General features: G+C 66.0%; 57 protein-coding genes and 3 pseudogenes (1 of these 60 running past the window's edge). 40 read left to right on the forward strand and 20 right to left on the reverse strand.

The annotated features are described in order from the left end of the window. Positions 1–1,629: 1,629 nt before the first annotated feature. The 3 genes and pseudogenes from JWN03_RS42790 to JWN03_RS42800 all read left to right on the forward strand — a co-directional run. Positions 1,630–2,481: pseudogene (locus tag JWN03_RS42790) on the forward strand (hypothetical protein); the annotation flags it as partial. Between the two features lie 462 nt (positions 2,482–2,943). Beyond that, positions 2,944–3,849 carry an HAD-IIA family hydrolase gene (locus JWN03_RS42795; protein WP_297628231.1) on the forward strand — a complete coding sequence of 302 codons (906 nt, stop codon included), beginning with the start codon at positions 2,944–2,946 and terminating at the stop codon, positions 3,847–3,849. A gap of 94 nt (positions 3,850–3,943) precedes the next feature. Continuing rightward, positions 3,944–4,381, forward strand: a complete 438-nt coding sequence (locus JWN03_RS42800) for a GNAT family N-acetyltransferase (protein ID WP_297628232.1) — start codon at positions 3,944–3,946, stop codon at positions 4,379–4,381. A gap of 4 nt (positions 4,382–4,385) precedes the next feature. Here JWN03_RS42800 and JWN03_RS42805 read toward each other — a convergent pair whose 3' ends face one another. Further along, positions 4,386–5,144, reverse strand: a complete 759-nt coding sequence (locus JWN03_RS42805) for a class I SAM-dependent methyltransferase (protein ID WP_297628234.1) — start codon at positions 5,142–5,144, stop codon at positions 4,386–4,388. 138 nt (positions 5,145–5,282) lie between these two features. On the opposite strand from JWN03_RS42805, the gene JWN03_RS42810 reads away from it, so the two are divergent. Genes JWN03_RS42810 through recN form a run of 4 tightly spaced genes read left to right on the forward strand, consistent with a single transcriptional unit; the run spans position 5,283 to position 9,228 of the window. Beyond that, entirely contained in the window at positions 5,283–5,549 is a 267-nt protein-coding gene (locus JWN03_RS42810; RefSeq protein WP_366914565.1) for a hypothetical protein, read from the forward strand. A gap of 1 nt (position 5,550) precedes the next feature. Continuing rightward, on the forward strand, positions 5,551–6,423 hold the full coding sequence (locus JWN03_RS42815) for a TlyA family RNA methyltransferase (RefSeq protein ID WP_297628236.1): 873 nt from the start codon (positions 5,551–5,553) through the stop codon (positions 6,421–6,423). Continuing rightward, positions 6,387–7,478, forward strand: coding sequence for an NAD kinase (locus JWN03_RS42820; RefSeq protein ID WP_441343169.1), 1,092 nt, complete (start codon positions 6,387–6,389; stop codon positions 7,476–7,478). The genes JWN03_RS42815 and JWN03_RS42820 overlap by 37 nt, the downstream gene beginning before the upstream one ends. Beyond that, on the forward strand, positions 7,456–9,228 hold the full coding sequence (gene recN, locus JWN03_RS42825) for a DNA repair protein RecN (protein WP_297628241.1): 1,773 nt from the start codon (positions 7,456–7,458) through the stop codon (positions 9,226–9,228). The genes JWN03_RS42820 and recN overlap by 23 nt, the downstream gene beginning before the upstream one ends. A gap of 16 nt (positions 9,229–9,244) precedes the next feature. On the opposite strand, the gene JWN03_RS42830 is transcribed toward recN, so the two are convergent. Next, positions 9,245–9,901 (reverse strand): TetR/AcrR family transcriptional regulator, encoded by a 657-nt coding sequence (locus JWN03_RS42830; RefSeq protein WP_297628243.1) that lies wholly within the window; start codon positions 9,899–9,901, stop codon positions 9,245–9,247. 47 nt (positions 9,902–9,948) lie between these two features. Between JWN03_RS42830 and JWN03_RS42835 the strand changes: the two genes are divergently transcribed. Together JWN03_RS42835 and JWN03_RS42840 are read left to right on the forward strand one after the other, a co-directional pair. Further along, positions 9,949–10,365 (forward strand): nuclear transport factor 2 family protein, encoded by a 417-nt coding sequence (locus JWN03_RS42835; protein ID WP_297628245.1) that lies wholly within the window; start codon positions 9,949–9,951, stop codon positions 10,363–10,365. Positions 10,366–10,421: 56 nt separating this feature from the next. After that, on the forward strand, positions 10,422–10,646 hold the full coding sequence (locus JWN03_RS42840) for a hypothetical protein (RefSeq protein ID WP_297628247.1): 225 nt from the start codon (positions 10,422–10,424) through the stop codon (positions 10,644–10,646). A gap of 67 nt (positions 10,647–10,713) precedes the next feature. Here JWN03_RS42840 and JWN03_RS42845 read toward each other — a convergent pair whose 3' ends face one another. Continuing rightward, on the reverse strand, positions 10,714–11,133 hold the full coding sequence (locus tag JWN03_RS42845; protein WP_297628249.1) for an SRPBCC family protein: 420 nt from the start codon (positions 11,131–11,133) through the stop codon (positions 10,714–10,716). Positions 11,134–11,297: 164 nt separating this feature from the next. On the opposite strand from JWN03_RS42845, the gene steA reads away from it, so the two are divergent. The 11 genes and pseudogenes from steA (at position 11,298) to der (ending at position 23,871) form a co-directional block, all read left to right on the forward strand. Next, positions 11,298–12,509, forward strand: coding sequence for a putative cytokinetic ring protein SteA (gene steA, locus JWN03_RS42850; protein ID WP_297628251.1), 1,212 nt, complete (start codon positions 11,298–11,300; stop codon positions 12,507–12,509). A gap of 7 nt (positions 12,510–12,516) precedes the next feature. Next, positions 12,517–13,437 carry a copper transporter gene (locus JWN03_RS42855; protein WP_297628253.1) on the forward strand — a complete coding sequence of 307 codons (921 nt, stop codon included), beginning with the start codon at positions 12,517–12,519 and terminating at the stop codon, positions 13,435–13,437. A 98-nt stretch (positions 13,438–13,535) separates the two neighbouring features. Then, positions 13,536–15,254: a CTP synthase gene (locus tag JWN03_RS42860; RefSeq protein WP_297628254.1), complete on the forward strand. Its 1,719-nt coding sequence runs from the start codon at positions 13,536–13,538 to the stop codon at positions 15,252–15,254. A gap of 225 nt (positions 15,255–15,479) precedes the next feature. Then, a complete protein-coding gene (locus JWN03_RS42865) occupies positions 15,480–16,124 on the forward strand; it encodes an NUDIX domain-containing protein (RefSeq protein ID WP_297628256.1) in 645 nt (214 codons plus the stop codon). A gap of 178 nt (positions 16,125–16,302) precedes the next feature. Further along, on the forward strand, positions 16,303–17,223 hold the full coding sequence (gene xerD / locus JWN03_RS42870; protein WP_297628258.1) for a site-specific tyrosine recombinase XerD: 921 nt from the start codon (positions 16,303–16,305) through the stop codon (positions 17,221–17,223). A gap of 193 nt (positions 17,224–17,416) precedes the next feature. Continuing rightward, positions 17,417–18,310 (forward strand): ParA family protein, encoded by an 894-nt coding sequence (locus JWN03_RS42875; RefSeq protein ID WP_297628395.1) that lies wholly within the window; start codon positions 17,417–17,419, stop codon positions 18,308–18,310. Then, the gene (locus JWN03_RS42880) at positions 18,307–19,230 is read left to right on the forward strand and encodes a segregation and condensation protein A (protein WP_441343168.1); all 924 of its coding nucleotides are present in this window, start codon (positions 18,307–18,309) and stop codon (positions 19,228–19,230) included. The genes JWN03_RS42875 and JWN03_RS42880 overlap by 4 nt, the downstream gene beginning before the upstream one ends. Before the next feature lie 125 nt (positions 19,231–19,355). Beyond that, positions 19,356–20,012, forward strand: coding sequence for an SMC-Scp complex subunit ScpB (gene scpB, locus JWN03_RS42885; RefSeq protein ID WP_441343170.1), 657 nt, complete (start codon positions 19,356–19,358; stop codon positions 20,010–20,012). A gap of 672 nt (positions 20,013–20,684) precedes the next feature. Further along, positions 20,685–21,725, forward strand: a pseudogene (locus tag JWN03_RS42890) (pseudouridine synthase); the annotation flags it as partial. A gap of 65 nt (positions 21,726–21,790) precedes the next feature. Further along, positions 21,791–22,459, forward strand: a complete 669-nt coding sequence (gene cmk / locus JWN03_RS42895) for a (d)CMP kinase (protein WP_297628403.1) — start codon at positions 21,791–21,793, stop codon at positions 22,457–22,459. Then, positions 22,456–23,871 carry a ribosome biogenesis GTPase Der gene (der, locus tag JWN03_RS42900; RefSeq protein ID WP_297628263.1) on the forward strand — a complete coding sequence of 472 codons (1,416 nt, stop codon included), beginning with the start codon at positions 22,456–22,458 and terminating at the stop codon, positions 23,869–23,871. Before cmk ends, der begins: the two co-directional genes overlap by 4 nt. A gap of 114 nt (positions 23,872–23,985) precedes the next feature. On the opposite strand, the gene JWN03_RS42905 is transcribed toward der, so the two are convergent. After that, entirely contained in the window at positions 23,986–24,567 is a 582-nt protein-coding gene (locus tag JWN03_RS42905) for a Uma2 family endonuclease (RefSeq protein WP_297628265.1), read from the reverse strand. A 129-nt stretch (positions 24,568–24,696) separates the two neighbouring features. Then, entirely contained in the window at positions 24,697–25,437 is a 741-nt protein-coding gene (locus JWN03_RS42910; RefSeq protein WP_297628267.1) for a TetR/AcrR family transcriptional regulator, read from the reverse strand. A 103-nt stretch (positions 25,438–25,540) separates the two neighbouring features. On the opposite strand from JWN03_RS42910, the gene JWN03_RS42915 reads away from it, so the two are divergent. From JWN03_RS42915 to JWN03_RS42940, 6 genes are all read left to right on the forward strand, one after another. After that, positions 25,541–26,494 (forward strand): ATP-binding cassette domain-containing protein, encoded by a 954-nt coding sequence (locus JWN03_RS42915; protein WP_297628269.1) that lies wholly within the window; start codon positions 25,541–25,543, stop codon positions 26,492–26,494. 35 nt (positions 26,495–26,529) lie between these two features. Continuing rightward, the gene (locus JWN03_RS42920; RefSeq protein WP_297628404.1) at positions 26,530–27,258 is read left to right on the forward strand and encodes an ABC transporter permease; all 729 of its coding nucleotides are present in this window, start codon (positions 26,530–26,532) and stop codon (positions 27,256–27,258) included. A 505-nt stretch (positions 27,259–27,763) separates the two neighbouring features. After that, the gene (locus tag JWN03_RS42925) at positions 27,764–28,612 is read left to right on the forward strand and encodes a lysophospholipid acyltransferase family protein (protein WP_297628271.1); all 849 of its coding nucleotides are present in this window, start codon (positions 27,764–27,766) and stop codon (positions 28,610–28,612) included. Between the two features lie 194 nt (positions 28,613–28,806). After that, positions 28,807–29,376 (forward strand): hypothetical protein, encoded by a 570-nt coding sequence (locus tag JWN03_RS42930; protein WP_297628273.1) that lies wholly within the window; start codon positions 28,807–28,809, stop codon positions 29,374–29,376. Next, complete coding sequence (locus JWN03_RS42935) at positions 29,373–30,446, forward strand: PrsW family intramembrane metalloprotease (protein ID WP_297628275.1); 1,074 nt, start codon at positions 29,373–29,375, stop codon at positions 30,444–30,446. Before JWN03_RS42930 ends, JWN03_RS42935 begins: the two co-directional genes overlap by 4 nt. 88 nt (positions 30,447–30,534) lie before the next feature. Continuing rightward, a complete protein-coding gene (locus JWN03_RS42940) occupies positions 30,535–31,401 on the forward strand; it encodes a hypothetical protein (RefSeq protein ID WP_297628277.1) in 867 nt (288 codons plus the stop codon). Positions 31,402–31,407: 6 nt separating this feature from the next. Here the strand turns inward: JWN03_RS42940 and JWN03_RS42945 are convergent. Beyond that, positions 31,408–32,070: pseudogene (locus JWN03_RS42945) on the reverse strand (GAP family protein). 246 nt (positions 32,071–32,316) lie between these two features. Here JWN03_RS42945 and JWN03_RS42950 point away from each other — a divergent pair. Together JWN03_RS42950 and JWN03_RS42955 are read left to right on the forward strand one after the other, a co-directional pair. Beyond that, positions 32,317–34,869 (forward strand): LuxR C-terminal-related transcriptional regulator, encoded by a 2,553-nt coding sequence (locus JWN03_RS42950; RefSeq protein WP_297628279.1) that lies wholly within the window; start codon positions 32,317–32,319, stop codon positions 34,867–34,869. 134 nt (positions 34,870–35,003) lie between these two features. Next, on the forward strand, positions 35,004–36,704 hold the full coding sequence (locus tag JWN03_RS42955; protein ID WP_297628281.1) for a SulP family inorganic anion transporter: 1,701 nt from the start codon (positions 35,004–35,006) through the stop codon (positions 36,702–36,704). Between the two features lie 3 nt (positions 36,705–36,707). Here the strand turns inward: JWN03_RS42955 and JWN03_RS42960 are convergent, their stop codons facing one another. Beyond that, the gene (locus tag JWN03_RS42960) at positions 36,708–36,935 is read right to left on the reverse strand and encodes a hypothetical protein (RefSeq protein WP_297628283.1); all 228 of its coding nucleotides are present in this window, start codon (positions 36,933–36,935) and stop codon (positions 36,708–36,710) included. A 238-nt stretch (positions 36,936–37,173) separates the two neighbouring features. On the opposite strand from JWN03_RS42960, the gene JWN03_RS42965 reads away from it, so the two are divergent. Continuing rightward, the gene (locus JWN03_RS42965; protein WP_297628285.1) at positions 37,174–38,079 is read left to right on the forward strand and encodes a LysR family transcriptional regulator; all 906 of its coding nucleotides are present in this window, start codon (positions 37,174–37,176) and stop codon (positions 38,077–38,079) included. 57 nt (positions 38,080–38,136) lie between these two features. Continuing rightward, a complete protein-coding gene (locus tag JWN03_RS42970; protein ID WP_297628287.1) occupies positions 38,137–38,289 on the forward strand; it encodes a hypothetical protein in 153 nt (50 codons plus the stop codon). Between the two features lie 6 nt (positions 38,290–38,295). Here JWN03_RS42970 and JWN03_RS42975 read toward each other — a convergent pair whose 3' ends face one another. Next, a complete protein-coding gene (locus JWN03_RS42975; RefSeq protein ID WP_297628288.1) occupies positions 38,296–38,943 on the reverse strand; it encodes a hypothetical protein in 648 nt (215 codons plus the stop codon). A 70-nt stretch (positions 38,944–39,013) separates the two neighbouring features. On the opposite strand from JWN03_RS42975, the gene JWN03_RS42980 reads away from it, so the two are divergent. Next, the gene (locus JWN03_RS42980) at positions 39,014–39,574 is read left to right on the forward strand and encodes a hypothetical protein (RefSeq protein ID WP_297628290.1); all 561 of its coding nucleotides are present in this window, start codon (positions 39,014–39,016) and stop codon (positions 39,572–39,574) included. A gap of 7 nt (positions 39,575–39,581) precedes the next feature. On the opposite strand, the gene JWN03_RS42985 is transcribed toward JWN03_RS42980, so the two are convergent. Next, the gene (locus JWN03_RS42985) at positions 39,582–40,304 is read right to left on the reverse strand and encodes a TetR/AcrR family transcriptional regulator (protein ID WP_297628292.1); all 723 of its coding nucleotides are present in this window, start codon (positions 40,302–40,304) and stop codon (positions 39,582–39,584) included. Between the two features lie 90 nt (positions 40,305–40,394). Here JWN03_RS42985 and JWN03_RS42990 point away from each other — a divergent pair, with 90 nt between their 5' ends. Further along, positions 40,395–41,258, forward strand: coding sequence for an NmrA family NAD(P)-binding protein (locus JWN03_RS42990; protein ID WP_297628294.1), 864 nt, complete (start codon positions 40,395–40,397; stop codon positions 41,256–41,258). Between the two features lie 59 nt (positions 41,259–41,317). On the opposite strand, the gene JWN03_RS42995 is transcribed toward JWN03_RS42990, so the two are convergent. Next, positions 41,318–42,262: an EamA family transporter gene (locus tag JWN03_RS42995; RefSeq protein WP_297628296.1), complete on the reverse strand. Its 945-nt coding sequence runs from the start codon at positions 42,260–42,262 to the stop codon at positions 41,318–41,320. A 452-nt stretch (positions 42,263–42,714) separates the two neighbouring features. Between JWN03_RS42995 and JWN03_RS43000 the strand changes: the two genes are divergently transcribed. Both JWN03_RS43000 and JWN03_RS43005 read left to right on the forward strand, forming a co-directional pair. Next, the gene (locus JWN03_RS43000; protein ID WP_297628298.1) at positions 42,715–43,275 is read left to right on the forward strand and encodes a hypothetical protein; all 561 of its coding nucleotides are present in this window, start codon (positions 42,715–42,717) and stop codon (positions 43,273–43,275) included. Between the two features lie 171 nt (positions 43,276–43,446). Then, a complete protein-coding gene (locus JWN03_RS43005; RefSeq protein WP_297628299.1) occupies positions 43,447–43,821 on the forward strand; it encodes a VOC family protein in 375 nt (124 codons plus the stop codon). A 101-nt stretch (positions 43,822–43,922) separates the two neighbouring features. Here JWN03_RS43005 and JWN03_RS43010 read toward each other — a convergent pair whose 3' ends face one another. Further along, positions 43,923–44,693 (reverse strand): NAD(P)H-dependent oxidoreductase, encoded by a 771-nt coding sequence (locus tag JWN03_RS43010; protein WP_297628301.1) that lies wholly within the window; start codon positions 44,691–44,693, stop codon positions 43,923–43,925. Positions 44,694–44,813: 120 nt separating this feature from the next. On the opposite strand from JWN03_RS43010, the gene JWN03_RS43015 reads away from it, so the two are divergent. Then, positions 44,814–45,704 (forward strand): helix-turn-helix transcriptional regulator, encoded by an 891-nt coding sequence (locus tag JWN03_RS43015; RefSeq protein WP_297628303.1) that lies wholly within the window; start codon positions 44,814–44,816, stop codon positions 45,702–45,704. Here JWN03_RS43015 and JWN03_RS43020 read toward each other — a convergent pair. From JWN03_RS43020 to JWN03_RS43040, 5 genes are all read right to left on the reverse strand, one after another. Beyond that, on the reverse strand, positions 45,671–46,498 hold the full coding sequence (locus JWN03_RS43020; protein ID WP_297628305.1) for an NADPH-dependent oxidoreductase: 828 nt from the start codon (positions 46,496–46,498) through the stop codon (positions 45,671–45,673). The two genes, JWN03_RS43015 and JWN03_RS43020, sit on opposite strands and share 34 nt — an antisense overlap. Before the next feature lie 97 nt (positions 46,499–46,595). Next, on the reverse strand, positions 46,596–46,886 hold the full coding sequence (locus JWN03_RS43025) for a hypothetical protein (RefSeq protein WP_297628307.1): 291 nt from the start codon (positions 46,884–46,886) through the stop codon (positions 46,596–46,598). 84 nt (positions 46,887–46,970) lie between these two features. After that, entirely contained in the window at positions 46,971–47,315 is a 345-nt protein-coding gene (locus JWN03_RS43030; protein WP_297628309.1) for a hypothetical protein, read from the reverse strand. Between the two features lie 133 nt (positions 47,316–47,448). Continuing rightward, positions 47,449–47,907, reverse strand: coding sequence for a hypothetical protein (locus JWN03_RS43035; RefSeq protein ID WP_297628310.1), 459 nt, complete (start codon positions 47,905–47,907; stop codon positions 47,449–47,451). Then, complete coding sequence (locus JWN03_RS43040) at positions 47,855–48,211, reverse strand: hypothetical protein (RefSeq protein ID WP_297628312.1); 357 nt, start codon at positions 48,209–48,211, stop codon at positions 47,855–47,857. The genes JWN03_RS43035 and JWN03_RS43040 overlap by 53 nt, the downstream gene beginning before the upstream one ends. A 172-nt stretch (positions 48,212–48,383) precedes the next feature. Here JWN03_RS43040 and JWN03_RS43045 point away from each other — a divergent pair, with 172 nt between their 5' ends. From JWN03_RS43045 to JWN03_RS43060, 4 genes are read left to right on the forward strand one after another with little or no spacing between them, the layout of a single operon-like run. Further along, positions 48,384–48,791, forward strand: coding sequence for a DUF7144 family membrane protein (locus JWN03_RS43045; RefSeq protein ID WP_297628314.1), 408 nt, complete (start codon positions 48,384–48,386; stop codon positions 48,789–48,791). Positions 48,792–48,819: 28 nt separating this feature from the next. Beyond that, on the forward strand, positions 48,820–50,109 hold the full coding sequence (locus tag JWN03_RS43050) for a M20 metallopeptidase family protein (RefSeq protein ID WP_297628316.1): 1,290 nt from the start codon (positions 48,820–48,822) through the stop codon (positions 50,107–50,109). Then, positions 50,106–51,233 (forward strand): calcium:proton antiporter, encoded by a 1,128-nt coding sequence (locus JWN03_RS43055; protein WP_297628317.1) that lies wholly within the window; start codon positions 50,106–50,108, stop codon positions 51,231–51,233. The genes JWN03_RS43050 and JWN03_RS43055 overlap by 4 nt, the downstream gene beginning before the upstream one ends. A 38-nt stretch (positions 51,234–51,271) precedes the next feature. After that, positions 51,272–51,982: an ESX secretion-associated protein EspG gene (locus tag JWN03_RS43060; RefSeq protein ID WP_297628319.1), complete on the forward strand. Its 711-nt coding sequence runs from the start codon at positions 51,272–51,274 to the stop codon at positions 51,980–51,982. A 1-nt stretch (position 51,983) separates the two neighbouring features. Here JWN03_RS43060 and JWN03_RS43065 read toward each other — a convergent pair whose 3' ends face one another. Together JWN03_RS43065 and JWN03_RS43070 are read right to left on the reverse strand one after the other, a co-directional pair. Continuing rightward, the gene (locus JWN03_RS43065) at positions 51,984–52,724 is read right to left on the reverse strand and encodes a hypothetical protein (RefSeq protein WP_297628321.1); all 741 of its coding nucleotides are present in this window, start codon (positions 52,722–52,724) and stop codon (positions 51,984–51,986) included. After that, positions 52,721–53,131, reverse strand: coding sequence for a hypothetical protein (locus JWN03_RS43070; protein WP_297628323.1), 411 nt, complete (start codon positions 53,129–53,131; stop codon positions 52,721–52,723). Before JWN03_RS43070 ends, JWN03_RS43065 begins: the two co-directional genes overlap by 4 nt. Positions 53,132–53,382: 251 nt before the next feature. On the opposite strand from JWN03_RS43070, the gene JWN03_RS43075 reads away from it, so the two are divergent. Then, positions 53,383–54,705, forward strand: coding sequence for a cryptochrome/photolyase family protein (locus JWN03_RS43075; RefSeq protein WP_297628324.1), 1,323 nt, complete (start codon positions 53,383–53,385; stop codon positions 54,703–54,705). 19 nt (positions 54,706–54,724) lie between these two features. On the opposite strand, the gene JWN03_RS43080 is transcribed toward JWN03_RS43075, so the two are convergent. Together JWN03_RS43080 and JWN03_RS43085 are read right to left on the reverse strand one after the other, a co-directional pair. Then, positions 54,725–55,249, reverse strand: a complete 525-nt coding sequence (locus tag JWN03_RS43080) for a nucleoside deaminase (protein ID WP_297628326.1) — start codon at positions 55,247–55,249, stop codon at positions 54,725–54,727. A 12-nt stretch (positions 55,250–55,261) separates the two neighbouring features. Then, positions 55,262–56,252, reverse strand: the 3' portion of a protein-coding gene (locus JWN03_RS43085; protein ID WP_297628328.1) for an amidohydrolase family protein. It continues 356 nt past the right edge of the window; 991 of the gene's 1,347 nt are visible here — the last part of the coding sequence; the start codon falls outside the window, past its right edge; it ends in the stop codon at positions 55,262–55,264.

Raw genomic sequence — 56,252 nt, forward strand, 5'->3', positions numbered from 1 at the left:
GTGTGGGAGAGTAGGACACCGCCGGAACATCCTTCACGAAAGGGGACCCACATGTTGGGTCCCCTTTCGTCGTTTTAGACCCGGTGCCGCCTGGACGCTCAGCGGCGCGTGATTGAATTTGTGGTGGCGGGCTGTGCCGCCAACGCTCACGCGCGCCAGCGCCGCGGGCCGGGTACCGCAGGCAAACTATAGAGAGGGATCACCGTGGCGGAGCAGAGCGACGACCGTAAACCTTTCCGCCGTAGCGGCGGATCCGGTGAGGGCGGCAGCAGCCGGCCGGCGCGCGACAGTAGTTCGGGCGATCGGCGTGACCAGGGCAAGTCGGGCTTCAATCGAAGCAGCAGCGGCGGCGGTGGTTTCAATCGTGACGGCGGGCGCGACGCCGGTCGTGGCAATACGAGTCGCGGTGACAGCGACCGTGGTGGCTCCAATCGGAGTGAAGGCAGCCGAGGCGGCAGCTTCAACCGAGAGGGCGGCCGCGATAACGCGGGAACCCGTGACAGCGGCAGCGCCGGCTTCGGCCGTGGCGGCTCCAATCGTGAGAACCAGGGTCGCGACGGCGGCCGCAGCGGCTTCGGTCGTGGTGAGAGTCGAGACAGCAATACCGGCAGTCGCGGCGGTTTCAACCGTGGCAGCGATAGCCGCAGCAGCGACAACCGTGGCAGTGACAGCCGAGGTGGCGACAGCCGTGGCGGTTTCAACCGTGACAGCAGTAGCGGTGACCGCGGTGGATTCAACCGCGGCGGGTCGACCGGTGGCGGTTTCAATCGCAGCAGCGACAGCCGCGGCGGAGACAATCGTGGCGATAGCCGTGGCGGATTCAACCGGTCCGGCGAAGGCCGTGACAATGACCGTGGCGGTTTCAACCGTGGTGGCGATAGCCGTGGCAGTGACAGCCGTGGTGGGTTCAACCGCGATAGCAATAGTGGTGGTGGGTTCAACCGCAGCAGCGATAACCGTGGCGACAGCCGTGGTGGCGAGCGTGGTGGATTCAACCGCAGTGAAGGCCGTGACAGTGAGCGCGGTGGATTCAACCGTGGTGGCTCGACCGGTGGCGGTTTCAATCGCAGCAGCGACAGTCGCGGTAGCGATAGCCGCGGTGGCGGTTTCAACCGTGGCGGCGATAGCCGTGGCAGTGACAGCCGAGGCGATAGCCGTGGTGGCGATCGTGGCGGTTTCAATCGTGGTGGCGACCGTCGTGAAGGTGACCGCGGTGGATTCAACCGTGGTGAAGGCGATCGTGGCGGCTTCAATCGTGGTGGCGATAGCCGCGGTGGCGACAGCCGTGGTGGGTTCAACCGCGGTAGCAATAGTGGTGGTGGGTTCAACCGCAGCAGCGACAACCGCAGCAGCGACAGTCGCGGTAGCGATAGCCGCGGCGGTGACAGCCGTGGTGGGTTCAACCGCGACAGCAGTAGCGGTGAGCGCGGTGGGTTCAACCGTGGTGGCGACCGTCGTGAAGGCGATCGCGGTGAGCGAAAGAGCTTCGGCGGCAGTGGTTTCGGTGGTGGCGACCGGCCGAGCTCGGGTGGCGGTTTCAATCGCGACCGTGCCGACCGCCCGGACCGTGACCGCGCCGACCGTCCCGCTCGTGACCGTTCCGAGCGTCCCGCCCGTGATGATGCGGCGCGTCCCGAACGCGACCGCAGCGAGCGTCCCGCTCGCACGGATCGCCCGGAGCGTTCCGACCGTGATCGTGCCGAAAGGTCGGATCGTCCGGAGCGTTCGTCCTTCGCCGGTCGTGACGACTCCGACCGTCGTCGTGGCGGCGAGGGTGCGCGCTTCGGCGGCGATTCCCGTGGCGGCGAACGTCGTACGGGTCGCCCGGACGAGCCGGAGTTGCCGGAGGAGGTGCAGGCCGCAGATCTCGAGCCTGCGGTTCGCCGCGATCTGCTGAGCCTGGACAAGACCAATGCCGATTCGGTGGCCCGCCACCTGATCATGGTGGCGCAACTGCTGGATGAGGATCCGGAGCTCGCTCTCGAGCATGCGCGTGCGGCCCGTCAGCGTGCCGGTCGTATTGCGGTGGTCCGCGAGACCAATGGTGTCGCGGCCTACCACGCCGGCGAATGGGCGGAGGCGCTGTCCGAGCTGCGTACCGCGCGGCGCATGTCCGGCGGCGCCGGACTGCTCGCGGTCATGGCGGATTGCGAGCGCGGCCTCGGCCGTCCCGAGCGCGCCATCGAACTGGGCCGCAGCGATGAAGCCCGTCTGCTGAAGGGCGACGAGGCCACCGAACTGCGCATTGTGGTCGCCGGCGCCCGCATGGATCTCGGCCAGTACGACCAGGCCGTGGTCAGCCTGCAGACCGCGGAATTGGATCCGGCCAAGACGGGGTCGGCGTCCGCGCGCCTGTTCTACGCCTACGCCGAGGCCCTGCTGGCCGCCGGTCGGGCAGCGGAATCGCTGACCTGGTTCATGAACGCCGCGTCCGCTGATACCGAGGGTGAGACCGACGCCGAGGACCGCGCCGCGGACCTGGCCGAGGGTGGATCCGGCAAGTCGGAGTGGACCGGTGCAGTAGCCGACGGCACCGAATCCGACGAAGACGATGAGTCGGACTGGACTGCCGCCGTGAACGACGGCACCGAGGACGACGAAGACGCGGACGCTGAAGACGACGAGGACGACTTCGTGGAAGAAGACGACTTCGACGACGAGGATGACGACTCGGACGAAGTGTCGGACGCCGACGCCTCAACCGACGAGTCCGCCACCGCAGACGAGGCCGAAAAGTCCGACAGCGCTGAGCCGGTCGCCGAATCCGGCGAAGCGAGTACTGCCGACACCGAGGCCGGAGACAAGGCCGAGGACGGCGACAGCAAGAAGTAATCGGCCGCACGCGAAGTGATGGCCGTGGCATCGACCTAGTAGGCTGGCCGTCCCTGAATGGGGCGGCCAGCCGACCGGTTTCGGGCGAAGAAGTGTGAGAGGGGCGTCGTAATGCGGCTACGGGATCGGTTCGGCGCACTGCTGCTGGATCTGGACGGCACCCTGTATCGCGGGCACGAGGTGATACCCGGTGCGCCGGAAGCGCTTTCGGGCGCACCCGAGCAGCGCCTGGCGTATGTCACCAATAATGCCAGTCGCTCCGCCGCCGCCGTGGTGGTGCATTTGCGCGAAATCGGTTTCACCGCAGGCGAAGACGATGTTGTCACCAGCGCTCAGGCCGCCGCCCATCTGCTCGCGGCCCGGCTCGAGCCGGGTGCGGCGGTACTCGTGGTCGGCACCGATGATCTGGCCGCCGAGGTGACCGCGGTTGGCCTGCAGCCGATTCGACGTTTCAACGGTGTGGCTCCCGCAGCCGTGGTGCAGGGCCATTCTCCGGAGACGGCCTGGCCGGACCTCGCCGAAGCCGCGTACGCATTGCGTGCCGGCGCGCTCTGGGTGGCCGCGAATACCGATGCGACCCTCCCGAACGAGCGCGGTCTGGCCCCCGGCAACGGTTCCATGGTCGCTGCCCTGCGCACCGCCTCCGACCTCGAGCCCATTGTGGCGGGCAAGCCCTACGCGCCCCTGCTCGAGGACGCCATCGCCCGCGTCGGCACCCGTGATGCCCTGGTGGTCGGTGACCGCCTCGACACCGATATCGACGGCGCCCACTGTGTCGGCCTCGAATCCTTCCTGGTCCTCACCGGCGTCAGCACCCTGGCGGATCTCCGCACCCAGCCCCCCGGTCGCCTTCCCACCTATATTGCGGAATCCCTTGACGCCCTGAATTATCCGGTCGCCGATACCGCCCCCATCACTCCCGCCGACGGCGATATCGCCGATGTGATCGGTGCATTTCTGCAAAAGCATCCCGGCCGCGCAATCGCCGTCGCAGCCCCGCCCGCCTCTCGGGATTGATTGCCGAGGTCCGGCATTCCAGCGAAATTGGTCTGCCGGACTTTCCGGTAAGTGGCTCTGTAGTCATAACCGGGAATTCACTACCGTCGATGTAATGACCGAAGTACGCGAAATCCCGGTAGGTCAGACAAAGCTGGCCGCCTCCGCCATGCTGGCATTGCGCCCCCGATGGGAAACCGCTGACGCCATTGTCGATCTGATCGATACCCGTCTCCGCCCGGCCGGTTATCGATTGGTCGGCGTCTTCGACGGTGCTTCCGATACCGCGGTCGCGGTCATCGGTTTCCGGGTCGCGTATTCGACAGCCTGGGGCCGCCATCTATACGTCGACGATCTCAGCACCCTGCCGCAGGCCCGCGGCCGTGGGCACGGTGACACCCTCATGCATTGGATCCGGAATGAGGCCGTCAACTCCGAATGCGAAGCGGTACAACTGGATTCCGGGGTAGCCCTGGACCGAGCCCCGGCGCACCGCCTGTACATGCGTCACCACCTGGCCATCACCGCACATCACTTCACCCTCGGATTGTGAAGTCCTACTCGGGCTTCCGCGCCTCGAAGAGCGTCCGCGACGAGTGAGCGGCGAACGGTCCCTCGGTAGTGATTTGCCGATGGAGATCGTGCAGGCGGTCGCGATATTCCGCGACGGTGAAGCCGGGGACCATCCAGATGACTTTACGAAGGAAGTAGACGACCGCACCGATGTCGTTGAAGCGCATGGGGAGTCGTTCGGTATGGCATTGGACGATTTCCAGGCCTGCGGTGCGGGCGGCGGCGGACTCGGTCGAGGGGTCGCGGCCCTTGCGAGCCTCGGGCTGCGGCCCGAGGAAATATTCGACGAGCTCGAAGACGCTGGCCGGTCCTACATGCTGGGCGAAGTAGGTCCCGCCCGGTTGCAGGACGCGTGCGATCTCGGTCCACCAGATGGTTGCCGGATGGCGGCTGGTGACCAGGTCGAAGGCCGCGTCCGCGAAGGGGAGTGGCGGTTCGTCCGGATCGGCGACCACCACCGCGCCGCGCGGGTGCAGCAGCCGGGTGGCCTTGGCCAGATTCGGCGGCCAGGACTCGGTAGCGACCATGGTCGGCGGGAAGTGCCCGGCCTCGGCCAGTACCTCACCGCCGCCGGTCTGAATATCCAGCGCTGCCCGGGCGCCCGCCAGTCGCTGTGCCTGCTGCCGCTGATACCCCCACGACGGCCGCTGTTCGACGGCTCGCCCCTCCAACCAGGAGAAGTCCCAGCCGGCCACCGAGACGGTGTCGGCCTCGTCCACCAGGTCTTCGAAGTTGCGATCCATTTGCCCGATTCTGCCAGCGCTGTACAGCGGATTTTCGAACCGTGCGACGGCCCGCGCCGGTGTCGATCGGACACACGCGTTGAACCTTCGTGGCCTGGATACTGTTCGAATGCAAGTTCGGGTAGCGTTGTCGGCACCATGAGTGCGCCCACGCCCCACCCGCCGTTTCCCGCCCCGGGACCCCGTCCGGGGATGCCGCTGCCGGGGCAGCATGTGCCGGGTGCGAACCAGGAGTTTGCCGATCCGGCGCGCGTCCGCGCGGATGTTGATGCACTGCTGACCGAATTGTCGGCGGGCGCGCGGGATTCGGCCTCGGACGGCACAGATATGGTGCGCCGCGCTCGCATTCTCGAGCAGGCGCACGAGGTGCTGGTGCAGGCCCTGGCAACGGTGGACAAGATCTAGGGTGGCCAGACGCGCACGGGTGGACGCCGAACTGGTTCGCCGCGGGTTGGCGCGGTCGCGAGAACACGCGGTCGAGCTGATCGATGCGGGCCGTGTCCTCATCAATGGAACTGTTGCCACCAAACCCGCCACCGGCGTGGAAACCGGCGCGCCGCTTCTGGTGCGGGACGAGCCGAACGAAGTGCAGTGGGCCTCGCGCGGCGCGCACAAGCTGCTGGGCGCGCTGACGGCGTTCGAAGCGCACGGTGTGTCGGTCGAGAACAAACGCTGCCTGGACGCGGGCGCGTCCACCGGCGGCTTCACCGATGTGCTGCTGTCCAAGGGTGCGAAGGAAGTGGTGGCCGCGGATGTCGGCTACGGGCAGCTGATCTGGCGCCTGCAGAACGATGACCGCGTGCTGGTGCACGATCGCACCAATGTGCGCGCGCTGACCCCCGAACTCATCGGCGGCACAGTCGAATTGGTGGTCGCCGACCTGTCGTTCATCTCCCTGGCCCTGGTGCTGCCCGCGCTGGCCGCGTGCTGCGCGCCGGGCGCGGATCTGCTGCCCATGGTGAAACCGCAGTTCGAGGTCGGTAAGGATCGCCTCGGATCCGGTGGCGTGGTGCGGGATCCGGAGCTGCGGGCCGAGACGGTGCGTGAGGTTGCCGCTGCCGCAGCGAAGCTGGGTTTGCGGACCTGCGGTGTGGTGGCGAGCCCACTGCCGGGTCCGTCCGGGAATGTCGAGTACTTCCTGTGGTTGCGTAAGGATGGAGTGTCGGACCCGAGCGATACGGTGTCCGCTGCGAGCTCTGCATCGTCCGTTTACAGTGCGGAGGAGCAGGCTCGGGTAGCGGCATTGATCGAGCGGGCGGTGGAGGAGGGACCACAGTGAATTCGCGGAGCACCGGACGGGAAATCCTGCTGGTCGCGCATCCGGGACGGTCCGAGATCACCGAAACCGCGCATCGGGTGGCCAAGATCTTCGACGAGGCGGGCATCGGCCTGCGGGTCCTCGAGGACGAGGCGTACAGCACCCGTTTCGATCTCGACACACCGAGCGAGGCCGTCGGCTATCCCGTGCGGGTCATGCCGCACGGCCCGGAGGCGGGTGTCGGTTGTGAGATGGTGCTCGCGCTCGGTGGTGACGGCACTTTCCTGCGCGCCGCCGAATTGGCGCGTGACGCGTCGGTGCCGGTGCTGGGAATCAATCTGGGCCGCATCGGTTTTCTCACCGAGGCCGAGGCCGAGCATTTGGATGAGGCGCTGTCACAGGTGGTCCGGCGCGATTACACGCTCGAGCAGCGCATGACCATCGATGTCAGTGTGCGGGTGGACGATGTGATCGTCGAGCGCGGCTGGGCACTGAACGAGGCCAGTATCGAAAACGCCGCGCGCATGGGCGTTCTCGAATTGGTGCTGGAGGTGGACGGTCGTCCGGTGTCGGCCTTCGGCTGCGACGGAGTGCTGATCGCCACGCCGACCGGTTCGACGGCATATGCTTTCTCCGCCGGCGGTCCGGTGGTGTGGCCGGAACTCGAAGCGCTGCTGGTGATCCCGAGCAATGCCCATGCCCTGTTCGCGCGTCCGCTGGTCACCAGCCCGGCGTCGCGAATCGCGGTGGAAACCGTTGCCACCGGCCACGATGCCATAGTTTTCCTCGATGGTCGACGCACCCTCGCACTGCCGCAGGGCGGCCGGGTCGAGGCGGTCCGCGGGGCCGAGCCGGTGCGATACGTGCGGTTGGATTCCGCACCGTTCGCAGACCGGATGGTGCGCAAGTTCCAGTTGCCCGTGACAGGCTGGCGAGGCCGCCCGTCTGCGCGGTCAGGCGCGGAGGCGTCGCTCCGTCACCCCGCGCTTCCCCGCGTAACCACGGAGCGCCCGAGTGCAGGCGAGATTGATAACCGCCGAACGGAGAGCACGAGTGCTGACAGAGATCAGGATTGACGGGCTGGGCGTAATTTCCACCGCCACCGCGCAATTCCATGAGGGTTTGACCGTATTGACCGGTGAGACCGGTGCGGGCAAGACGATGGTGGTGACGAGCCTGCACCTGCTCAGCGGGGCTCGCGCCGATCCGGGGCGGGTGCGTCTGGGCGCCTCCCGCGCGGTGGTCGAAGGCCGCTTCACCGTCGACGATGTGCACGAGGGTGCCATTGCCGAGGTCGAGGAGGTGCTCGAATCCTCCGGCGCCGAACGTGACGACGACGGCAGCATTATCGCAGTCCGCACGGTGGGCAGCGACGGTCGTTCCCGCGCGCATCTGGGTGGCCGCGGCGTTCCCGCCTCGGTGCTCTCGGATTTCACGACACCGCTGCTGACGGTGCACGGTCAGAACGATCAGCTGCGCCTGCAGCGACCGGATCAGCAGCTGCACGCACTGGATCAGTTCGCCTCGGATTCGGTTGCCGGACTGCTGAAGAAGTACCAGAAGGTCCGCCGCGTCTGGCTGGACGCGCGCAATCAGCTGGTCGAGCGCACCGCCCGCAGCCGGGAATTGGCCCTCGAGGCCGATCACCTCACCCAGTCATTGAACGAAATCGATGCCGTCGCACCGGAACCCGGTGAGGACGAGCGTCTTGTCGCCGAGGTACACCGGCTGTCGGACCTGGATTCGCTGCGCGAGGCGGCCTCGGCGGCGCACGATGCGCTCGCCGGTCCCTCCGACACGCCCGGCGAAGGTTCGGGTGCGCTGGATCTGCTCGGCACGGCCCGCGCGCGTATGGAAGCCGCCGATGATCCGGCCCTGGTAGGTCTGGCTCCCCGTCTGGGCGAGGCCATTTCGGTGGTGGTGGACCTGACCACCGAACTCAGCTCCTACCTGTCGGACCTGCCTTCGGATCCGGGCGCACTCGATTCCATGCTCACGCGTCAGGCTGAACTGAAGACACTGACGAGGAAGTACGCGCCGGATATCGACGGCGTCATCAAGTGGGCCGATGAATCCCGCCTGCGTCTGGCCTCTCTCGATGTTTCCGAGGAGGCGCTGGCCGCGCTGGCCGCGGAGGTCGAAACCGCGGCGGTGAAGGTTCGCGAGGCCGCCCGCAAACTCACCGCCGCCCGTGCCAAGGCGGCGGGCAAGCTGGCCACCGCCGTCAGCACCGAGCTCGGCGGTCTGGCCATGGGCCGGGCGCGGCTCGAGGTCATAGTGCAGCCGGTGCCTGCGGGACTGCAGGATTCCGCTCCGCTCAGCATCGACGGCAAGGAATTGCACGCCGGTTCCACCGGTGTGGACGAGGCCGAGTTCCGGCTCGCCGCGCATTCCGGTGCGCAGCCACTTCCCTTGAGCAAGAGCGCTTCCGGCGGTGAGCTCTCCCGCATCATGCTGGCCCTGGAAGTGGTGCTGGCCAGCTCCGAACACGGCACCACCATGGTTTTCGATGAGGTGGACGCCGGTGTCGGTGGCCGCGCGGCCGTCGAAATCGGCCGCCGCCTGGCCAGATTGGCGCGCACCCATCAGGTCATCGTGGTCACCCACCTGCCGCAGGTGGCCGCCTTCGCCGACACCCACCTGGTGGTCGACAAGGTGGATGACGGCAAGGGGGTCAATTCCGGCGTCCGGTCTCTCACCCGTGACGAGCGGGTAGTCGAATTGGCCCGCATGCTGGCCGGTCTCGACGACACCGAAACCGGCCGTGCACACGCCTGGGAGCTGCTGACCACGGCGGACGCCGAAAAGGTGACCGCCGCCAGCTGACCCGCCCCGGTCCGGATCAATCCGCTTGGGGGGCTTCGGCTTCGGCGAGGGCGGCACGGACCAGAGCGCGGGCCGACCACACCATGAGATCGGTCGCGGCCTCCGGGCTGAGGCCCAGCACGTCCTGGGTACTGACCAGCGGCTCGATTCCGAAAACCAGCGCGGCCGCATCGATCAGCCGGTCGAGCTGGGCGGGTGTCAGGCGCTCGGACAGGGGCTCCAACGCGGCACGGGCCATACGCAGGCGAGTGGTGCCGCGGGTGGGCACACGGTCGGATTCGGGGAGCTCCGCCTGTTCGAACCAGCGGTCGAGAATGGCGCGCAAAACGGTGCGCCAGAGGAACTCGTCGGCGAATTGCATGGCGGCGGTGGAGCGGATGACGGTTTCGATGCGCTGCTCGGCATCACCGGTGAGGTTGTCGACAACCTTGAGGAAATCGCCGCGCAGGGTTTGTTCGCGGGTGGCCAGTTCGGCCCAGAGCGATTGCGGATTGGGGAAGTAGCGGTAGGCGGTGGCCGGAGAAACCCGGGCTGCCTCGGCGACCTCGGGGATCGAGGGGGAGCGGCCGTCCTTCGCGAGGGCGATCGCGGCCTCCAGCAGCGCCTCCCGGGTCCGGGTTTTCTGATTCTGTCTTCCACTCGTGAGAAATTTCTCTTGACGTGAGACACTCATATCACGAAGATAGCAGAGTCGCACGAAACTAGGGAGAGGGGCCCGTGATGACTCAGGATGAGATGGAAGCGATTTTCGATCGCCATGCCGCCGCGGAGGCGGGGAAGGATGTCGAAACGCTGCTGGACACGCTCGCTGTCGACATCGAACACGATATCGTCGGCGATCCGGCCGGCGTGCTGCACGAGCGAGAGGCCATCGGGCAGCGCTACCGCGCACTGTTCGAATCGCTCGACGAGGACAAATTCGAAACGCTGAAGCGGTACTACGGGGACGACTTCATGGTCGACGAATCCCATTGGTACGGAAGGGTTCCCGGAACCTTCCTGGGGATCCCGGGCGGCAATCGCCCGGTGGATTTCCGCATCCTGCACGTGTGCGAATTCCGCGACGGCAAGATGAGCCGCGAGAACGTCTGGCTGGATGTCGCCGCCATCGTCCAGCAACTCGCACCGGCCCAGTGATTCGCACCGGCTCGTCGAACAGGAAGAGAACGAACATGATTCGTATCGGTCGTCTTGTGACAGCCGCGATTTTCGTGGGCGCGCTTGTCACCGGTGTCGCGGCCGGCGCCTCGGCCACCCCGTCGATCGGCATCGTGCGGGCGGCGGAGCCGGAACCCTTGGGGCCGTTCGTTCAGCAGGCCGAATGCCTCGGCCGCGGTAATCGGGGCATGGAGAACGACGAGTGGAATGATTACGACTGCGTCGGCGGTCCGGGCGCCTGGTGGGTCCAGCCGAAGTAACCATCGATCCCCGGCAAAACAACGCACCCCCGGACCGGATCCGGGGGTGCGGTGGTGTTGGTGAGACCTACTTGACGGCCTTGCGGGCGCCGGCGAGGAATGCGTTGATCAGACCCTTGAGCCCGACCTCGAGGGCCTTGGCCGGAATGGGCAGGCTGGGCTCGGACTCCATGGTGTAGACCACCCGGGTGCCGCCGGGTGCGTCGGCGAAGGTGATGGTGCCGACGTGGCGCTTGACGGGCGCGCCCTTGATGATGCGGTAGACCATGCGCTCACCGGGGACCAGTTCCATGGTCTCCTCGGTGATACCCAGACCGGCGAGGCCGATCTTGTACTGGGCGCCGACCCCGGACTGGCTGCTTACGCCCGGCTTGATGAGCGAAATCTGAACCGGCAGAAACGAGCTGAGGGCGTCTCGGTCGGTGAAAAGCTTGTAGACGACATCGCGCGGGGCGGACAGGACTGTATCGACGGTGGTGCTGGCCATAACGGTGGGTCTCCTCTCGAACCGTGGCTCGGAGCTTATCGTTACCGCCGGGTAAGAAGACAGTCCCGTCTGGGACATTCCGCCGCTCGCATCACTGTGACGAATGCCGAACGGTCGGCGCGCCTCCACCAATGGTTGAGACTTTGCGGTAAAGATCGATCGTTATGAAGATGCTGGCCCTGCTGTCGCGTAGCACCGAAACGCTCCCCGGAATCGTCGGGATGGCCCGGGTCGACCGCAACACCAGGCGTCTGCTGCAGCGCGTGGGACCGGGTGATGTGGTCGTCCTGGACGAAATGGACCTGGATCGGCTCACCGCCGACCGGCTCGTCGAGGCCGGCGTGGCCGCGGTCGTGAACGCCTCGCCGTCCATCTCCGGCCGCTACCCGAACCTGGGGCCGGAAGTGCTGGTGGCCAATGGAATTCTGCTGCTGGACACGCTCAGCTCCGATGTTTTCAAGAAGATCAAGGACGGCACCAAGGTCCGCATCGACGGCAGTGTCATCTATGCCGACAAGCTGACGAAGAAGGATCCGGACGCCCTCGTCGAAGGCATCGAGCTCACCGAATCGAGCATTGCCGAGCGCATGATCGAGGCCCGTAACGGGCTGGCCGATCATCTGGAAGCGTTCGCGGGCAACACCATCGAGTTCATCCGCACCGAAAGTTCGTTGCTCATCGACGGAATCGGGGTGCCGGAAGTCGCGATCGATATGAAGAAGCGGCATGTCGTGGTTGTCGCAGACGGTCCCGAGCACGTGGATGACCTCAAGCGCATCAAGCCGTTCATCAAGGAGTACGCGCCGATCCTCATCGGTGTGGGCCGCGGCGCGGATACCCTGACCCGCCACGGATATCGCCCCGACCTGATCGTCGGCGATCCGGAGGAGATCACCGCCACCACGCTCAAATGTGGTGCGGAGGTGATCCTGCCGGCCGATACCGACGGGCACGCAAAGGGTTTGGAGCGCATCCAGGATCTGGGCATCGGCGCGACCACCTTCCCGTCCTCGGGCGCGCCCGCCGATCTGGCGCTGCTGCTGGCTGATCATCACGGTGCGACGCTGATCGTCACCGTGGGCGCCGCCGCCTCGCTGGACGACTTCTTCGACCGCGGCCGCCGCGATTCCAATCCGGCCACCTTCCTGACCCGTTTGAAAATGGGCACCAAGCTCATGGACGCGAATGCCGTTGCGGCGCTGTACCGGCACCGCGGTTCCGGCTGGGCGGTCGCGATGGTGGTGATGGCTGCGCTGGTGGCCATGATCGTGGTGCTGCTGGCTACGAATATGGGTGGTGAAGCCGCGACCTGGATGACCGAAACCTGGCATCGCGGCTCGCACTGGATACAGGTTCAGCTCGATCAGCACAGGTAGGGGACAAGTGATTTCTTTTCGCCACCACGCCGTTTCGATCGCCGCCATCTTCCTGGCCCTCGCGGTCGGCGTGGTGCTCGGCACCCGTACGCACAGCGACGGGTTGTTTCCGGGCACGGGGAATCGTCAGCAGGTCGACTCGCTGACCGCTGAGAACAGCAGGCTCACCGAACAATTGAAGGCCGCCGACGCCTTCCTGTCCGATGCGGCGGGCCGGGTGCTCGCCAACAGCCTCGCCACCAAGAGCGTGCTGCTGTTCACCACTCCCGATTCCGACAGCGCCGATGCCGACGCCGTCACCGCGGCGCTCACCACGGCGGGCGCGGCGGTCACCGGGCGGGTCGCGCTGACCGGCGCCTTCACCGATTCCTCGGAGAGCGATCGGCTGCGCACCGCGCTGACCAATGTCGTCCCGGCGGGCGCGCAGCTCAAGATCGATGCCGCCGACCAGGGCAGCCTGGCCGGTGATCTGCTGGGTCAGGTGCTGCTCACCGATCCGGCCACCAATCAGCCGCGCGGCACCGAGCAGGAACGCGGCTTGGCGCTGGAGACGTTGCGTGGCGGCGGGTTCCTGACTTTCGCCGATGTACAGCCGGCGCAGCTGGCCGTCGTGGTGGCCGGTGACGGCGCGCGGGCCGGCGAGAACAATCGCGGCACCATCATCGCCAGGTTCGCCGCGGCATTGCGCACGCACAGTGCCGGGGTGGTGCTGGCGGGTCGCTACGGGGCTGCCGCGGGGCCCGGTCCGATCGCGGTGGCGCGTTCGGAAGCGCCGCTGGCAACGATCACCACCGTGGACAATGTGGACCATGAGATCGGCCGCATCACCACCGTGCTCGGCCTCACTGAGCAGCTGAACGGTGGTACCGGGCGATACGGCACGGGCGACAAGGCGACCTCGCTCACAGTCGCCGCCATGCCGCACTGACCCATCGAGCCAATCACGGGCAATTTCGGCTCGGCGGATGCGCCCGGACTCGCGTGGCATTCGATCGGCATCTCGAATCCGTGTTAACGTGAAGTCCCGTGGGTCAATCACGGATTCCGGCGCGCGCGGCCACGAAACACATCTTCGTCAGCGGTGGTGTCGCCTCTTCACTCGGCAAGGGTCTGACCGCCTCCAGCCTCGGTCAGCTGCTCACGTCACGCGGTTTGCGTGTCACGATGCAGAAGTTGGATCCGTACCTGAACGTCGATCCCGGCACCATGAACCCTTTCCAGCACGGTGAGGTGTTCGTGACCGAGGACGGCGCGGAGACGGATCTCGACGTGGGTCATTACGAACGGTTCCTCGATCGCGATCTCTCGGGGATCGCGAATGTCACCACCGGCCAGATCTATTCGACGGTGATCGCCAAGGAACGTCGCGGCGAGTACCTCGGTGACACAGTGCAGGTCATCCCGCACATCACCGATGAGATCAAGAATCGCATCCAGGCCATGGCCGGGCCGGATCTGCACGGGCAGGTCCCGGATGTGGTCATCACCGAAATCGGTGGCACCGTCGGCGATATCGAGTCGCAGCCTTTCCTCGAGGCGGCGCGGCAGATTCGGCACGACGTGGGTCGCGACAATTGCTTCTTCCTGCACGTCTCGCTGGTGCCCTACCTGGGTCCCTCGGGCGAGCTCAAGACGAAGCCGACCCAGCATTCGGTGGCGGCGCTGCGCAATATCGGTATCCAGCCCGATGCGCTGATTCTGCGTTGCGACCGTGAGGTGCCGCAGCCGCTCAAGAACAAGATCGCGCTCATGTGCGACGTGGAGGTGGATGCCTGCATCTCGACTCCCGACGCGCCGTCGATCTACGACATTCCGAAGGTGCTGCACCGCGAGGGCCTGGACGCGTACGTGGTGCGCCGTTTGGGCCTGCCTTTCCGCGACGTGGACTGGACGGTGTGGGGCGGCCTGCTGGATCGGGTGCACAACCCGCGCGAGCACGTCACCGTCGCGCTGGTCGGCAAGTACGTCGATCTGCCGGACGCCTACCTCTCGGTCACCGAGGCGCTGCGTGCGGGCGGTTTCGCCTCGCATTCCAAGGTCAATATCCGCTGGGTGCAGTCCGACGAGTGTGAGACCGAGGCCGGTGCGCGGGCGCATCTGCACGATGTGCACGCGGTACTGGTGCCCGGCGGCTTCGGCATCCGCGGCATCGAGGGCAAGGTCGGCGCGATCAAATACGCACGCACTCACGGCATTCCGCTGCTGGGTCTGTGCCTGGGCATGCAGTGCATGGTGATCGAGGCGGCGCGTTCGGTGGGTCTCACCGATGCCAACTCGACCGAATTCGAGCCGGACGTCAAGTATCCGGTCATCTCGACCATGGCCGATCAGCAGCAGGCCGTGGCCGGTGAGGCCGATCTCGGCGGCACCATGCGACTGGGCGCCTATCCGGCGATCCTGGACGCGGGTTCGGTGGTGGCGCAGGCCTACGGCGAGACCGAGGTGTCCGAGCGGCACCGGCATCGCTACGAGGTCAACAACACCTACCGCGACAAGATCGCCAAGAGTGGTCTGAAGTTCAGCGGTACCTCCCCGGACGGCAAGCTGGTCGAATTCGTGGAGTTGCCGCAGGACAAGCATCCGTTCTTCGTCGCCACCCAGGCGCATCCGGAGCTCAAGTCGCGGCCGACCCGTCCGCATCCGCTGTTCGCGGCGCTGGTTTCGGCCGCCCTGAAATACAAGCTGGCCGAACAGCTTCCGGTGGATCTCCCGGCCGAGGCTACTGAAAGCGAGAAAGTGAGCTAACCCGCGAGGCTGTCTCGCCGGAACTCTCGCTCCGCGAGAGTTCCGGTTTCTCGTGTTTCACAAGGTGACTACTGATTTCGTTCGGTTGGGGTAACTCCCGGGGTACTCCCACAATGGTTCCAGCACCTAACCGCCGGCACGCGAATGGTACGGCTGACGGCTCTTCACTGGGCGCTAAAGTTCCGGGGAGGCGGGAGAGCGAGGCGGGAAAGCTATGGTTGGCGCATGGCTGAATCGGCGCCCGGAACGCATGAATTCGACACCGTCTCGAGTCGCACCGTGTATTCGGGTGCGATCCTGGCCTTGCGGCTGGATCAGGTGGTCATGCCCGGCGGCAAGGTCGCCGAACGCGAGGTGATCGAACACCATGCCGCGGTTGCCGTCGCGGCGGTGGACGAGGACGACAATGTGGTGCTCATCAACCAGTACCGGCATCCGATCGGGCGGCGACTACTCGAGCTGCCCGCCGGATTGCTGGACAAACTGGGGGAGGACCCGCTCGAGGCCGCCAAGCGTGAGCTGGCCGAGGAGACCGGCCTCGCCGCCCGCGAATGGTCGGTGCTGGTCGATATCGCACTGTCCCCGGGCTTCACCGATGAGGCGCTGCGCATCTACCTGGCCTCCGGAATCTACGAAACCGAGCAGCCCGAGCCGGAATTGGAAGAGGCCGACCTGCAGGTGCTGCGGGTGCCGCTCGCCGAAGCGATGCGGGCCGCGCTCGCCGGCGAGATCACCAATGCGACAGCGGTCGCAGGTGTGACAGCGCTGATCGCCGCGCGCGCGAGTGGCGCAGAGCTGCGCCCGGCAGACGCGCCCTGGCCGGGCATGCCTACCGCCTTCCTGGAACGCAAAGCGGCCCAGCGCGACTGATCTCGTCCACCCCGGCCGCGACTGATCTCGTCCACCCCGGCGCGCTTTTGGCCGGGATCCACCCCCGCTGCGAGATCCCGGCCGAAAACATGCGGGGATGACGAGGGGCCTGCGTGAATCGGACGCGCGGGATTCGCGGTAGCGGTTGCCTGTCGGTGACTGCTGCCATGATGTGCACGTGCTGACCCGTCAGATCGACGTCTACCTGGATCATTTGACGGTGGAGCGTGGGTCGGCACGGAATACGCTGAGCGCCTACCGGCGTGATCTGAGCCGGTATCGCGGTTTCCTGGACGGCCGGGGGATCGACACCCTGGCACGGGTTTCCGAGACCGATATTTCCGATTTCATGGTGTCCCTGCGCGCCGGCGACGCCGATCATCCCGCGCTGGCGGCCAGTTCGGCCTCGCGGGCCTTGGTCGCGGTGCGTGGCCTGCACAAATTCTCCGCGGCCGAGGGCATTACCGATGCCGATGTCGCCCATCCGGTGAAACCGCCCAGCCCGGCCCGGCGATTACCCAAAGCTCTCCCGTACGACCAGATTTCACGACTACTCGAGGCGGCGGGCGGCCAAGCCGCCGACGGCCCGCGCGGGCTGCGTGATCACGCACTGCTGGAATTGCTCTATTCCACCGGCGCCCGCATCTCCGAGATCATCGGCCTGGATGTCGACGATATCGATACCCCCGAGCGCGCTGTGGTGTTGCACGGCAAGGGCGGAAAGCAGCGCATGGTGCCCATCGGCCGTCCCGCGCTCGCCGCCGTCGACACCTATCTAGTGCGCGGTCGTCCCGCACTTTCGGTGCGCGGCAAGGGAAACAGTGCGCTGTTCCTCAATCATCGCGGGGGCCGGTTGTCTCGTCAGTCGGCCTGGCAGGTGCTGCACACCGCCGCCGAGCGGGCCGGAATCGCGGCGCACGTTTCCCCTCATACGCTGCGACATTCGTTCGCCACGCATCTGCTGGACGGTGGCGCGGATGTACGTGTGGTGCAGGAGTTACTCGGTCATGCCTCGGTAACCACCACGCAGATCTACACTCTGGTGACCGTCGGCACGTTGCACGAGGTATGGGCAACAGCCCATCCGCGTGCCCGCTAGCCAGCCTGAAGTGCAGGTTTAGGGTGCGTGTCCGAGCGTGGGTCTGGTACTGGCAGACGGTAGCGTCTATCAGTGAACCGGCCGCACACGCGGCCGGGCGCGCCGTCCACCGGCATCTCGGGTCGGGCGGAGCAAGGGCAGGAACGTCGAAGGAGTAGCGGACGTGACGAAAGCCGGTGGTGCGGGCCAGCGGATCGAGACCGCCGCGCAAACCCTGTGGGAGGCGCCCGATGTGGACGCCGGCGCGGAACTCGGTCCCACTGGGCGACCGCTGCGCGATATCCCCGATCCGACCCAGGTCGATCACACTGGCGACGCTCTGATCGTCGCCATGTGCAATCAGAAGGGCGGCGTCGGCAAGACCACCTCCACCATCAATCTCGGTGCGGCACTGGCCGAACACGGGCGCAAGGTGCTGCTGGTGGATCTCGATCCGCAGGGCGCGCTGTCCGCGGGACTCGGTGTGGCGCATCATGATCTCGATATGACCGTGCACAACCTGCTGGTCGGGCCGGGCAAGGTCAGTGTCGATCGGGTGCTGATGAACACCAAGGTCGAGGGTATGGATCTGCTGCCCAGCAATATCGATCTGTCGGCGGCGGAAATACAGCTCGTCAACGAGGTCGGCCGCGAGCACACGCTCGGCCGCGCCCTGGCGCCGCTGCGCAATCGCTACGACTACATCCTCATCGACTGCCAGCCGTCGCTGGGCCTGCTCACGGTGAACGCGCTCGCCTGCGCGGACGGTGTGATCATTCCCATGGAGTGCGAATACTTTTCGCTACGCGGGCTCGCGTTGCTCAATGACACGGTGGAGAAGGTCCGGGACCGATTGAATCCGGCGCTCACCCTGTACGGCATCGTGGTCACCATGTTCGATGCCCGGCTGCTGCATTCGCGTCAGGTCATGACGCGTGTGGTCGAAGTGTTCGGTGATCTGGTGTACGACACGGTGATTTCGCGGACCGTGCGTTTTCCGGATGCCAGTGTCGCGGGTGAGCCCATTACTACCTGGGCACCGAAATCCGGTGGTGCGGAGGCGTATCGGGCTATGGCGCGGGAAGTCATTCACCGGTCGGGCCGTTGAACGATTCGCCCGACCGAACGACCGCGCACTCCCCGGCGGACGTGGATACTCCCTTGCCCGTTGTCACCGCTGAACCTGCCGCCGCTGAACCTGACAAAAAGGTCGGATTTCATCTGCAGCTGAGCAACTTTCAGGGGCCCTTCGACCTGTTGTTGCAGCTCATCAGCTCCCGGCGGCTGGACGTCACCGAGGTGGCGCTGCACAAGGTCACCGATGAATTCATCGCCTACACCAAGGCTTTGACCGCGAGCATGTCCGAGGAGACGGGCCTGCGCGCGGACAAGATCCTCGACCAGACCACCGAATTCCTGGTTGTCGCCGCGACACTGCTGGATCTGAAAGCCGCGCGATTGCTGCCGTCCGGCGAGGTCACCGACGAGGACGATCTGGAATTGCTCTCGGCGCGCGACCTGCTTTTCGCGCGGCTGCTGCAGTATCGCGCGTTCAAGCAGGTGGCGGAGCTGCTCGGCGAGCTCGAGGCGGCTGCGCTGCAACGGTATCCGCGCGCGGTTTCGCTCGAGGAGCGCTTCCTGGCACTGCTGCCGGACGTTACGCTGGGAGTGGATGCCGCGGGATTCGCGGAGGTCGCCGCGGCGGCGTTCACCCCGCGCCCGATCCCCACGGTGGGCCTGGATCACCTGCACAATCACGCCATTTCGGTCGCCGAACAGGCCGCGCTGGTGCTGGAGATGCTGAAAAGCCGTGGTGTCGGCGGCTGGACGACCTTCGGGGAAATCTGCGCCGACTGCGAGGTGGCGGTGCAGATCGTCGCCCGCTTCCTGGCGCTCCTGGAGCTCTATCGCGGCAAAACGATCGAGTTCGACCAGCCCGACCCGCTCGGCCCGCTCCGCGTGAGCTGGATCGGCGAGGTCGCCGACCAACCGGCGGAACCGGTAACCATCGAGGAGGACTACGGGTGACCGAGGCAGAGCAAGTCGAGCCGGGCGGGGTTGTGTCCGATATCGCAACCAGCGTGGGCGAGACGGCCGACCTCGGCGCAACGGCCGATTCGCTCGAGGCGGAGTTCGGGCAGACGCAGCTGGATATCGGGGATGTGGTCGAGGAATTCGATCCGGGTGCGCTGGATGAGGACGAGTTCCGTTCGGCGCTCGAGGCCATGCTGCTGGTGGTCGACGCGCCTGCGCCGGTCGATCTGCTCGCAAGTGCGGTGAACGACACACCTGTGCGGGTCGAGCGGGCATTGCGCGAGATGTCGGCCGAATTGAGCGCCCGCCGCAGTGGCATGGATCTCAGATTTGTGGGCGACGGGTGGCGTTATTACACGCGGACGGAGTTCGCACCCTACGTGGAACGTATGCTGTTGGACGGCGCACGCACGAAGCTCACTCGCGCTGCTTTGGAAACCTTGGCGGTGATCGCCTATCGTCAACCGGTTACCCGGGCCCGAGTGAGTGCGGTGCGCGGAGTGAATATCGACGGCGTGATCAGAACCCTGCTGGCGCGGGGACTGCTCACGGAGGCCGGAACGGACGCGGAGACGAACGGCACCCTGTACGTCACCACCGAACTGTTCCTGGAACGGATCGGTCTCGCGTCCCTGTCGGATCTGCCGGCGTTGGCGCCGCTGCTCCCGGGCGTCGACCTGATCGATGAGATCAACGAGAGCCTGGACACCGACCCCCGGTACACCAGGCTGAAAAAACCGGCCGAGGCGGATATCGACCTCGGCTCCGAAGACTGAAATTAGGACAACGTGAATACTCCCGCTCGCCGAGATGGCACACCGGAACGTAGTAAACGTGGATTCGAATCGCCCAGGGGCGATTCGCAGGCCGCCCGAGGCCGGACCGACCGGTCCGCGCAATCGCGGGGCGGCGATTCATATGGAAGTGGCAGTACCCGTGGCGGTGGCAGCTCAGCCCCGCGCACCGGATCACGCGGAGACTCGCAGTCGTGGGGTGGCGGCTCGTCTCGCGGAGGATCCTCGGACAGCCCGCGCGGGGGATCCCGCGGCGGCTCCGGATCGTATGAGGGCTCGCGCGGCGGCTCCGGTTCGTACGACTCGCGCGGTGGCTCGTCTGACTCGCGTGGTGGTTCGGGTTACCAGGGTTCGCGCAGTGGTTCGTCTGATTCGCGTGGTGGTTCGGGTTACCAGGGTTCGCGTGGTGGTTCGTCCGATTCGCGTGGTGGTTCGGGTTATCAGGGTTCGCGCAGTGGTTCGTCTGATTCGCGTGGTGGTTCGGGTTATCAGGGTTCGCGTGGTGGTTCGTCCGATTCGCGTGGCGGTTCGGGTTATCAGGGTTCGCGCAGTGGTTCGTCTGACTCGCGCGGTGGTTCGGGTTACCAAGGCTCGCGCGGAGATTCGCGTTCCTTCGGGAGCGGCGACTCGCGTGGCGGCTCCGGTTACCAGGGTTCGCGCACCGGCTCGTCCGATTCGCGTGGCGGGGCCGGTTATCAGGGTTCGCGTGGTGGTTCGTCCGATTCGCGGGGTGGCTCGGGTTACCAAGGCTCGCGCGGAGATTCGCGTTCCGACTCGCGTGGCGGCGCGGCTCCCCGTGGCGGACGCCCGATGGCGCCGAGCGCTGCTGCGGCGCCCAAGAAGGTCAAGGTTCATCGTCCTTCGCCGGCGCTGCCGGTCATGCTCAGCAATGCCAAGCCCGCGCGGCATCAGCATGTCGAGGCCTCCGAAACCGAGGGTCCGAAGAAGTTGCCGTGGGGTGAGGGTGAGCGTCTGCAGAAGGTGCTGGCCAAGGCCGGTGTCGCCTCGCGGCGCGTGGCCGAGGACATGATCGATGCGGGTCGTATCGAGGTCGACGGCAAGATCGTGAAAGAGCAGGGTCTGCGGATCGATCCGGAGAACGCGGTAGTTCGTGTTGATGGTGTGCGTGTTGTCGTCCGCGACGAGCAGGTGTACCTCGCGCTGAACAAGCCGAAGGGCTGGCAGTCCACCATGTCCGACGAGATGGGCCGCCCGTGTGTCGGCGATATTGTTTCCGAGCGGATCGCGGCCGGTCAGCGGCTCTTCCATGTCGGCCGTCTGGACGCCGATACCGAGGGCCTGCTGCTGCTCACCAATGACGGCGATCTGGCGCACCGCCTGATGCACCCGTCCTTCGAGGTCTCCAAGACCTACCTCGCCACGGTCAACGGCGAGATCAACAACCGCAATGTCGCCAAGCTGCTGCGTGACGGCGTCGAACTCGACGACGGTCCGGCCAAGGTCGACAAGTTCCAGGTGCTCGAGGTCGGCCAGGGCAAGTCGCTGGTCAAGCTCGTGCTGCACGAGGGTCGCAAGCACATTGTGCGTCGACTGCTGGCCGAGGTCGGCTATCCGGTGACCGCGCTGGTGCGTACCCACGTCGGTCCGGTCGCCCTGGGCGATCAGCGGCCGGGTGCTCTGCGTGTGCTGGGCCGTGACGAAATCGGGAAGCTCTACGAGGCGGTGTCGTTGTGAACGGTGTGGGAAGTGTGAAAGATCGGCTTGCCGGGCTCACCGGTTCCTCGTCGCTTGTTGTTGCCATGGACGGCCCGTCCGGTACCGGCAAGTCGAGTGTCTCGCGGAAGCTGGCCACTCGACTCGAGGCCGCTTACCTCGATACCGGCGCCATGTACCGGGTCGCGACGCTGCGCGTACTGCGCAGCGGCGTCGATCTGGACGATGCCGAGGCCATTGTGGCGGCGGTCAAGGAGTTGCCCTTGACCATCGGCACCGATCCGAGCCGGGAGCTGATCCTGCTCGACGGTGAGGATGTGTCGGCGGAGATTCGCGGCAATGCGGTGACCAAGGCCGTGTCCGCGGTCTCGGCCGTGTCCGAGGTGCGTGACCAGTTGGTCGCGCTGCAGCGCGGCATCGCGACAACCGCGGGCCGCATTGTGGTGGAGGGCCGCGATATCGGCACCGTGGTGCTGACCGACGCCGATGTGAAGATCTATTTGACCGCGTCCGCCGAGGCGCGGGCCACGCGCCGCAATGTGCAGAACATTGCCGAAGGCCGTGGCGACGATTTCCAGGCGGTGCTCGCCGATGTGCAGCGCCGTGACAACCTCGACTCCACCCGCAAGGTGTCGCCGCTGCGTCCCGCCGAGGACGCGGTACTGGTCGACACCAGCGAGCTGAATATGGACGAGGTCATCGACGAGCTGTATCGCGTTGTGCGGCAGCAGATTTCGGCAGGAGGCGCGCAGTGACGCAGGACACCTTCGCCGGTGACGGTATCTGGTCGGAAGAAGCCGATTGGGAAATTGCCGAACTCGAGGGCGAACAGAACGCAGAACATCTGCCCATGCCGACGCTGGCCATTGTCGGCCGGCCGAACGTGGGCAAATCGACTCTGGTGAACCGCATTCTGGGCCGCCGTGAAGCGGTGGTCGAGGATGTCCCGGGCGTGACCCGGGACCGTATTTCGTACGAGGCCAACTGGGCCGGACGCCGTTTCCTGGTGCAGGACACCGGTGGCTGGGAGCCCGATGCCAAGGGCCTCATGCAGGCGGTGGCCCGGCAGGCCGAGATCGCCATGCAGACCGCCGACGCCATCGTGCTGGTCGTGGATGCCACCGTCGGCTCCACCACCACCGATGAAGCGGTGGCGAAGGTGTTGCGGCGCAGCAAGACTCCGGTCATCCTGGTCGCCAACAAGGTCGACAACGGGAAGCTCGAGTCGGATGCGGCGGCGCTGTGGTCGCTGGGTTTGGGTGAGCCCAAGCTGGTTTCGGCCACGCATGGTCGCGGCACCGGTGATCTGCTCGACGAGATTCTCGTCAAGCTGCCCGAAACTCCGCGTGAGGGTACCGGTCTGGTCGGCGGCCCGCGTCGGGTGTCGCTGGTCGGTAAGCCGAATGTCGGCAAATCCAGTCTGATCAACAAGCTTTCGGGCGTGGAGCGGTCGGTCGTGCACGATGTGGCCGGCACCACCGTCGACCCGGTCGACTCGCTGGTCCAATTGGGCGGCAAGCCTTGGCGTTTCGTCGACACCGCCGGTCTGCGGCGCAAGGTCGGCAATGCCAGCGGCACCGAGTTCTACGCCTCGCTGCGCACCAAGTCGGCCATCGAGGCCGCCGAGGTCGCGGTCATGCTGATCGATGCCTCGCAGCCGATCACCGAGCAGGATCTGCGCGTCATCACCATGATCGCGGAGACCGGCCGGGCGCTCGTGATCGCCTACAACAAGTGGGATCTGGTAGACGAGGATCGCCGCGAGCAGCTGGAACGCGAAATCGATCGTGAAATGGTGCAGGTCCGCTGGGCGCAGCGGGTGAACATCTCGGCCAGTACCGGCCGTGCTGTCCAAAAGCTTGTTCCCGCAATGGAAACCGCACTGGATTCCTGGGACAAGCGCATCTCCACCGGCCGTCTGAACAACTGGCTCAAGGAGGTAGTGGCCGCCACCCCGCCCCCGATGCGCGGCGGTCGTCTGCCCCGAGTCATGTTCGCCACCCAGGCCTCCACGCGGCCGCCGACGTTTGTGCTCTTCACCACGGGCTTCCTCGAGGCCGGCTACCGCCGGTTCATCGAGCGCAAGCTCCGCGAAGAATTCAACTTCGACGGTTCGCCGGTACAGGTGAACGTCCGCGTCCGCGAGAAGCGCGACCGCAAGAAGTAGGCAATGCCTGCCGAAAGGCCCCCGGCGAACCGCCGGGGGCCTTTCGCATACCCGTACGAGGTCGGGCAGTAAGCCGCCGAGTCGGCGATGGAGATCAGCGCGTGTCCGGCCGAATCAGCGCACCCAGTCTTTGAGCGGTTCGGTATTCAACGTGATGTTCACGGGGTCCGGGAGTTGCACTGTGGCGCCGAACGGCACGGTGAGGACTCGGGCATATCGGGATTCGCGGGGGTCACTGTGGACGATGATCTCGCAGGTGTCCCGGTCGATCAGCAGATAGATGGGGATGCCGGTGTCCGCGTAAGCCCGCGGGTTCTCCTGCCGGTCGCGACGCTCGGTGTCCTGGTAGTCGGAGGTCACCTCGACTGCCATGAGAACCGGGCTGGGGTCGGCCCATTCGCCTTGGCCTACAAAGGCATCGGCGTCGGCCAGCACGCCGTCAGGTCGGGCGCGGCCTTTCCGGTATCGGTCGATCTGGAGGCCCTGCTCGGGTGTCAGAAATAGATCGGGGCGAGCGGTGAGGAAGATGCGGATCAGCCACTGGATGATTCGACTGTGGTCCCCGTCCGGCACTGCCTTGGCCCCCAGCTTCCCGTCTATGAACTCGAGCCGCACACCCTCCGCAATACGATCGGCCGCCCGGGCGAGTTCCTCGAACTCCTCGATCGTCATGAGTGACTCATGCACGGCGGTCATGTCCTCACGGTACGGGGCGCTTTCGGCTGATAACGAGCAAGCGCGCAGATGTGGTCAGGATATCGCCGCTTTATCGGCGAGTTGCGGAACAGAGTTTCGTTCGTGCCGACGCGTGCTAGTGGCCTCGGATCAGCGGGTCTCGGTGGTGAATTTGGTGATGAAGTGTTCGTAGCCGTCCAGGAGGCGGTCCAGGGCGAAGCGGAAATCGGCTTCCTCCCACTGCATGTCGTCATCGTCGAAGGCTTGGTGGGAGAGGGCGCTGGTGATGGCGGGGAAGCGGGCGGGATCGAGGACCTGGGCGAGGATCGCGGGGTAGTCCTTGTCGTCTTTCGCTTGTTTGATGGTGTCTTGGAGGAAACGGGCGCGGCCGATGACATAGAACGAAAGGTTTGTCACCAGTTGCAGTTTGAGCGATTCCGGGATGGGGACGTCGGTCATAGCGGTGAGACCGGCTTCGAGCCAGGCCATATTGTTCGGGCCCACCGGGGGTGAGCTCAGGGGAATGTCGAGCCACCAGGGGTGAACTCGGATGGCATGGAATTCGCCCCAGGCCCACGCTTCGAGGCCGGCTCGCCAGCCGGCATCGGCGGGCAGGGTGGGGGGTGCGCCGACGATGCGGTCCATGAGGAGCTCGATGAGTGTGTCCCTGCTGTCCACGTAGCGGTAGAGGGACATGGCGGTGAAGCCCAGTTGCTTGGCGACTCGGCTCATCGACAGTGCGGCGAAGCCCTCGGCGTCGGCGATGGCTATCGCGGCCTCGAGGATCTGGTCCAGGCTCATGCCACGTTTTGGGCCACGGCTGCCCGGATCATCGAGATCCCACAGCAGCTTCACGTATTTGGGCAGGATCGGCCGATCGGGCGTCTCCATGCGACCTCCTGTCCTCGTTGTCCCCACATATCTTGCGTCATGCCGGAAACTGTGTAGCCTATAAACAGAGTGTAGACCATACACAGTTTCTGATCGGGGACTCATGACCACTTCCAGCGTCCGGCCCGCCATCGAAGTGTCCGGGCTGACCAAATCCTTCGGATCGCACGCGGTGCTGCGCGGCATCGATCTGAATGTGCCTGCGGGAACAGTCTTTTCGCTGCTCGGCCCGAACGGCGCGGGCAAGACCACCATGCTTCGGATTCTCGCCACCCTCGGCCGGCCCGATGGGGGGCAGGTGCGGGTCGGCGGCCACGATCCCGTCCGCGAGCCCGATGCCGTGCGCGCGATCATCGGGGTGACGGGGCAGTCCTCCGCGGTCGATCCGATCCTGACGGGGGAGGAGAACCTGCGACTCGTGGGCCGGCTGCTGCATCTCGGCGCCTCCGAAACGGCGAAGCGCACCACACGATTGCTGAAGCAGTTCGATCTGGCCGATGCTGCCAAGAAGCGGACCGGCTCCTATTCGGGCGGCATGGTGCGCCGTCTGGATCTGGCCATGAGTCTCATGGGCGAGCCGAGCATCGTCTTCCTCGACGAGCCGACCACCGGGCTCGACCCGCGCAGCCGCCGCGAATTGTGGTCGGTCATCCGCGGTCTGGTCAGCGAGGGCGTGACCATCCTGCTCACCACCCAGTACCTGGAGGAGGCCGATCAGTTGGCGGACCGCATTGCGGTGCTCGACGACGGCCGGATCGTGGCCGAGGGCACCGCCGGCGAATTGAAGCGGCTGGCTCCCGGCGGCCACATTCGATTGAGCTTCGCCGATGAGCAGGGTCTGGCGGCGGCCGCGCGGGCGGTTCCGGCCGCGGAGGTCGATGTCGAACAGCTGGTGCTGGCGGTGCCGTCGGACGGCAGTGTCGGCGATATTCGCAGGCTGCTCGATCGTTTCGACGATCACGATCTCACCATCGACCGATTGGCCATTCACACACCGGATCTCGACGATGTCTTCTTCGCGTTGACCGGCAATTCCTCGAAAGGCGCACAGCTGTGAGCACTTTGGTTCGCGCGGCCCAGGATTCGACCACCATGAACGGCCGCAATCTCCGGCATACGCTCCGCAGTCCGGACACCATGATCATGACCTTCGCGGTCCCGCTGATGATCCTGCTGATGTTCGTCTACGTCTTCGGCGGCGCGATCAATGTCAGCGGCGCGTATATCGACTATGTGGTGCCGGGAATCATCCTGCTGTGCGCGGGTTTCGGCTCCGCGTCCACGGCGGTCGGCGTCTCGACCGATATGCACAATGGCATTGTCGATCGGTTCCGCACCATGGCGGTCTCGCGCTCCGCGGTCCTCACCGGCCATGTGGTCGAGAGCGTGCTGCGCAATCTGATCACCACCGGTCTGGTGATCGTGGTCGCGGTGGTGCTCGGCTTCCGCCCCACCGCCGATCCGCTCCGCTGGCTCGCCGTGCTCGGGATACTCGCGCTGTACATTCTGGCGCTGTCCTGGCTGGCGGCCGCACTGGGGTTGCTCGCGCCGAATCCGGAGGCGGCCAATGGATTTACCTTCAGCTTCATGTTCCTGCCCTATGTCAGTAGCGCTTTCGTGCCGGTGCACACGCTGCCGACCTGGTTGCGCGGTTTCGCAGAACATCAGCCCGTCACCTCGATTACCGAGACCGTGCGCGGCCTGCTCATGGGCACGCCGATCGGTGACAATGCCGTGACCGCGCTGATCTGGTGTGCCGGAATAGGTCTCGCGGGTTACCTGGCCGCCGGCGTGCTGTATCGCCGCCGCGGAATCAACTGATTCGGGGGGATGCGACCGCACTTATCGGAGGGGCCCGGGACATCCGGGTCTCTCCAATATTCGTCTACACGGATATGCGCATCTAACTATGAGTTAGGCGCATGTCAACCCCACGAGCCCCTCGCGTCAGGTGCATATGCGCCCAGTTGCATTGCGCCCCAAGATCATCGCCGTGACGCGGCGAGTCGGACCGGATGTGCATCTTAGGGTTGAGGTACCCACCTTCGCTCAACTCACGCCAGGGATGTTGGGTTTCGCACACTTCCTAACAAGCAATTGCTTGGGTTGATAACCTCGAAAGGGCAGGAGGACGGTGACGGGCACAGGTCGCAATGTTGCGATGCACACGCACTGCCAGACCGGACCGCTATACGCGACCGTCGGGGACTATCAATGGGGATGTGGCCGGGGGCAATGAAATTCGGCTCGACGTAGTTCGATCAGCGTCGGTGTGTGTAGTCGCGTGCCGCCCGTCTCGGCAAGGCAATACGACAGGAACACACCCATGAGTAATACGACGGTACTTCCGGACCCGAACCACCCATTGCTTCCCGTGGCACGGGCCTACACCAGTTACTTCACGCCGCAGGTCACCGGCATCGAGAATCTGCCGGCATCAGGCCCGGCGCTCGTGATCGGCAATCACTCGTCGATCTATTGGGCGCCCGAGGTGTGGATCACCTTCATGGCGGCCATGGACCGCCGCCCGAATGAGCCCACCTACGGTGTGGCGCACGAAATCCTTTTGCGCGCACCGGGTCTCGGTGAGACGCTGCGCACGTTCGGCGTGATTCCGGCCTCGCAGGAGGCGGCCACGAACGGGCTCAAGGACGGCGGCGCGGTCATGATCTACCCGGGCGGGGACTGGGAAGCGTGCCGCCCGTGGACCGATCGCGGCAAGGTCGATTTCGCCGGCCGCAAGGGCTTCATCCGGCTGGCGCTCAAGATGGGCGTGCCGGTGATCCCGGCGGTCGCCAACGGCGGCCACGATTCGATCTTCGTACTGAGCCGCGGGGAGCGCACCGCCAAACTGCTCGGGCTCGACAAGCTGGTGCGCGCCAAGGTGTTTCCGTACACCGTCGGCCTGCCCTTCGGGGTGGCGCCGATTCTGCCGCAGATCCCGCTGCCCTCGCATGTGGATGTGAGCTTTCTGCCCGCGCTGAATTGGTCGACGCAGCCGGGTGATCCGGAGGATGCGGATCTGGTCGAGGGCTACTACGAGGAGACGGTCGCGACCATGCAGACCGAGCTCGATCGGCTGCGGGCCGCGACCCCCAATCCGGTGCTGACCGGAGTGAAGAACCATGTGGCGGCACTACCTGGGCCGCTGTCGGGTCTGGCGAAGCTCTTCTAGGTGCGAATTCGGCTCTCGGAGAACTGCTCCGGGAGCCGAATCCATGGGTGGGCACCGGCGTGCATCCCCGGTCGTTTGCCCGGTATGTGGTTAACTCGCGACAATCGTAGGGCGGAGGCGTGCCCGGCCACCGATCCCCTTCGGGCGCGTGCCGCTGTGGTCGGCGTGCCGCACGAACCGGGAGGCTGGAACTGATGGTGCGTCTTGTTCATTCGGTGGTGCCGGCGCTTGCGGCTGTCGGCGCGCTGGCCGCGATCGCGGTCGTCCCGGCGGTGCTGAACGCCGTGGTGCCGACCCGGGAGACCGCCGTCGCCGCGGGCACGACCGTCACGCTGACCGCTACCGGATTCGGCTCGCTGGACGCGGGCGCGGATCCGGCCAATGCCGTCACCTTCGCGGTCCCGGAGGCAATGCGCCGCGTTGCCACCGGTGACGAGGCCAGGGCGCTGTTCCGCTCCGAGGACGGTGACACGCGGCTCGGCATCTCCGCGGTCTACGGCATTACCGACTTCGATACCGCGGGCCCGCGCATGCTGCTGCCGATACGCGCGAGCGATCCGAAAGCGCATTTCGACGGCGGCACGGTCGATGCGGGTTCCTTCCGCGGACTGCTGTGCGTACTGCCCAAGGTGACGGGCGGGGTGTGCGCGGTAGCCAATAGCGGTGATGTCGGGGTGACGATCACCGTCAGTGGTTCGACCCCCGAGGCGGGTCGCGCGCTCATCCAGGCCGTGCTCGAATCGAGCCGGGCGGTGCAGGCATGAGTTGGTTCCAGCCGCGGTCGGCACTGTTCTGGGTGTACTGCTGCGCGGTGGTCCTCGGGCCGCTGTGGTTCGTGATCCAGGCGGCGGGCCTGTTCTGGTTCGGTGGCACGCCGGCGCTGGTGGCGCTGCCGATCACCGCGCTGACCCTGTTCGTCTTCGGCGCGATCCTGTTCGCGCTGGACCCGTTTCGGGCCCGCCGCAGGCTGGTCGCACCGATTGTCATGGGGTTCCTCTGGGGTGTCACCGTCTGGCCGGGGATGGCGCTGTGGGCCAATGACAATGTGACCGCCGTGATCACGAATCTGGCGGGGGACCGGTTCGCCATCAGCTGGCAGTCCGCTATTGCCGCGCCCATCGACGAGGAGTTCATCAAGGTCATCGGTATCGCGGTGGTCGCCGTGCTGTTCCGCCCGCTGCTGAGCCGTCCCATGCACGGTCTGCTGATCGGTGGCTTCGTGGGCCTGGGTGCGCAGATCGCCGAGGACGTGCTCTACAGCGCGCAGACCGCGCTGGCCGCGCCGCAGAATCCGGTGGGCGATGTGCTCATCGTGGCGGTGCTGCGCCTGGTCACCGCCTTCACCTCGCACTGGGCGATGTCGGCGCTTGCCGGTGTCGGCGTTGTCCTGCTGCTGATCCGGACCGATCGTTCCTGGGGTTGGCGGGTGGGTGTTTTCGCCCTCTTCTACGGTCTGGCCGTCGCCATGCACGCCATCTTCGACGCGCCCCGGCCGAACGGTCCCGCCTGGCTGGTGATATTGCTGCCGATCGTCGTCGATCTGATCATCTTCAGCCTGGCCTACCGCTGGGTGCTCGGCACCGAGCGGAAATGGCTGCGCGCCACCATTTCCCACCCGATCGCCCGCCCGCTGGGCGCGGAAGCTCAACTGGCGCAGCTGCTTACCCGCCGTAGTCGGCGTAGAGCCCGTGCCGGTCTTCGGTATTCGATGCGGATGGGGCGTCCGCAGGCTCGTCGTTTCGAGCGTGATCTGATCGATCGGGTCACGGCGCTGTCGGATTATCGGCCGCCTGTGCACCCCGTCTGGAACTATCAGCAAACTATGCCGCGCTGACTCCTCGTGGTCCGCGACCATCCAGTGTGGAAAATCATGAGCGCGCCGGTTGCCTGCTAGTAGCGCACTGAGCGCTAGCTTGGTTGGTATGAGTGACGGCAATTCGCTACCCCATCCGCAGGGGTCCGATCATGCACAGGAGTTACTGGACCGACGCCAGCAAGCCCTGTGCAACTATCTGGCGGCCAGTGGTGATGTCGCAGCCACTCGGATCCGGGCCAATCTCGGCGGGTGGCGGCGCTGGTTGCACCGGCTGCCGGGTGCGCCGATCTCCAATGCGTCGGGTCGCCGCGATGTGCTACTGCGCGAACTGGCCCAGCACGGGGTGGGCGCCGACGATCGCCGCTGGGGTGCGCTGTCCGGCGGCTACCTGCGCAGCCGCGACGCCGTGGTCTGCCTGGAATTCACCCTCGCCGACCTCACCGCCGAATACGAGACGACCGCACCGCACTGGGTGCGGCAACTGCGAGTGATCACCGAATCGAGTGCGGACGCGCGTCCACTGGCCGCGCTCGGCGACCGTATCGCCGTCTCGGATCTCACCGAGCAGCTGCTCGCCGTGACCCGCGCCGCCCCCGACGACGGCGCGAGAACGCGACTGGCCGATCACCTGCCCGGCGTACTGCGCCCACTGCCGTCGGATATCGAAACGCTGCGCCGCAGTGACCATCTCGTCGACGTGGTGTTCGATGTGTACGCCGACACCATCAAACTCGACAACATCACCGTCAATCCCGAACTGCGCGGCACCGGCCTGGGCACCGCGACGCTACAGCACCTCTGCCGCGCCGCCGACGCCCATCACCTCTATATCGTCGGCCAGCTGGTCCCCACCTACCGCGATGACGATTCGGCCGTTCCCCGGCTGGCGGGCTGGTGCCGGCAGCACGGTTTCGCCGTCAATGAGCGCTTGGGCGGCCGCATTTCGCGCACCCCGGCCAGCGTGTCCTCGTAGCTCCGGTCAGAGCGCCTCGATGCCCTTGCCCAGCACGACGCTGCCCATGACCAGTAGCAGAATGGCCATCACCATGTGATTGTTCGACTGCAGCCAGTTCTTCAGGGAATCCAGCGTGGGCCGGATCCGCTCGGCGGCGACCTGATACCCGAGGACCGGAATGAGCACGGTGGCCGCCGCGAGCACCGTGAAGATGATCAGGGCGATGAATTCGCCACCGCCGGACAGGGTTCCGGTGCCGATGGCCACGCCGGCCGAAACGCACAGCAGCAGATTCTTCGGATTGACGGCGGACAGCAGCGCGCCGAGCCCGATGGCTTTCGGGAGGGTGACGTCATCGATGGCCTACATCCACTTCGGAGTCGACGTATCGGTGCGGGCGCGCCACTGCTTGCCCGCGAGCGCGATCAGCAGCAGGCCGAGCCCGATGCGAATCCAGCCGAAGAGCGTCGCATGCGCACCGGTGTGGCCGCCGGTATCGATGGATCCGGCCAGCAGTACGAAGATTCCGGTGGCGATCACGATGCCGCCGACCCAGCCAACCGCGAATCCGAGGCTGGCGGCGCCCGCATTGCGCGAGAGCAACATCAGAATGAGGGCGACGATCGGGATCGGTGAGATGGCCACACCGACGGCAAGAGGTAGCAGATTCCCGATTACTGGGCCCATGCCGGAAACATAGCCCCGGCGTGTGTAGTCGGCATCACCCATTTCGGATGACTCGGGCGTGCAGTATTTGGTAGACATGGACACACCAAGATCAAACGGGTTCACACTCAGAGCACTCCCATCCGGTAAATTCGCCCACGCAGCAGCGTTGTTGAAGTATCGGCACTCGGTGCAGGAGGCACGGTGACAATTCCGTTGGTTCGGCCCTCTGGTGTTCCGATTCCGGCTTTCCCAACGCTTTCCAGAGTGGCTCTGGAGAAGCGCCTGGATAGTGCTGTGGATACGGCTAATACGAGTGTGCTGCTGATTTGCGCGCCGGCCGGTAGCGGCAAGACGGTACTACTGGCGGACTGGCTGGAGCATCGCGACGGCGGCCCGCATCCCCGCACCGGCGTGGCCTGGTGCACCGTCACCGACGAGATGAACGAGGGGGCGGCCTTCTGGGCGGCGGTCCGCCACGCGCTCGGCGTCACTCTCACCGATGCGCCCCGCCGCATGATGCCCGCCACGCAGATCTCCGATGCGGTCGCGCTGGGCGCAGCGCTGGCGAGTCATGCCATGCCGACGGTGCTGGTGATCGACGACGCGCATCTGCTCACCGATCCGCAGGTGCTCGCGGGATTCGAACACTTCCTGCAGAATTCGCCGCTGACCGTCACCACGATCATCTCCGGCCGAGTCGCGCCGCCACTGCGCTGGCACTCGCTGGACCTGCGCGGTGGCCTCACCCGGCTCGGCTTCGGCGATCTCACCCTGACCACCGGCCAGATCGCCGAGCTGTGCGCGCAGCACGGCTGCCGTCTGACCGATGCGGAACTCGCGACCGTGCTGGAGCTGACCGAGGGCTGGCCCGCGCTGGTCCGCATCGTCGCCAGCCAGCTCGCCGATCATCCGGACGAGCACGCCGCGGCGCTCACCGCCCTGGCGCGCGGGCCGCATGCCGTCTCCGACTATCTGGCCGACGAATTCATCACCGATATTCCGGTGCATCTGCGAATGTTCCTGACCTACACCAGCATTCTCGACACCTTCTCCGAATCGCTGGCCGATGCGCTGGTCGGCGATGGCGCCGAGCATGCGCTGCACGAGCTCGGGCGGCTCGAATTCCCGCTCACCAGCACGCTGCGCGATGGCCAGCTGTGGTTCGAATATCACCCGATCCTGCGCTGCCACTTTCGCGCCGAGGCGTATCGGCTGGGCCGGGAGAACCGCTCGGAGCTGCATAGTCGGGCCGCCGACTGGTTCCGGGACATGGGTCTGCGGGCGCCGGCGCTGAGCCAGCTGCTCGAGGTCCCCGACCGCGGCGCGCTGACCGAATTCCTCTCCGACGCCGGCATGGCCATGGTGCTCGACGGTGACGGCGCCGAACTCTTCGAACAGCTGCAGCGGTCCCAGCCCGCGCTCGCGGACGATCCGTTCGTCTGGCTGCTGCGCGTGGTGACCGCGCTGGTCGCCGGCGATACCGCCGATGCGTCGGCCTATCTCGCGGTCGCCCGGGCCCGTGATGAGCAGTGCGAATCGTTTGTGCCCGAGTGCTGGCTCGCCTCGCTCACCCTGGCCATCACCGCCGATATCGCGGTATCGGGTGGTATCGCCCTGGGCGACTTCGAGATTCCCGAGTCGATTCCGTCCACCGGCCAGGCGGATATCGATTGTTATGCGGCCATCCAGACCGCGACCGCGCTGGTCGCTCGCGGTGAGGTCGAGCGCGGTGAGCGGCTGCTGAAATCCGGTCTGGCTCTTGCCGAGCACGCCGGGCGGCCGCTGCTGGCCATTCACGCGGTGACCCGGCTGGCCCTCGCGGCCTGTGTTGTCGGCGCGGTGACCACCATGCGCGAGCGGTCCGAACGCAGTCTCGCCATTGCCGCCGCCCATGCCGTACCGCAGACCGCCGACACCACGCAGGCCATGACCATGGCCGCGCTCGGCGCGTATCTGCATGGTGAGGAACCGGATCCGGCCTATATCGCCGCCGCGCTCAGCGGTCATGCCCGCCGTGACGGTTCGATCGGCCCGGCCGGGGGCCTGCATGCGCAAGTGGTCGGGCAGCTGCTGCAGTTCGAGCGCGCCGAGGACAAGGGCGCAGCTGCCGAGGCCGTCCGGCACTGTCTGCTCGAACTGCTGGCCAAGCATCCGGCTACGGTGACCAGCAGCGGGCTGATCCCGCACGCAGTGTGGGTGATGTTGCGGGTGCACGAGCCGCGCAGCGCCCGGCTGATGGTCGAGCGAGCGCGCGTCGCCATCGGCGATACGCCTGAGATCACGGTGGCCCGGGCTGCCCTGTCGCAGGCTGTCAACCGGTCGACCACCACTCGCGCCCTGCTTGACCCGCTGCTCGCGAACGCGCATGCGCTGCACCCCGTCACCGCGATTACCGGATGGTTGCTGTATGCCCTGTCGCATCAGGATTCGAGCATGCCGACAAAGGTGCACAGTGGTATCGAAAAGGCGCTGCGAGCGGCCGCGCCGGAGCGAATTGTGCGCCCCTTCTTCGATATTCCGCATGCTGTCGATCTGCTCGATACCTATGCGGGACGATTCGGCAACTATGATGCCTTCGCCGAGCTGATTCGCCGTCATCCCAATTCTCGGCGCCGGGCCTCGAATCCGCCGCTCACCGATACCGAGATGGTCGTGTTGAAGCAGTTGCCCTCCGGTCGCACCGCACAGCAGATCGCGACCGATCTGGGCGTGTCCATCAATACCGTGAAAACTCATCTGCGCGGCATCTATTCGAAGCTCGACGCCAATTCCAGGCTGGGAGCGCTCGATCGCGCCCGGCATTCGGGCTGGCTCTGATCGACCCGGACTTCACCCGTGGCGTGTGAAGACACACCGCCGCCGGTCGAGGAAGGTCGACCAGTGATCGACATAGCCACGCCGATAGGAGGCACCATGGTTGCGCAGCTACTCGGCGGGCTGGGGAACGGACTGTGGTGAGCGTACTGCTCTCCCGCGCCCGCGCCAAGATCGGCAAGCCCACCACCGCCGATGTGACCGCTGGTATGGCGACCGGACTGTTCAGCATTCCCGAGGGCATGGCGTACGCCTCGATCGCCGGATTCAGTCCGGTGGCGGGGCTCTACGCCGGTGTGATGCCGCCGATCCTGGGTTCGCTCACCGCGTCCACGGTGCTCATGGTCACCACCCTCACCAGTGCCATCGCCCTGACCGGGCAGTCGGTCCTTTCGGATGCCGGCCTCGATTCACACAGTGCGGGAAACGTTGCGGCCCTGGCCATTATGGTCGGCCTGATCATGTTGCTCATGGGGCTGCTGCGGCTGGGCGTGGTGCTCAGCTTCGTCTCCAATGCGGTCATGATCGGCTTCTCCACCGGTATCGCGCTGCAGATCATCACCGGGGTGTTCAAGGACGCCACCGATTACAAGCCGGGCGGGCACAACAAGCTGGTGCAGGTGTGGAACTGGCTCACCGGCATATCGCACTGGCAGGCGACGACCACCTGGGTGGCGATCGCCACCGTGGCGGTGTGGGCGATCGCGCGGGTGATACCGAAACTCGAATCCCTGGCATTGCTCGTGGCCATGGTGGTGGTCAGCGTCGCGGTCGCCGCGCTGAGTCTGGATGTCGAACTGGTGCGGGGGATTGCCGAGATTCCGGCGGCGCTGCCCGGTCTGTCGCTGCCGAACTGGGACGCGATGCCACATCTGGTGCCCGGCGCCTTATCGGTCGCGCTGGTCGCGCTGGCACAGGCGGCCGGCGTCGCACCCTCGATGCCCAATCCCGATGGTTCGCGCTCGAATATGAACGGCGACTTCATTTCCCAGGGTGTCGCCAATATCGGCGGCGGCCTGTTCCAGGCGCTCCCGTCCGGTGGTTCGCTCTCGCGCACCGGCGTCGCCTCCAGTGTCGGCGCGCGCACCCGTTGGGCGGGCGTCATTTCCGGCGTCTTCCTGGCCGTGGTCGTGCTGACCTGTGCCAAGCTGGCGGAACGCATTCCGGTACCGGTGATCGGCGGACTCATTCTGGTGGTCGGCGGTGAGCTCATCTGGGGCAAGCGCGCCGATATCGTGATGGTCTGGCGCACTTCGAAACTCTCCACCGCCGCCATGCTCGCCACCTTCGCCGCGACCACCCAGCTGCCGCTGCAGCAGGCCATTGTCATCGGCGCCGTGCTGTCGCTACTGCTGTTCTGCGTACAGGCCACGCGCGGAACCGAACTCACCGCACTGCAGCGCGGGGCGGACGGCGTGTGGTCGACCGCGCCGGTGCCCGCCAAGCTGACCTCCGGCGAGGTGACCGTTCTCAATTACGACGGCTCCAGCTTCTTCGCCGAACTTCCGCGCCTGGAAGCCGGGCTGCCCGACTTCACCGGTGCGCGCAATGCGGTGCTCGTGCTGGTCCTGCGTGCGGCACCCGACATCCCGTCCTCCGCCATGCTGAAACTGTTCCGCCGCTACGCGAATCAGCTGCACGACGAGGGCGGCCAACTCATCCTCACCGGCGTCCGCCCAGCCCTGGCCCAAGCCCTGCAACGCACCGGCATCACCGACCTACTCGGCCCCCACGACATAATCCCCGCCACCACCGTCCTGCTCGGCCCCCTCGACCAGGCCATCGCCCGCGGCCACGCCTGGATCGCCGCCCGCGAAGGCGAACAACCCAAGCCCTGACAATCATCTGTGCCCGTGGGTGATCCGGTGGTGCGCTGCCAATAGACGGGGCACCACCAGATAGACCGCGCTGGGAACGACGACCGCGGTCAAGGCCAGCGCCCGCAGCACCGGTGGCCAGGTCGCGCTGAACGGGGCCATCACGGTCATGCCCAAGGCGACCATCGGGAAAATGGCCAGCCAGCTGATCAGGGCTCGGACGTGCACCGACGGGGTGGGAGTGGCAGTCATTTCGACTCCGTTCGAAGCGTCGATCACGCACGGGTGCAAGTCTTCTCGGAAGGTGGGTCGGCACCCGTCCCGACCGCTCCGCCCGACGTCCGGACGTGGGGGAGAGGGGGACGGGTTGCCGCCCTGGGCCCGAATCGATCATCGGCGACGGGCGGTGCGCGGGTCAATCCTCGGATTGGCTTGGCATTCCCCAAGATCGGGCTTGGGAGGGGCGGGCTCTACGGTGGCAGATGTGCGCATGACCTTCGATGATCTGCGGGTGTTCGTGGCCGTCTGCCAGGCGGGCAGCCTCAGCGCGGTCGCGCGCGAGCTGTCCTGCACCCAGTCCGCGGTGAGTCAGCATGTGAAGCGGCTCGAACAGGCCACTGGGGTAAAGCTTTTGGAACGGGGATTACACGGTGTGACGCCCACGCCGGAGGGTTTGGTACTGCGTGCGGCGGCCAGCGACGGGATCGCCGGCCTGGACTCGGCCCTGCGGCGGATCGGCGAATCCGCCCGTGGCGAGGCCGGATCGGTGCGGGTCACCACGGGTGCGACAACGATCCGGCACTTCATGTCCGACGCGATTATCGACTTCCGGCAACACTTTCCGCGCGCGACACTGGATTTCCGCACGATCATCTCCAGTCGCAGCTGTTTCGATTGGCTCACCGAAGGCACGGTCGACCTGGCCTGGGTGACGATTCACGGATCGGTCAGCGGCGTCGAGCAGCGCCCTGTCATGGATCTGCCCTGGGTGCTGGCCGTCCGCGAGGATGATCCGCTGGCCGACCGATGTCAGATCACCCCCGCCGACCTCGCCGATATCCGCCACATCCGGCTTCCCGACAATTCCGTGTCCCGCATCCATCTCGACGCCGCGCTGACTCGACTGGGCGTCCGCCTCACCTCGGAAACCGGTGTCACCGACTGGAATACCGCCGTGCTGCTCGCCGAACTCGGTGTCGGTCATGCGGTTGTCCCCGACCTCCCGTACGCCGGCGCCTCGACAACCCCACTGCGATTCCTGCCGCTGCCGTACATCCCCCCGCTGCCCGTCGGCTGGGCCGTCCGCCGCTGGGACGCCCTCACACCCCTGGCGCGTGCCTTCGCCGACATGGTCGATCAGCAATGCCGGACCTACCAGCGCGACCGTGCCCGGTGAGGCGGCTTCATCCCTGCACACCGTGGGCGCCGGAGGGGGCAGGAGCGGCAATCTCCGGTGGCCTGGTTCGCCGACGGCGCGGACGACCGGCTCGAGGGCGCCGATCGGGAGCAGGCCTGGCAGCTCATCACCGCCGCCCAGCCGCGCTATGCGAAGTTCCAGGGCAAGACCGATCGGGAGTACCGGCTGATCCGGCTCAGCCCACGGTAATCGCGCTCAGCAGAAGGTGATGATGGTGCGGTTTTCGACGGAGACGCGGGCTGCCTCGTAGAAGAGCAGCCACGTCTCCTTTTCGCGGTACAGCGCGGCATCGTCGTCGAATCCTTCGGACAACCTGTCGATTTCGGCATCGGTCAACTGCCCGTCGACCAGTGTGATGCCGAGATACGGTGCGACATAGACGAGTTCACGTAGTAGCGCATTGCTCGATCCGACCATGCCGCCGGGAAGCCCCGAATCATCGTCCGGGAACAGCACTTCCTCGAAATCGACCGGGACGTAATAACCTTCGCAGTCCGAGTGGCAGAGCAGTTGCGACTCGAACATGTAGGTGAGCTGATCGACCGCCGGATCGTCGGCGGGATTCTCATCCTCGGCGACCGGTGTCAGCGCCTCATCGGGCTTCTGCCGCGCCCGCGCATAGGCGCGCCGCAGATAGTGCACGAAGCTGTAGGGAACACCGCCCAGCCGACTCCGTTCGCTCGCGGTCCCGCGCGCCGTCGCCTCGGCGTGGGCCGGAAGTCCTTCCCCGGCAAGCAGTTCATTGATCGCGCGGAACTGGTCGCGCAGATAATCGAGGTGCTCGGGGTCGTCATCGCCCTTCAGCGCGTCAGCGAGTACGTGCGTTGCCACAGCCAGCCCCATGCGCACGAGGCTAGCGTGCCGGAACGGCCGCGGCCATCCGTGGCCGGACCACCGTGTGGATAATGCACGGGTGGGCAGCGCGCGGCGGATCTCGGTGGTGGGTACCTCCGGTTCGGGGAAGAGTTCACTGGCGCAGCGGATTTCGCTGCAGCTGGGGATTCCGCATATCGAACTCGACGCGATCTACCATCAGGCCGATTGGACGCCGATGCCCGATGCGGAATTCCGGGCCGCCGTCACCGAGCTGATCGCGCAGCCCGCCTGGGTGGCGGACGGCAACTACCGCGGCAAAGTCGGCTACCTGGTCTGGGGTCGCGCGGACACCGTGATCTGGTTCGATCTGCCGCGGCCACTGGTGATGGCGCAGATCATCAAGCGGACCCTGGGCCGTGCGATGGCCGGACGCGAACTGTGGAACGGCAATCGGGAACGCTGGACCAACCTGTTCTCGCTCGACCCCGACCAGTCGGTCATCGTGTGGGCGTGGACAACTCATGCCAAGAATCGCGCGCAATATCTGAGCGCGCAGGCTGACCCGGCCTATCGACACATCGAATTCGTTCGAGTGCGCTCACATCGGGAAGCTGCCGCATTTGTGGCCGGTCTCGGCGCGCAGCGGAAACCGGCCTGAATCACCGTCAGTGGATCTGTGGTGGTGCGGTGGCGCGGTCCAGCCATTCGGACATCAGTGCGCGCTCGGTATCGGTGAGCATCGGCAGCTTCGGCACGATGGTTCGGAACGCGACGGCGGCCGCCGTCGGACTGTCCTCGGCCAGTGCGGGCGCATCGGTGAGGATCGCTTGCATCACCGCGTCGAACATCGCGTCCGCGAGATCGAGATCCCGGTCGTGCGATGGCAGGGACAGCAGTGCGAGGACCGCGCCCGTGCCCGCGGCGTGAATGAGCTCTACCGCGCGGCGCTCGGGAACCCGGAGCCGACCAGCAACGGCCACTCGATGGACGCGCGTGCGTAGCACCGCCATACCGGCGTTCGAGGCCGCAGACGTCCCGTCGCTGCGACCAGGATCGGTCAGGAGTGCGAACAGCGCCGCATTGGCAAGCCCGAACCCGATATGCGTGTCCCAGCCCGCGCGCAGCGCCGCGACCGGGTCGCTGTCGTCCTCGCTGAGCTTCTTCCCGGCGACATAGGTGGTGAAGACGTGCTCGGTGACGGCATCGAGCAGTCCGTCTTTGTCCCCGAACAGCCGATAGATCGTCGGGGCCTGGACACCGGCGGCCTGGGCGACGGCGCGTGTGGTGACGGCGACCGCGCCGTGCTCGCGAATCAGCTGCGCGGCGACCTCCACGAGCTGCGCCCGCGTCTCGTCCCTGGTGCTACCGACCGCTTTGGTGTCCGGCATGTATCAACGATAACGCATCGTTGCTATCAGTGAATTATCAGTGCTAACGTGAATCCGGTTCCAGTGATAACACTCGAAAGAAGGCGGAGCATGATCATCGTTACCGGTGCCACGGGCACTCTCGGCTCCCAGGTAGTCCAGCAGCTGCTCGAACGAATTCCGGCGGACCGCGTCGGCGTCAGCGTTCGCGATCCGGCCCGCGCCGCAGACCTCGCGGCGCGCGGTGTGCGTGTCCGGCAGGGCGACTTCGCCGACCCGGATTCCCTTGCGTCGGCATTCGAGGGCGCTACGCAGGTCCTGATCGTCTCGTCGAACGAGACCGGAGGTTCGGCGGTCGCTCAGCACACCGCGGCGATCGACGCCGCCCGCGCCGCCGGCGCAGCGCGCATCCTCTACACGAGTCACCAAGGCGCTGCGGCAGATTCGCTCTTCGCTCCCATGCCCGACCACGCCGCGACCGAGCGCTACCTGGCCGAATCCGGCACCCCCTGCACCTCGCTGCGCAACGGTTTCTACGCCAGCACCGTCCCCCTGCTGCTGGGCCGCGCTCTCGAAACAGGCCAACTCGCCGCACCCGCCGACGGCCCGGTCTCGTGGACCACTCACCACGACCTCGCCGCCGCTACCGCCCGCATCCTCACCGAGGAATCCCGCTTCGACGGCCCCACCCCGCCGCTGACCGCCCCGGATGCCCTGGACCTCGAGGACATTGCCGGAATCCTCACCGACCTCACCGGCCGTCCCATCCACCGGATTGTCGTCGACGACGACGAATGGGCAGCCGGCTTGATCGAACACGGCATCCCCGCATCGCAGGCGACCATGCTGCTCGGCATGTTCCACGCCTCCCGCAACAGCGAATTCGCCACCACCGGCCCAACTCTCGGCAATCTCCTCACCCGAACCCCCACCCCACTCCGCGCGCTCCTCGCCGGACTCACCACCCCGAACTGACCAGCACCTCCACGAGATCCTCCGGTCGGCGTCACGACCGGGGGATACCGCCTGCAGGTTCAGGACTTTGTTCGCACGGTCTCCGGCATGGTCAGTTGCACCAGCATCGCGCCGATCAGCATGATCACCGCCCCGGCCATCTGTGTCAGCGTGAGCGACTGCCCGAGCAGCAGCCAGGCCAGCGCGGCGGCGACCAGTGGTTCCACCACCGCCAGCACGCTGGCCAGGGCCGAGGGCAGATCCCGCAAGGCTCGCAGCCCGGCCAGGTAGGGCAGCACCGTACCGGCCACAGCCAGGACCAGCAGCACCGGCCACACCGGTGTCTGTACACCGCCCAGCGCCGCCGGCGCCGTGAGCAGCTCGGCGGGCAGTGTCCACGGCGGAGCGACCACCGCCACCACCACCGCGCCGATGGCCAAGCCGACCGCCGTCATCCCGACCGGGTCATACCTGGTCGCACCATGTTCGCCGAGCAGGAAGTACCCGGCAGAGCAGATCGCCGAGCCCAGACCGGCGGCCACGCCGAGCGGATCCAGCCCGCCGCCCTGCCAGATCTGCGCGACCACAGCCATTCCCGCCACCGCGAGCCCGATCCCCACCCACACCATCCCCGGCAGCCGAGCGCGCCGCACGATCTGCACCCACAGCGCGACCAGCGCGGGCGCAAGATTGACCAGCACCATCGCCACCCCCACCGGAAGCCGTTCCACCGCAACAAAAAACAACAGTTGCACCCCCGCAACACCAAACACACCGTAGCCGAGCAACAGCCACAGATCGGCCCGGCCGAACCACAACGCCCGCGGCCGCAATACCGCGATCATCGACCCCAGCAGCACCGCGCCCAACGAAATCCGCGCCGAGCTCACCGCCCCCGGCGACCAGCCCGCCACCATCACCGCCTCGGCCAACGGCCCCGAACTCGCGAACAACACCCACGAGACCAAACCCCACCCGACCGCCCGAGCCCGAATCGCCGCCCGCCCAACCTCTCCCGCTACCACCACAGCAGTGTGACCAAACATCACCAGCCCGACCACGGAATTTCCGACAACACAATCCTGCCGATCACAACGCAGGATTACCGTAAGAACCGGCCCGACCATCCAGGCTCGATCCCCGGATTCCCCTCTCCTGCAACTGAAACAATGCCGACCAGGAACTGAGGGCGGCAAACATCGAGAAGGCTCCGCCACCAGTTCCTGGTCGGCGCCACTCCACACCGATCGTGGATGAAAACCCAAAACTGCCGCTGATCACCCGGATTGGAACAGTCACGTAGTTCTTATGAAATCCGGTCGCGGTGTCTCTATCCACATGAGAAGTGCAATTCCGCACGAATTACAGTAGTGCAGTTTCGTAGCTGGAATATGGATTCCTGTCGGGACGAATATCTTCGATCGCATCCCCCGGCACAAAGGCCTACGATGGATTTGTCGTTCGTACTGCGATCGAGATGCAACGGTGCATCGCGGCGAAAGGTACTAACATGCGATTCCAACGCTGTACGGCAGTTTTATTCGGTGCGACTCTTGCTTTCCCGGTGCTGACAGGTGTGGCCGCCACCGCAACCGCCGATTGGGTTGTTGGCGGTTGCTACGGCGGCCAGCTCACCACCACCAACGTTCCAGGTAGCGGCAGTGGCGGGATGAATACCAACGTGACCGGCGGACTCACTGACTGTGGCAGCGCTCAGCTGCCCGACGTCACCGGCGGCATGCTGAACATCAGTTATCCGTTCAATATCGTCACCGGCAGCTCATCCGGAACCGGAGCGGGCGGCAATCCGGCCGGCGGGACCATAGCCTGGTCCGATGGATCGGTAAGCGTCGTATCGGGCGATTGGGTTACCTCACCTGTAGGGCAGAACGCCATCAGCACGCTCGGCGTCAGCAGTGGCCCCGGCGCGGGTCAGCAAATAGTGCTCGGCACCCGCCAGATCGCCAACGCCGGCTCGGTGGGCGGCGGCAGCGGCGGAGCCGGCGTGGTTTTGGTCATCAACGCCCTCTTCCGCTGATAGCGGCCGGCTCCCGGGTTGTCCCCGGCGGCTACGACCCATCGATGCCGCAAACCGCCGACATCGATGATTCGTGCCCCTTTATGTGCCAAACCCATTCCTGAATTCAGCACCTGATGATCCGCTGGCATCCACCGATGAATTCGGCGTGGTCGAGTCGTCTTCTCCTTCATGACCAAGACGACCTGCTCCGGTGTGCTGACTGTCGCTGTTCCCGTGACCGACCAGGACCGCGCCAAGGCGCTGTGGCAACAACTCGGGTTCGAGACTCATATGGATGCTGAGCTACAGCCGGACTTCCGATGGCTGGAGATGCGCATCCCCGGCACCGACACGACCCTCTCGTTCGTTCGAGCGTCCGAGGAGCTGCCCGCCGGTATCGACACCGGGATCCGATTGGCGACGCCCGACGCACGCGCCGCCCATACCGCCCTCGCTGACCTCGGATTCACCGTCGGCAGCCTGCTCGAATGGGAAACCGCACCACCAATGTTCATGTTCCGCGACCCGGATGGAAACCGCTTCTACATCACTCAGACGGACTAACCGGGGAACGATGATCCGTGGCATCTCGGTGATGACGGCGGTCGCAAGGGTCCTGGCGATCTCTGGGGTCCCGGCGATTGCTAGCGGCTCGTCCGGATAGGTCAAGCCGTGCCGGCGACGTGCAGCGCGAAACCGTTGGCGCCGGGTGATTCTCGGCCCGGCATCAGCTCTGAACCGTCCTGGTATGTCACCCCGGTGTAATCGCCGCCGGACTCCGAGCGGTATGGAATCGGTTCGGCGGTAAAGGCGGTCGCGAGTTGTTGCCGGTAACGGTCGGCGATCTCGGTGTAGCCCTGGTCGTTCAGGTGGACGGCACTGTGCTCGACAAACGGTGGGAGCACATCGAAACCGGTGAAGGACAACACACCGTGGTTGATCGGGAACAGCAGATCGTCGATGGGGCCATTGACTCCCCGCTCGGTGTAGTGCCCGATCTTGCCGCCCGCGGTGATGGCGAGCATGGCGCGTTTGCCGGCGAACGGACCCGCGCCATAGCGCGAAACCTTTGCGCCGTAAGCGAAGTCGTAGGTGAACACGCGGTCGATCCAGCCCTTGAGGATCGCGGGCATGGTGAACCACCACAGCGGGAATTGCAGGATGACCAGGTCGGCGTCGAGCAACTTCTGTTGTTCGGCGCGAATGTCCTCGACAAGTCCACCGGATCGGTAAGCCTCCCCGGAGGCATACATGAAATCCGGACCCGCGATGCCGTCGAAGTCGGTGAAGTCCGCTGCCGCTTGCCATTTCATGGCGTACAGGTCGGTGACCACGACATCGTGGCCGTCCGCGCGCAGGGCGTCGACGGCGAGGTCCTTGAGGGAGCCGCTCAGCGAGTTCGGGTCTGGGTGTGCGTAGACGATCAGTACGTTCATGCCACCGATCCTGCGGCCGCTGCCGGGCATCGACCAGAGACTTGCTTATCCACCGGCCGCCGGTTCCCTGGGACTGACAGGACCACCATTGGCACGACCGCCCACGCGCATACTGGATGCATGGATGATCTCGGCGACCTCAGCGCGTTCCTGCAGTCGCGTCGAGCGCACGTGTCGCCGGAATCGGTCGGCGTCACCATCGTCGGCCGCCGCCGGGTCACCGGTTTGCGCCGCGAGGAACTGGCGCAGCTCGCGGGGGTGAGTGTCGATTACTACACCCGGCTCGAGCAGGGCCGCGCGACACAACCGTCGGAGCAGGTACTGGACGCACTGTCGCGGGCGCTGCAACTCGACGAGGTAGCTCGCGAGCACCTGCACAAGCTGGTCAAACAGCGCAACCGCCGGCCGCAGCCGACCAGCTACCCGGCTACGGTTCGCCCGCAACTGCGACAGCTGCTCGACACCATGTCGGAGTATCCGGCGCTGATCCTGAACCACCGCATCGACGTGCTGGCGTACAACCGCTTGGCTGGTCTGCTGTACTGCGATCTGGACCAGGTGCCGGTCGCCGACCGCAATCTGGCCAGAATGATCTTTCTCGACGCCGGCCGCTTCGACCTGTATGCCGATCGATCGTCGTGCACCGCCGAAAGCGTTGCCCACCTGCGCCACGCCGCGGGTGAGTTCCCAGACGACCCAGCGTTGGCCGCCCTCATCGGCGAGCTGTCCATCGGCAGCCGCCGGTTCAGCGAACTGTGGGCCGCCGCCGAGGTCAGCGTCCGCGGTCACGGATCCCAGCGCTTTCGCCATCCCATGGTCGGCGTGATCACGCTGCATCAGGAGCGCTTCATGCTGCCCGACGGTTCCGGTCAGGAGCTGATCACCCTGGCTCCCGAACCGGGCAGCATCGATGAGGACAACCTGCGACTGCTCGCCAGCCTGGGCGTCGATGACAGCGGCGCCCCGCGGCCACTGGATCAGTGCAGCGGAAAGCCCTGGGCCGCAAGCTGATCGCGCAGTCGGTCGCGTCCCTTGAGGGCGGCGGCCGAGCCGAGCCGGGACAGCACACGATCGGTCCAGGAGTGGTCGAGCTGCTGTTCGGCGTAGAACTCCGCGATGCGGGTCTCGTACTCCGCCACATGCGCGCTCTGCTCGCTCGCATCGTAGGTTTCCTCGTGCAGCACCGCGGCCTGCGGCAGCCGCGGCTTGACGCGGGCGTCCTCGCTCGGGTCCGGAGTGCCCACAACAAGACCAAACACCGCGAAAACCCCCGGCGGCAAGGCTAATTCGGCCGCTACCTGCTCGGGGTTGTTACGGATCGCGCCGATGTAAACGGTGCCCAGCCCCAGCGATTCCGCCGCCACCACCGCATTCTGTGCCGCCAGCGCCGCGTCCAGGAACGCCACGTAGCTCGACTCCAGATAGTCGGCCCCGTCCAGCGGCACCGACCGCTCGGCGGCCAGCCCGCGCAGCCGCGCCAGATCGGCCGTCCACACCAGCAATACCGGCGCCTGCCGAATGTGTTCCTGATCCCCGGCGAGTGCCGCGAGTCGCGCCTTACGCTCGGGATCACGGACCGCGATCACACTCCACACCTGAAGGTTGGAGGAAGTCGGCGCAGACTGCGCCGCTGAGATGAGCAGCCGGAGCACAGCATCCGGCACCGGATCGGCCAGATACCGGCGAACCGACCGATGCTCGTGCAATACCTGCAACACCGGATTCCACAGCGCAGGCGCGGTCGGTGCGGGGTCGCGGTAGCGCTGAGCCACCACCTGATCCGGGGAGGGCGCGATCTGGGTCATACCCGCTATGGTGGCCGCCCCGACCCGCCCAGTCAGGTATTGCCCGCACCTCGAGCCGAACCCCCAGGTACCGCTGGATTCTCATTCGTGCCCAGGCTCAGCCGACAGGATTTGAAGCGGGCCACCCGCCTCCCACACCGTGCGGCAACAGTTGTTCCCCATCGAGATGGAAGTGGAGTTGCGGCCCGCGCTCCTGCGGAGTCCACCCGGCGCGCAGAGCTTCCGTCACAGCCATGGCTACCAGCCCCGGCGTAATCACGGATTCATCATCCACTCCGACCACCACCCGCTGCCCGTTCACCTCCTCGGCCTCGATCACAAACCGCAGATTGGGCAGATCACCAGACGAGACGACCCATCGATACCGCTCACCGTTCAAGGCGAGCACGCGAGTTCCTTTACGTGGCAATGTCATCCATCCATCCAACACCGCCCCACCCCCGCAACGCACCCGTTTTTGTCTGGCCGGCTGTCAACGAGCACTCATATCAGCGGGCGCGTCGGGCGGTATGACCCACCGCGCGAAGGTCTGCTCGGGCGAGACGGTGATGACATCGGCCACCGCGATCAGCTCCGGAGGCAGATACCCGTCGAAATGATCAATACCGGGGATGACTACCGCGTCGGCATCGATGGCGCGAACGACATCGATCACCCGTTGTGTCGGATCATCGGTATACGCGCCGAATACGATCGTCTTCGCCAGCGCATAGCCGAGTCGTCTTGCAAGACTGCGAATTTGAATCTCATCCCACGGCGGTCGCGAGCGCGAGATATCCGATCGCAAATAGCCGATGGCAGTAGGGATTTCGAGCATGATCATCACCGCCCGGCAACTGGCACGAACATGCGGTCGGTCGCCAGCCGGGCTTGAAGGTCGGCGACGGTGATTCCGACACAGTGGCGTGGCCGGTATATGTTGTGGCGCAAGGCTAGACCTGCCGCGAGCACTACCGTAGTGAGTGTCGAGCCAGGTCGAGGGCGAAGGTGAAACATCTTTCCACCGAGGGGCATTCGGTGAGATCGAGTTGATCGGCGATTCGTAGCGCCTCGATCGCATCGCCCGCCTGGAGCTCGATCGCTATCGCGTGAAGCTCGACATTGAGCGGGCTGAACATGGTGTGCCCGACGTTGCCTGCCTGTTGTGACCGCGCCGCAATCGGATGGACGATGCTCAGCCGGTCCCGCGCTTCCCACAGCCGACCGGCACGTGCTTCGGCAACCGCCGCAACAAGTTGCAGGGCACCAGTCATCGCGATCGCGGCGGGGATGGGGCCGGCATCGACAATCACGCTGTCGGCGGCGAGAGTGGTGAGTTCGATCGCCGCCTCGATACGTGCCCTGGTAAAGCGATAGCTATTGGCGTAGCGGTCTATTCGAGGGGGTGAGGGCGGCGGCGATGAGGACACCGAAGGCGATGGCGGCCATGAGCGACACCATGGAGGCGAAGTCGTCGATGCCCTGCACCTCCTGGCCGCCTATCCAGGATTCGAGCCCGCGCAATCCGTGCGAGCCGGGTGTGAGGATGAAGAATGCCGATTCGGCGAGCACGATCGCCTGCGCGCGATGGTCGTACGCCTGTGCGGCGCGCCGGAGCTGATGTTCGGTTTCCAGGGTGCCCTCGTAACTGCCCGACACCAGCGCGGCGGCGAGGTCGTGCAGCAGTTCGAGCACCCGGGTGGCATCGGGGGCCGTGCGCACGGGTGCGGTCATGGCGGTACTTCTTCTCCAGTCCGCGCCGATTCTGTTCTCCGTGGCTGCTGTCACAGGAGAATCTCAATAGCGGCTTTCACCTGGTGATCGGCCACAGGAGATCACATCAAATGCAATGTTTACGATGCATTATGAGTTGTCAACGTTACATTACCACTCTAGTTTCGAAGGTATGACCTACCCGACCAAGGCCCATCCGGTGCGCCGCGAGCTCGCGGCAGGCACCTGTTTCGGCGCCGGAATACTGCTGTTCCTCGTCGGTGCGCTGTCGATCCTGCAGGGCATCTCTGCCGTGGCCGATGACAACCTCTTCATCGTCGGCGTCGACTACGTCTACGAGCTGACCACCACCACGTGGGGCTGGATCCACATCGCCCTCGGCGTCCTGCTGGCCCTCTGTGCCGCGGGACTGCTGGCCGGGCGGACCTGGGGCCGCGAGGCCGCGGTCACGCTCGCGGCGCTGTCCATCCTCGCGAACTTCCTGTGGCTGCCCTACGAGACGGCCTGGGCGGTGCTGATCATCGCGCTCGACGTGGTCGTCATCTGGGCCGTCACCACCTGGCGTCCGGCCGCCAACTGACCGATTCAACTCTCCCCGAGGAGGTTTCATGAGCACCGCATCGATCTACGACGAACTGGATACCCGCGCGGCAGCCGTCGCCAACCAGGTGGTGAAATGGCGCCATCACCTGCACCGGCACCCCGAACTGTCGAATCGGGAAGGCGCCACCGCCACACTGATCGCCGAGCATCTGCGCGCGCTGAAACTGGACGAGGTGCGCACCGGCATTGCCGGGCACGGCGTTGTCGGCGTGCTGCACGGCGGCCTGCGCGGTGACCGGGTGATCGCGCTGCGCGCCGATACCGACGCCCTGCCGGTCCAAGACCTCTCCGGCGTCGATTTCGCCTCGCACGTCATCGACAACAACTACCCTGGCGGACCCTTCCCGGTCTCGCACGCCTGCGGCCACGACTGCCACACCGCCATGCTCATGGGCGCGGCCACCGTGCTCGCGGATATCCGCGACAAGCTCTCGGGCACAATGCTGTTCGTCTTCCAGCCCGCCGAGGAGGGCCCGCCGCCGGACGAGCGCGGCGGCGCCCGCGAAATGCTCGCCGAGGGCGCGCTCGACAATCCGCCCCCGACCATGGCCTTCGGGTTCCATGTCGCCCCATATCCCAAGGGCTACATCGGATATCGCGCCGGAAATCTGTTCGCCGCCTCCTGTCTGGTGAAGATCACCATCAATGGACAGCAGGTGCACGGCTCCATGCCGTGGGCCGGAATCGATCCCATGCCCGCCGCCGGTGCGATTCTCACCGGAATCGGCCAGATCTACCGGCAGGTCAGCGCTTTCGACCCCATCACCGTCACCATCGGGCATATCGAGGATGTCGGCCGGTTCAATATCATCGGCCGGCATGCCACCCTGTGGGGCACCATCCGCTGCACCGTCGAATCCGATATGGGCGATGTCCAGCAGCGCGTCAGGACGCTGGCCGAGCAGACCTCCAAGGCTTACAACTGTTCGGCCACAGTCGAATTCCTGCAGGATGTGCCCGCCGTGCACAATACGCAGGAGTGGGTGACCGCCGGGCTGCCGACCATGCGCCGAGTCGCCGGCGACAACAAGGTGATCGAGACGTTTCCCGGGCTGGGCTACGACGACGTCTCCGAGTTCGTCAATAAGTACGGCGGTCTGTATGTCCTTCTCGGCGTGCAGGATACGGAGCTGAGCCCCGGACAGCAGATACCCGTCCCGACGCCCGGCGGCCGCGGCATGTACGTCAACCACAATCCGCACTTCTATGCCGACGACGACACCCTCGTCACCGGCGTACGACTGCACTGCCACGCGGCGCACGACCACCTGGCGGGCGATCTCGAACCTCGATGACCGCCACGTGCCTGGATCGCCCGCATCCCGACACCGAGGAAACATTGCCTTACAAGAGAATTCGCTGGAATGTCTTGGTCCCCATAGTGGCAGTTCTGGCCCTTGCCGGGGTATGGGACCGGGAACTGTCTCTGCTCGCCGATATCCCTATCGTCGTCCTGCTGCTCGGTGCGGTGCTGGCCGCGGTTCACCACGCGGAGGTGGTGGCGCACCGGGTGGGGGAGCCGTTCGGTGCGCTGGTGCTCGCGGTCGCCGTGACGGTGATCGAGGTGGGATTGATTCTGACCCTGATGGTTTCGGGCGGTGACAAATCCGCACCGCTGGCCCGGGACACCGTCTTCGCGGCGGTCATGATCACCTGCAATGGCATCTTCGGTCTCGCACTGCTGGTCGGCGCGCTCCGGCGCCGGGTCGCGGTCTTCAACTCCGAGGGCACGGGCGCGGCGCTGGCAACGGTGGCAGCGCTGGCGACCCTGACCCTGGTGCTGCCGACCTTCACCACCAGTGAACCGGGCCCTCGATTCTCCTCCGCCCAGCTCGCTTTCGCGGCGGTCGCATCACTGGTGCTCTACGGCAGCTTCGTGGCCGTGCAGACCCTGCGGCACCGCGACGACTTCCTGCCCGTCGAACCGGAGCGCGTAGCGGTCGCAGACCAAACGCCACCGTCCCAGCGTGCGACCTGGGCCAGTCTCGGACTGCTGATCATGGCCCTGGTGGGTGTGGTCGGCCTGGCCAAGACGGTCTCCCCGGCCATCGAATCCGGCGTCGACGCAGCCGGATTGCCGCGTGCGGCCGTCGGCGTGGTGATCGCCATGCTGGTACTGCTGCCCGAGGCATTGGCAGCACTGCGCGCCGCCCGCGACGGCAGAGTGCAGATCAGCCTCAACCTCGCCCTCGGATCAGCCATGGCGAGTATCGGACTCACCATTCCCGCCATTGCGGTGGCTTCGATCTGGCTGGATCCGCCCCTGCTGCTGGGACTGGGCGCGACCGAAATGGTGCTGCTCGCCCTGACTGTCGTGGTCGGTGTGCTCACCGTGGTCCCAGGCCGGGCGACCCTACTGCAGGGCGCGGTGCACCTGACCCTGTTCGCCGCCTTCGTCTTCCTCGCGGTCGCACCCTGATCACCCCCCTACGAACACCGAAAGGAATTGAGAGACAGATGGATTGGATCGTCGCACCGGAGGAACTGGCCGATCGCTGGACCACTGTCGACAGCCACAGTTACCCGTACCCACTCTCGGTGCAGACCCGGCGCCCCGCGGACCGGACGAGTGCACGACGCTTCGCCCACCCCGAGTTCGACGTGGCGCTAGGGGTTCTCGTCGAACCGGAGCTACGCATCACCGTCGAGGGCGAGCATCCCGACTCCCCGCACACCGTCCGCATGCTCGGCTGTGTCGGCAACGGTGCGGGTGCGCTGGCTGTGCAAACCTGCAATGCCGCATCCGATCACGCAGGGGCGGTGCATATCTGGTTCGGCGACAGTACCCAGCTGGCCGGGCGGATCGCCTATGCGCTGCCACTGGTGCACGGCGGCAGGGAACAGCCGTGCACCGTCCCGGCCGCAGAGCTGCGCCGGGGTTGCGCGCCCGTCGAAGCGGCGCTGGGCGCCGGAGATATCGATCTCGCCCGCCGTCTGCTGTGCGCGACACGAATCGCGGAGGGCCACTTGTGCATCGAAAGCGGCCCCGCTGCAGCAGAATCCGCCCCCTGCATGCTCATGGCCTGGATCGATGTGGCGGGCGACGGCCGCTATCTGATGCATTCCGACCAGGACGTCCGGATCATCCCAGGTTCACCCGCCGCTGTCAGCCGTGAACTCGATCGGGCCATCACCGCACGTGCAGGTGATGTCCGGCTGGCCTGCTGATCTATTGCAGGCGATCCGATTCCGCTGCGGCCGGCCGCTCACGCAGGATGCGATAGCCGAGGATTCCGGAGATCGCGTACGCGACCACCATCACAGCCGCAGTGGGCCAAGCCCAGCTGACATACCAGTCGCCGAATCGGTTGGGCCAGATGCTCTCCACAATCAGCAGTGCGATCAGCACAGTACCGATGCCAGCGCCGATCGCCATGGGCAGCAGGGCGATTCGAGTCTGCTGGGTCGAATGCGGATATGAATACGCGAGCGAGGCGAGGACCGCGACATTGGCCACGAACAACGCCACCGCGGTCACATAGACGTAGACGAGCGCCAGACCGCGCAGGTTCCCGACATACATCGTCGATGTCACGTGCGCCTCGGAGACGGCGTAGAGCACGACCGACAGCACGGCGCTCGCCGCGAAGATCCCGCCGATCCAGCGGGTCAGATGCCGGTGCCCCCACGCCTGCCCCACGGTCAGCACCAGACAGGCGGCTGCCGCGAGCGTGATGAGATTGCCGATCAGATTGCTGACATTGGCCAATCGCACATGCTCGGGCGTGGCCTGATCGACCCATTCATTATTGATGATGGCCGGCTGATCGAGGATTGCCGCGACCATGAGCAGGGCGAGTGCGACGGTCAGCGGCCGCGACCCCGGATGGCTGCGCCACAGCGTCAATCGCAGCCCGACGGCGACCGCCCCCGCTGCCCCCGCGACCGTCAGCAGGACGGGCACCATCACAGCATCCCCTCTCCGATCTTGCGCCGCTTGATCCTTCGGCCGTGCGTGTCCTCTTTCTCATCCGGAGGCTCCGCGTCCTTCTCGGTGCGCCGGCGTCCCTCGACGGCGAACCGCTCGCGCGCCGCCGCCTCCTCGAGCAGTTGCAGCATCGGCACCGCGCTGAGCGCGTCCTTGGTGGCCGCATGGTCGACATCGCTGCGCGTGAGCAGCCCGGCCGCGATCAGTCCCTCCACCGGATTCGCCCCGTATGCCCGGGCCAGTTCGATCACGGTGTCCGCCACCGGCGGATCCGATTCCTCCAGATGCCGCTTGATCCGCGGCCCATTGCTGTCCAAGCGTTCCGCAATAGCGCGGGTACTCGCCCCGCGCGTAATGGTCCGCTTCCAAGCGTCGAACGCCTGGCTCATCGTCGCATCATCCTCGGGTCGGTCGCTGTTTTCGCCTGCGCCGAGGATAGTCCAGGGAGTGGAATTTATCCAACATCGCAGCGAAATCGTTGCGCATGTCCGGATTGGTCAAACTGCCGGTGCAAGGGATATTTGCGTGCAGAGATGGGACTGAGAGCAGGATGCGACGGAACGATCTGGTTGTGTGATGTATTGGATACGTTCCGCTGGATGCGAAGCTACGATGGCCGGATGCCTAGGGTGGATCTCCGATGAGCGTCGCCGTTGCCCTGTTCACCAGGGACCTGCGGGTCCATGACAATCCGGTGCTGGCTGCGGCCTGTCGTGCCGGTGCGGTGGTGCCCCTGTTCGTTGTCGACGACAGAATCCTCGAGCGGGCCTCCCCCTCAGCGAATCGAATTCGATTCCTGCTGGCGGCGCTCGGTGAGCTCGATACGGAATTGCGGGCCGTCGGCGGACGACTGGTAGTGCGGCGAGGGGATATCGCCGAGCAAGTCGCACAGGTGGTCGCCGAGACCGGCGCGACCGAGGTGCATATCGCCTCGGATGTGAGCGGGTACAGCACTGCGCGAGCCCGGCGGCTACGGGATCGACTGGGACACAGCGATTGTCGGCTGACAGTGCATTCGGGATCGGTGAGCATCGTCGACCCTTCCGATCTGCGCCCGGCGACCGGGCGGGATCACTTCGCGGTCTTCACGCCGTACTTCCGCCGATGGCTGGAAACCCCGCTGCGTAGTGCCGTGGCACGACCCGGCGACGTGACAGTGCCGGATATCGCCGGTGCGGAACTGCCCGACTTCACCGCTCTCAGTTCGGCGGAAAGCTCCCCGCAATTGGCCGTGGGAGGCGAGACCACCGGCCGGAAGCTCTTGCGCGACTGGCTTTCCGGCCCCGTCGGTGAATACGCCTCCGCCAGCGACGATCTGGCCGCTGACGCCACCTCCCGCCTGGCTTCCTACCTGCACTTCGGCTGCCTGTCACCCACCGAAATGGTCCGGCGCACCGACCTGTCCACTCCCGGCGGCTATGCCTTCGCCCGCCAATTGGCTTGGCGCGACTTCAACAACCAGATCCTGGCCGCCCGGCCCGAGGTCGCCACCCAGGACTACCGCCCCCGCCCCGCCCCCTGGCGTAATGATCCCCACGCGGTCGCCGCCTGGTGCGCGGGCCGCACCGGATATCCCGTCATCGACGCGGGCATGCGCCAACTACTGGCCGAAGGCTGGATGCCTGGCCGCGCCCGCCTGATCGCGGCAAGCTTCCTCAGCAAATCCCTCGGCATCGATTGGCGCATCGGCGCAGCCCATTTCCAGCGCTGGCTCGTCGACGGCGATGTCGCCAATAACCAGCTCAACTGGCAGTGGGCCGCCGGCACCGGCACCGACACCCGCCCCAACCGTGTCCTGAACCCCATCCGCCAAGCCGACCGCTACGACCCCGACGGCAATTACGCCCGCCGCTGGCTTCCCGAGCTCGCCCATCTCCCCGGCGCTGACATCCACAAACCCTGGCGAGCACCCCTGCTCGCCCCCGACTACCCTGCCCCGCTCATCGAATGCAACGGCATGTGATCGACGAAATGCGTTGCGCCTATTGCCAGAACCCTTCGTGCGCGGCAGCGGCCTCGTCCTCCAGCATCGGCCCGTACACCTCGATGCTGCGCTGACCGCGCGCGAAGACTTCGCGGCAGGGGAGCGCGAATGTGGGGTTCTCGGGGTTGTCGCCGGTGAGGGCGAGAAGTTTCTCCTCGGAGAGGGCATATACAACTCGCCCGATGCCGGTCCAGTAAATCGCCCCGGCGCACATGACGCAGGGTTCGGCGCTGGTATACAGCGTCGCCCGCGCGAGTTCGTCTGCCGTGAGGTGCTTTACGGCCTCCGCAGCGGCGGAGAGCTCGGCATGCTGTGTCGGGTCGCCCTCCGGAGGCGTGGAATTATTGCCCCGCTGCGCGACAATCACACCGTTCTCATCGGCCACGAGTGCGCCGAAGGGATGCCGCCCCCGCTCGCGAGAGGCAACCGATTCTTCGATCGCCGCGCGCAGCCGGGCGAGATCACCGGGCGGCAGTTCCGAGTTGCCGGGGGAGCTCGGACTGGACTGGGCACTTGCTGTCATGATGCTCATCTTTCAGGACCTCTCTCGGGTCAGGTCGGCGCGCCGCGCGAAGAGTTCTTCGGCGGCACTCTGGGCTCGTGCCCGGATCACTTCGGTATCGACGGTCAGCACCTTCCCGGCATCGACTACCAGACGCCCGTCGACATACACCTGGGCGACATCCGCGGCCGAGGCCGAGAACACCAGGTGCGCAACAGCATTGAAGTCGTCGCCATGCAGCAGCGGCGTCGTGTGCAGGCCACGGAGATCCACCAGCACAACATCGGCCTTCTTGCCGGGTTCGAGTGATCCGGTCTCGCTGTCGAGCCCCAGGGCGCGGGCGCCGTCGATGGTCGCCATGGTCAGCAGGTCCCACGGGTCGCCCGTGGTCGGATCGAGGGTGGTGACCTTCTGCAGCAGCGAGCCGAATTTCATCTCCTCGAGCAGATCCAGATTATTGTTCTCCTTCTCGCCGTCACTGCCCAGGCCGACGGTAATTCCCTTGTTGCGCATGGCGATCACCGGCGCGGGTCCCGAGGACAGCTTCATATTCGAGCACGGGCAGTGCGCCACACTGGTTCCGGTCTGCGCGAGGATCTCCATCTCCCGGTCGTCGACCCACACGCAGTGCGCCACCACGGTGCGTGGGCCGAGAATGCCGCGATGCAGGAACTCCTCGATCGGCCGGCGGCCGAATCTGCGCAGCGATTCCTGGACTTCGGAAGTGGTTTCCGAGGAATGCGTATGCAGACCGGTGTCGAACTCGTCGGCGAGGGCGGCCGCGGCGGTGAAAGCCTCCGGGCTGCAATAGAACAGGTGCTCGAGTCCGACCCAGGCGCGAACCCGGTCATCGGCGTAGGTGCGGTAGTTTTCGAGCAGTCTGCGATTGCTCGCGAGGGTTTCGAAGTAGTCGTATCCCGGCAGATCGGCGACGTACGGGACGAGCGTGGCCCGGAGCCCGATTGCCTCGGCGGCGTGCGCGGAACCCTCCATATAGCGCCACATATCCATTACCGAGGTGGTG

It is taken from the genome of Nocardia sp., from assembly GCF_025465275.1.
Classification (GTDB): domain Bacteria; phylum Actinomycetota; class Actinomycetes; order Mycobacteriales; family Mycobacteriaceae; genus Nocardia.

What these genes read in the sequence shown, in the direction of transcription:
- JWN03_RS43020 (WP_297628305.1), bottom strand. Translation starts at nt 46,498, where the DNA reads ATGACCCAGATCGCGCCCTCCCCGGATCAGGTGGTGGCTCAGCGCTAC.
- JWN03_RS42910 (WP_297628267.1), bottom strand. Translation starts at nt 25,437, where the DNA reads ATGGAGACGCCCGATCGGCCGATCCTGCCCAAATACGTGAAGCTGCTG.
- JWN03_RS43075 (WP_297628324.1), top strand. Translation starts at nt 53,383, where the DNA reads ATGAGCGTCGCCGTTGCCCTGTTCACCAGGGACCTGCGGGTCCATGAC.
- JWN03_RS43015 (WP_297628303.1), top strand. Translation starts at nt 44,814, where the DNA reads ATGGATGATCTCGGCGACCTCAGCGCGTTCCTGCAGTCGCGTCGAGCG.
- JWN03_RS42830 (WP_297628243.1), bottom strand. Translation starts at nt 9,901, where the DNA reads ATGAGTGTCTCACGTCAAGAGAAATTTCTCACGAGTGGAAGACAGAAT.
- JWN03_RS43045 (WP_297628314.1), top strand. Translation starts at nt 48,384, where the DNA reads ATGACCTACCCGACCAAGGCCCATCCGGTGCGCCGCGAGCTCGCGGCA.
- JWN03_RS43000 (WP_297628298.1), top strand. Translation starts at nt 42,715, where the DNA reads ATGCAACGGTGCATCGCGGCGAAAGGTACTAACATGCGATTCCAACGC.
- JWN03_RS43080 (WP_297628326.1), bottom strand. Translation starts at nt 55,249, where the DNA reads ATGACAGCAAGTGCCCAGTCCAGTCCGAGCTCCCCCGGCAACTCGGAA.
- JWN03_RS42920 (WP_297628404.1), top strand. Translation starts at nt 26,530, where the DNA reads ATGAACGGCCGCAATCTCCGGCATACGCTCCGCAGTCCGGACACCATG.
- JWN03_RS42810 (WP_366914565.1), top strand. Translation starts at nt 5,283, where the DNA reads ATGAGTGCGCCCACGCCCCACCCGCCGTTTCCCGCCCCGGGACCCCGT.
- cmk (WP_297628403.1), top strand. Translation starts at nt 21,791, where the DNA reads ATGGACGGCCCGTCCGGTACCGGCAAGTCGAGTGTCTCGCGGAAGCTG.
- JWN03_RS42845 (WP_297628249.1), bottom strand. Translation starts at nt 11,133, where the DNA reads ATGGCCAGCACCACCGTCGATACAGTCCTGTCCGCCCCGCGCGATGTC.
- JWN03_RS43040 (WP_297628312.1), bottom strand. Translation starts at nt 48,211, where the DNA reads ATGACCGCACCCGTGCGCACGGCCCCCGATGCCACCCGGGTGCTCGAA.
- JWN03_RS42930 (WP_297628273.1), top strand. Translation starts at nt 28,807, where the DNA reads ATGGTGCGTCTTGTTCATTCGGTGGTGCCGGCGCTTGCGGCTGTCGGC.
- JWN03_RS42940 (WP_297628277.1), top strand. Translation starts at nt 30,535, where the DNA reads ATGAGTGACGGCAATTCGCTACCCCATCCGCAGGGGTCCGATCATGCA.
- JWN03_RS42985 (WP_297628292.1), bottom strand. Translation starts at nt 40,304, where the DNA reads ATGCCGGACACCAAAGCGGTCGGTAGCACCAGGGACGAGACGCGGGCG.
- JWN03_RS42805 (WP_297628234.1), bottom strand. Translation starts at nt 5,144, where the DNA reads ATGGATCGCAACTTCGAAGACCTGGTGGACGAGGCCGACACCGTCTCG.
- JWN03_RS42965 (WP_297628285.1), top strand. Translation starts at nt 37,174, where the DNA reads ATGACCTTCGATGATCTGCGGGTGTTCGTGGCCGTCTGCCAGGCGGGC.
- JWN03_RS43055 (WP_297628317.1), top strand. Translation starts at nt 50,106, where the DNA reads ATGACCGCCACGTGCCTGGATCGCCCGCATCCCGACACCGAGGAAACA.
- JWN03_RS42935 (WP_297628275.1), top strand. Translation starts at nt 29,373, where the DNA reads ATGAGTTGGTTCCAGCCGCGGTCGGCACTGTTCTGGGTGTACTGCTGC.
- JWN03_RS43010 (WP_297628301.1), bottom strand. Translation starts at nt 44,693, where the DNA reads ATGAACGTACTGATCGTCTACGCACACCCAGACCCGAACTCGCTGAGC.
- JWN03_RS42975 (WP_297628288.1), bottom strand. Translation starts at nt 38,943, where the DNA reads ATGGGGCTGGCTGTGGCAACGCACGTACTCGCTGACGCGCTGAAGGGC.
- JWN03_RS42905 (WP_297628265.1), bottom strand. Translation starts at nt 24,567, where the DNA reads ATGACCGCCGTGCATGAGTCACTCATGACGATCGAGGAGTTCGAGGAA.
- JWN03_RS42915 (WP_297628269.1), top strand. Translation starts at nt 25,541, where the DNA reads ATGACCACTTCCAGCGTCCGGCCCGCCATCGAAGTGTCCGGGCTGACC.
- JWN03_RS42990 (WP_297628294.1), top strand. Translation starts at nt 40,395, where the DNA reads ATGATCATCGTTACCGGTGCCACGGGCACTCTCGGCTCCCAGGTAGTC.
- JWN03_RS42835 (WP_297628245.1), top strand. Translation starts at nt 9,949, where the DNA reads ATGACTCAGGATGAGATGGAAGCGATTTTCGATCGCCATGCCGCCGCG.
- JWN03_RS43070 (WP_297628323.1), bottom strand. Translation starts at nt 53,131, where the DNA reads ATGAGCCAGGCGTTCGACGCTTGGAAGCGGACCATTACGCGCGGGGCG.
- JWN03_RS42960 (WP_297628283.1), bottom strand. Translation starts at nt 36,935, where the DNA reads ATGACTGCCACTCCCACCCCGTCGGTGCACGTCCGAGCCCTGATCAGC.
- JWN03_RS43060 (WP_297628319.1), top strand. Translation starts at nt 51,272, where the DNA reads ATGGATTGGATCGTCGCACCGGAGGAACTGGCCGATCGCTGGACCACT.
- JWN03_RS42800 (WP_297628232.1), top strand. Translation starts at nt 3,944, where the DNA reads ATGACCGAAGTACGCGAAATCCCGGTAGGTCAGACAAAGCTGGCCGCC.
- steA (WP_297628251.1), top strand. Translation starts at nt 11,298, where the DNA reads ATGAAGATGCTGGCCCTGCTGTCGCGTAGCACCGAAACGCTCCCCGGA.
- JWN03_RS42925 (WP_297628271.1), top strand. Translation starts at nt 27,764, where the DNA reads ATGAGTAATACGACGGTACTTCCGGACCCGAACCACCCATTGCTTCCC.
- JWN03_RS43050 (WP_297628316.1), top strand. Translation starts at nt 48,820, where the DNA reads ATGAGCACCGCATCGATCTACGACGAACTGGATACCCGCGCGGCAGCC.
- JWN03_RS43030 (WP_297628309.1), bottom strand. Translation starts at nt 47,315, where the DNA reads ATGCTCGAAATCCCTACTGCCATCGGCTATTTGCGATCGGATATCTCG.
- JWN03_RS42865 (WP_297628256.1), top strand. Translation starts at nt 15,480, where the DNA reads ATGGCTGAATCGGCGCCCGGAACGCATGAATTCGACACCGTCTCGAGT.
- JWN03_RS43005 (WP_297628299.1), top strand. Translation starts at nt 43,447, where the DNA reads ATGACCAAGACGACCTGCTCCGGTGTGCTGACTGTCGCTGTTCCCGTG.
- JWN03_RS42795 (WP_297628231.1), top strand. Translation starts at nt 2,944, where the DNA reads ATGCGGCTACGGGATCGGTTCGGCGCACTGCTGCTGGATCTGGACGGC.